Here is a 55,796-nt window from a genome sequence, read left to right on the forward strand (position 1 = left end):
CGCACCATGGTTGAGTGTGTGGCTACTGAGTACGGCGTGGCCCATCTGCATGGCCTGTCTTTAGGCGAGAGAGCCGCTGCCATGGCCGCTATTGCTCACCCTGACTTCCGGGAGGAACTATATAAGTATGCTCAGGAAAACTTCTACTGAGGCAAAAGGGGCTGGGAGCACGCTACTTAAAAAACAAGACAGCCCAAGAGCGCCTCTCAACCGTGGAAGGACAGATTACGCCAGCCTGGTTCCAGGTACAGAAGGAGCTGACCAAGTGGGAAGTAGGTCTTGGTATAACGGGCCATATGACGGTAGAACGTTCAAAGCGTGCCGACGGCTGTTTGACGGAGAGGCTTTGAATTGGCTGACAGGAGTAAAATATCTCAGGGACAGCGGGATGTCACTAGATTCGATCAAAGAATATGTGGAACTATGCCTGGAGGGAGACTCCACCATTCCGAAGCGCTGTGATATTATCAGGACCCAGCGGGAAAAAGTGCGTGCCCAGTTGGAGGAGGCCAAGAGGCGGTTGCAGTATATGGATCACAAAATAGAGTTGTACCAAACAATTATGGAGAAGGGGACTCCCGACACTATGAATCCGGGAAAATGGCCTGCACGTTCTGTGGGGTAAGGGATCCATCTTCCATTTTTAAGAAACTTGTGTTAAACTCGACACTGATATCAGACCTGTCCCGAACCGCCGACAGCGCCGTTGTCGGCGGATTTTGTTTCAGAGACCATGGACAGAGAGAGGAGGAAGCAAACTTGGCCCAGGTAAAAAACGACTTTTCTCAGGGGAGCATCCCCCGCAATATCCTGTCCCTGGCACTGCCTATGACGGCGGCTCAACTGGTGAATGTACTGTACAGCGTAGTAGACCGCATCTATCTAGGCCGCCTGCCCGGCAGCAGCCACCTGGCGCTCACCGGGCTGGGAGTTACTATCCCCATCGTGTCTATCATCATGGGGCTGGCCAATCTCTGCGGTACTGGAGGCGGTCCGCTGTGTTCCATCTATCGGGGAAAAGGAGATGAGGAAGAAGCGGAGAATGTGATGGGAAATTCCTTTACGCTTCTTCTGCTTCTTGGCGCGGCGGCTACGGCATTTTTCTTGGTGCTGAAGCGGCCCATCCTCTATCTATTTGGTGCCAGCGACGATACATTTCCCTACGCTGACGACTATATGACCATCTACCTTTGCGGCACCTTGTTTGTTATGATCGGTCTGGGAATGAATCCCTTTATCAATGCCCAGGGGTTTGGAAAGACTGGGATGTTTACCGTGGTCATCGGCGCGGTCATCAATATCGTGTTAGACCCCATCTTTATTTTCCTGATGGATATGGGGGTGAAGGGAGCGGCCCTGGCCACTGTGATCGCTCAGGGTGTATCCGCGGTATGGGTGCTCCAATTTCTGACTGGCCGCCGGTCTATTCTCAAGCTGCGCCGGCGCTGTCTTCCATTACAGGGAAAGCGGGTCAGGCGCATCATCGCTCTGGGGCTGTCCGGCTTCTGCATGAATATGACCAACAGCCTGGTCCAGGTGGTGTGCAACGCCACCCTCCAGTTCTACGGCGGCGATCTGTATGTGGGCATCATGACCATTATCAACTCGGTCCGGGAGGTCTTTTTCATGCCGGTCCACGGGCTGACCAACGGCTCCCAGCCGGTGATGGGGTACAATTACGGGGCGGGTAAGTATGGCAGAGTCCGCCAGTCCATCCGCTTTGGCTGCGGACTGACTGTGGCCTATGCCGCCGCCTTTTGGGCACTGGCCATGGCCTTCCCAGGTTTGATGATCCAGATATTTAACGATGAGCCGGAGGTAATTCAGGCCGGTATCCCCGCCCTCCGCATCTATTTTGCCCTCTTTATCCCCATGTCCCTCCAGTCTGCGGGGCAGGCCGTCTTTGTGGCACTGGGCCGCTCCAAGCAGGCTGTATTCTTCTCTCTGCTGCGTAAGGCCATCATCAATGCCCCGCTGACGGTCATCCTGCCCATCTGGATTGGGACAAACGGTGTATTTATCGCCGAGGCGGTGTCCCAGCTCGTTGGCGGTTTGGCCTGCTTTGTCACTATGTATTGCACAGTTTACCGCCCTCTAGGGCGGCTCAAGGACGACACCCCTCTGCCTGCCCGCCGCTGAGATCAGGTGGGTACCCGCCTGGGATGGAAGAAAGCGCCTGGTTGCTGAAAGAAAAGATTTGGGCGTCAGCTTATGCTGGCGCCCAAACCTGTTGGAGGATAGAAATGAAAAGAAGAAAAGATCCTTAGTCAGCCATATTGAGAACGGGGAGGACAGGTCCATGCCGCGCCGGTCACAGCCCGCTCCCCGGAGCTTTTTGGTTCCTTTCTGATACCATCATACGCGGCAGGTCTGTAAAGTTCCACCGCTGACAGGTCAAATCTGGGTAAAATATAAGAAGAAGGGAAGGCATTTTCCCACAGAGAATCCTCTCTCCCTTGCCAAATGTCCGTCTTTATGAGAAAATAAAGAAAAAGATACATCCGTTGTCAGGAGTTTTGATATGAACGAACTGTTTGAAAAATCCATCCAAACCCTAGAGCTGCCCAGGGTGCTGGAAATGCTGGCCGGTTGCGCCGTCACCGACGAGGGGCGGGAGCGAGCCCTCGCCCTGCGTCCTATGACCGATATAGAGGATGTGCGTCGGGCCCAGGAGGAGACCTCTGCCGCTGTGAAGCTGCTGATCCTCCGGGGCACCCCAGGGTTTGCCGGGATCCGTCCGGTGGCGGCCAGCCTCCAGCGGGCGGATATGGGGGGTAGCCTGAATACACGGGAGCTATTGGAGGTAGCCGCCGTCCTGCGGGCCGCCCGTACCGCCGGTGAGTATGGAGCTGGGGAGGAGAAGTCCCCCATCTCTCACCTGTTCCACGCCTTGACCCCAAACCGCTTTTTGGAGGATACTATTACCAACTCCATTGTAGGGGAGGATGAACTGGCGGACTCCGCCAGTCCGGAGCTGGCCTCCATCCGCCGGCATATGCGGGCCACGGAGTCCAAGGTCCGGGACATCCTGCAGAAGCTGATCTCCTCCAACCAGTCCAAGTACCTTCAGGAGGCCATCATCACCATACGCTCAGACCGGTATGTGGTGCCGGTGAAGTCGGAGCATAAAAACGCTATCCCAGGCCTGGTCCACGATGTGTCTTCCTCCGGGTCTACCTTTTTCATCGAGCCCATGGGGGTTGTCAAGGCCAATAATGAGCTGCGAGAGTTATTGGCCAAGGAGAAAAAAGAGATCGAGCGCATCCTGGCCGAATTATCCGCCCAGTGTGCCAACCACAAAGAAGACATCCTAGAGGACTACCAGCTGTTGGTGTGGCTGGATGCCATCTTCGCCCGGGCCAAGCTGTCTCTAAAACTGGAGTGTACTGAACCCAGGCTGTCTGACAAGTATTTGCGCCTGCGGGGAGCAAGGCACCCCCTCCTGGACCAGAAGAAGGCGGTGGCCAACGACCTGGAATTGGGGGAGCGATTCGATACCCTGGTTATCACCGGCCCAAACACCGGAGGAAAGACGGTTACCCTGAAGACCCTGGGCCTGATCACCCTGATGGCCCAGTGTGGCCTCCATATCCCGGCAAAAGATGACTCTACCGTACGGGTCGTCTCCCGTGTGCTGGCCGATATCGGGGATGAGCAGTCCATCGCCCAGTCCCTGTCCACCTTCTCCTCCCACATGGTGAATATCGTGGGCATCTTGGAGGAGGCGGATGACGAGAGCCTGATTCTCTTTGACGAGCTGGGAGCGGGGACAGACCCGGTAGAGGGAGCTGCCCTGGCCGCTGCTATCATCGAGTCCGCCAGGGGACTGGGAGCCCAGGTGGCGGCCACGACCCACTATGCCGAGCTGAAGGTATACGCCATGACCACTCCGGGGGTGGAGAATGCCTCCTGCGAATTTAATGTGGAGACCTTGGCCCCCACCTACCGCCTGGTACTGGGTATTCCCGGAAAGTCCAACGCCTTTGCCATCTCACGCCGGCTGGGCCTGCCCGAGTATATCATCGAAAAGGCAGCCGCCCGCCTGGATGCGGAAAACGTCCGTTTCGAGGATGTGCTCACCCGTCTGGACCAGCAGCGCCAGGAGATGGAGAGAGAACGGACAGAGGCCCGCCGGCTGAAGCTGGAGATGGAGCAGTCGGCCAGTAAGGCCCGGGAGTACCGGGAAAAGCTGGAGGCGGAGCGGGCCAAGGTGGTGGAGAAGGCCCAGGCCGAGGCCCGTGCCATCATTCAGGAGGCCAGGGACGCCAGCGACCTGGCCATATCAGAGCTGAAGGAGCTCCAGAAGCGGAGGGACCTGGACTGGCAGCAGGTCAATGACAGCCGGGCGGAGGCCCGCCGCCTGCTCAACGAGGCGGAGCGGGGCATTGGCGGTCCGGCCCAGGAGGTGGAGACCCCGCCGCCAACCCGTCCTGCCGTGGCTGGGGACACTGTGGAGCTGGTGTCCATGGGGACTAAGGCTACGGTCCTGTCGGTCAATAAAGACGGCTCCCTTCAGCTTCAGGCCGGCATTTTAAAGATCTCCGCGAAGCAGGACGAGGTCCGGGTAGTGGAGGGGGAGAGCCAGTCCCAGAAGGAGGCCCGGCGTATTGTCGCCCGGGCGGAGCATACCCTGCGTACCGCTGCCGTCCCCTCCCAGGTGGATTTGCGCGGTATGATGACCGACGAGGCCATCGCTGTGCTGGAGCGATTCCTGGACACCGCCATGATGGGCAAGCTGGAAACGGTGACCATTATCCATGGCAAAGGAACAGGGGCGGTGCGGAACGCGGTGCGGACCTATTGCAGGCGTAGCCGGTATGTTAAGTCCTTCCGTCCGGGCCGCTACGGCGAGGGCGAGGACGGCGTCACAGTGGTTGAGCTGAAGTAGCGGGGCACCCCTCAAAGGAAGGCTCTTCGCCCAGCGGGATGGGGTAAGAACGGGTGAGACGGACAGCGTTTTGAGTTTGTGGGGGAAGAACAGGCGAATTTTCCGCCAAGAATTTGACGGATTATCCCTCTTGGAAAAGATTTCTAGAAAATCCCGTTGGTTACAGGAATTTTTCCTGTAAGGAAAGAGTTAGATTTGTGAAAAATGTCATTGACGAGAACGGGATAAATCTGGTATGCTTAGACCATATAAAACGACCAGTGCGGAGGTACAGCCATGTATAGTCAGGAAGCAGTCGTGAACAATCAGGTCGGTCTGCACGCCAGACCCGCCACTTTCTTTATCCAGAAGGCCAATGAGTTCAAGAGCTCTATCTGGGTGGAGAAGGAGGAGCGCAAGGTCAATGCCAAGAGCCTGCTGGGCGTTTTGTCCTTGGGCATCGTCAAGGGTACTCCAATTAAACTGATCGCGGACGGGCCCGATGAGAAGGAAGCGGTCGAAGCACTCTACAAGATGATCTCCTCCGATTTTTCTGAGTAAGGCATTTCCCATGAAAAGGCACCGCTTGGCGGTGCCTTTTTTGATATTTCCCCAAAAGGAGGGAGCGCGCCATGACCTTTGAGGAACTGAAAGAAAAAGCCCATAGCCTGCCGCTGAAGCCCGGCGTGTATATCATGCAGGACGCAAAGAATACTGTCATCTATGTAGGTAAGGCGAAGGCGCTGAAAAACCGGGTGAGCCAGTACTTTGCGAATCTGGCCTCCCATACGGAAAAGACTAGGGCCATGGTATCCCAGATCGACCACTTTGACGTCATTGTGGCTGACAGCGAGTTTGAGGCCCTGGTCCTGGAGTGCTCTCTCATCAAGCGGCACCAGCCCAGGTACAATATTCTGCTGAAGGACGATAAAGGCTATCCCTATATCCGCCTGTCTAATGAGGCGTATCCCCGCTTTTCCCTGGCGGCCCGACCGGCGGAGGACGGAGCGAGGTACTTTGGGCCCTACGCCAGCCGCCACAGCACCCAAGCGATTATCGACGCCCTGCGTACCGCCCTGCGCCTGCCCTCCTGCCGGAAGAAGTTTCCCAGGGATATCGGCAAGGAGCGGCCCTGCCTCAACTTTCATATGGGCAAGTGTGACGGCTACTGCCGGGGGGATGAGCTGAAGGCCCAGCATGACCAGGCGGTGTCCCAGGCCGTGTCCCTGCTGGAGGGGCGGTTCAAGGAAGTACAGGCAGATCTGACCACAGAGATGGAGCGGGCGGCAGAAGAACTGCGCTTTGAACAGGCAGCCCAGCTGCGGGACCGACTGAGAGCCATCGAGCTGCTTGGAAAACGGCAGAAGGTAGTGGCCGGCTCCTTGGCGGATACTGATGTGGCCGGTTTTTTCCGAGGGGAGGCCAAGAGCTGTTTCGTGGTCCTCCACTACATGGAGGGGGAGCTGGCCGCCAAAGACTTTGATCTGCTGGAAACCCCGATGGAAGAGGATGAGGAGAGCGTCCTATCCTCTCTGGTCCGGGAATACTATGTGGGCCGTAACCGTCTGCCCCGGCAGATACTGCTCCCTTGTGAACTGGTGGACCAGGTACCATTGACCCGCCTGCTGTCCGAGCAGGTGGAGCGGAAAGTGGAACTTGTCACCCCCCAGCGGGGGGCCAAGATGGACCTGATCCGCTTGGCCAACCAAAATGCCCAGGAGGAGGTGGAACGGGCCACCACACGGGAGGAGCGGCAGAACAAGCTGCTGGAGGCGCTGGGGAAGATGCTGGGGCTGGAACAGCCGCCCCGGCGGATGGAGTCCTACGATATCTCCAATCAGGGAGCCAGCGACATTGTGGCCTCCATGGTGGTATATGCGGACGGCAGGCCCCTCAAGCGGGATTACAGGCGCTTCAAGCTGAAGGACATGACCGGGCCGGATGACTACGCCTCCATGGAGCAAGTGCTTACCCGGCGATTCCGCCGCTATCTAGAGGGGGATGAGAAGTTTGCCGACCGTCCCGACCTGCTGCTTATTGACGGCGGTCATGAGCATGTAAAGGTGGCCCAGCGGGTGCTGGAGTCAATGAGGCTGGAGATCCCCGCCTTCGGTATGGTAAAGGACGACCGGCACCGTACCCGTGCCCTGGTCCATCCGGATGGGCGGGAAATCGGCATCCAGTCTATCCCCGCGGTGTTCGCCCTGATCGGCCAGATCCAGGAGGAGACCCACCGTTTCGCCATCGAATACCACCGTCAGCTCCAGTCGGGGCACATGAAGACCTCAGTGCTGGATCAGATCCCCAGTGTGGGCGAGGCGCGCCGCACCCAACTCCTCAAACACTTTAAGACCATCAAAGCGATCAGAGGAGCCTCTCTGGAGCAACTCCGGGAGGTGGTGCCCAGGAACACCGCTCAAGCGGTATATTATTATTTCCATCAGGAGGAACAAGACCATGAAGATCCAGACCATTGAGAACAGGATGCCGGAGCTGATCGGCGTCCTCACCCAAGTGTGGGAGGATTCTGTCCGAGCTACCCACCACTTCCTGATGCCCGGAGACGTGGAGCGCATCAAGGAGTATGTGCCCCAGGCCATTGGCGGGATTGGGAAGCTGGCGGTGGCCTTTAACGAGCAGGACCGTCCCGTGGGCTTTCTGGGCGTGGAGGGAGAGATGATCGAGATGCTTTTCCTGGACCCCGCGGTGCGGGGCAATGGTTTGGGTCGGTCCATGATGGACTACGCCGTCAAGAATTTCGGTGCCAGCAAGGTAAACGTCAACGAGCAGAATAGGGGAGCCAAAGGATTTTATGAGCACATGGGCTTTTCCGTCTGCCGCCGGACGGACACCGACGATCAGGGGAGGCCTTATCCCATCCTGTATATGGAACTGAAAAGGGCATGACTTAGGAGGAGAAGCGCCGTGGACAGAAAAAAGCTATGGCTGGACTGGGCGGTGGAGCTCCAGAGCTTGGCGCAGGCCGGGTTGTATTATGGCAAGGACAAATTCGACCGGGAGAGGTATGCCCGTATCCGGGAGATCGCCGCGGAGATACTGGCCTTCCAAGGAGATATGCCGCTGGAAAAGGTAAAGGACCTGTTCTGTTGTGAAACTGGGTATCAGACCCCGAAGCTGGCCACCCGGGCCGCTGTTTTTCAGGGGGAGAGGATTCTCCTCGTTCAGGAGCCGAAGGGGTGGGCTCTGCCCGGAGGCTGGGTGGACATGGATATCTCCGTAGCGGAGAATACCGTGAAAGAGGTGCGGGAGGAAGCAGGACTGGAGGTGAGGGCAGACCGGCTGATTGCCCTTCTGGATGGGGAGCGGCATCACACCACGGTGTATCCCTGGAAGGTGGCCATCGCCTTTGTCCTGTGTACTCTGGTGGGCGGAGCATTTCAGGAGAATCTGGAGACGACGGCCAGCGGTTGGTTCCCTCTTGATTCCATGCCTCCGCTGGACTGGGAAAAGACGACTCGGGAACAGTTGGAGCTATGCTTCCGGGCCAGAGCGGCGGTGCACTGGCATACTCTTCTGGAGTGAGCGGGTTCTTCCTGGAAGCCTGATCGTAGAATAAATCGCTTTCCTTTTAAGAGAGGAGAGCAGGGCCGTGGAAGGAGCAAAATTTTCTCTTGCAAATCCTCTGACTTTCATGTATAATATTCCCTGCATCAGATACCAGCCGGTGTGATGGAATTGGTAGACGTAGTGGACTCAAAATCCACCGCTGGCGACAGCGTACCGGTTCGAGTCCGGTCACCGGCACCACGTCGGAGCAAGCTTTGTATCGCTTGCTCCGACTTTTTTTGCAAAAGTCAGAGCGCGCTCACGCCGCTGCTCCTCCTTTCCAAATCGAACCCGCTGCGCTGGGCTTCGATTTGGTTTTGGGTGCAAGCTTGGAAGCTGCTGGCATCTATACTGCTGTGATATTCCACGTCGGAGCAAAGTCCGCTTTGCTCCGACGTCTTTTTATGTCTGGGGCAAAAAAGACATCATCTGTCCGCTCCCTTGCTCCTCTTTTCCAAATCGGAACCGCTGCGCTGGATTACGATTTGGTATCGCAGCTTCGCTGCGCTTTTATTGCGTGCATGAAAATATGGATTTTAGTCGCTCTTTGCCTGCCCGCAATCCTTTTGCATTTTGCGGATTGCGGGCTTTTTATGTTATTTTATCTTCTTCTTGATATGAATTTTTTGAGTTCTTTTCCGCATCTCAGGACTACTTTTGGAGCGGCATTGGGAGTTTATTCCGGCGGCATCAAAACATCGACAAGCTGGCAAAGGGATTATAGACAAATAAAGGTGGAGAAACGGCGTATAAGACAGAAAAAAAGGAGGTATCGCTGGCGGCAGATCACTTTGACCGAAAATTGACGAAAAAAACCGAAATCCCGGTCACCCAAACTGCATATTTTCCCTTATTCTTATATTGAGAAATAAAAAGGAGGGGAATTGTGTGGAACGAACCAATCACCTATCAGACAACTTAAAAGCATACAAGGAGGGAATGGGAAAAAGTCTTTCAGATTTTGCCAGGGAACTCAGCATTCCAAAGTCGACAATTCAGGCGGCGATGGCCGACGGAAATACGACATTGGATACCCTGATCCGCATCGCCAATGCACTAGGAGTTTCGCTGGATGAACTGGTATTCGGAACGGTGTCTATAGAGGCGGCAGGAAAAGCGAGATGCCTTCTGCGCCAGGTCGAGTGGTATCATTTTTTGCCAGCGGACAAGCAAGAGGCTTTTCAATATCATTTTGGGGAGATACTAAAGCTGTTGTAATATGAAAAACATGATTTTTGACACATCCGCGGAGATGACTGATATTTATGACCTGTTGCTCCGCTTGGGAGTTACCGCGAACTACATAGGCTTTTTCCATACAGCCTTCGCGGTGCATCTCGCGATCCAGGAGCCGGAGCGGCTTCTGCTGGTAACCAAATGCCTATACCCTGAGGTGGCGGGGCAATACCAGACCAACTGGAGCTGCGTTGAGCGCAACATCCGGATGATAGCAGAAATTGCGTGGAACCGCGGCCGTCCATTCCTAGAAGAGCTGGCCCGCCGTCCACTGATGGACAGACCAAAAGCATCTGAATTTTTGGCGATTTTGGCTGCCTATCTTTTGCCCCGCCAGTATGGTGATACATGAAATTGGGAAAAGGAGGGGGAGGCATCCGTTTTAGCGGATGCCTCCCCCTCCTTTTTTGGCGGGTTTGTCGTCTGCCCTATGAAGGGCTGCGAAGCAGCTGCCCACGGGCGGCAGGGGTTTACATGATGTGCTCCTCGGCGCAGTTGTCCAGGACGCGGAAACCCATATCCTCTCGAGTGGCCACATGGAAGTGGGCGATGCTGGTCGGGTCGAACTTGGGACACAGACGAAGCTCCGGACTCAGACGCAGGTCCTCCACAGAATTTCTAAATTCCTGCTTTTTCACAGAGATCACCCCCGGAAACAGTATTTCCAATCCCAGCCGCCGCTATGAGCAGATGAGCGCAAAATAGCTTCCGCAACCGGCGGTTGTCAAATTGAATACAGCTTTTGGTTGCGCTGTTCACTGAAATTTGCTATGCTGAACACCGACTCAGGAACAAAACAAAAGAGGGGGACAGTATGGAATTTCAAAATCGGCTTTATGACCTGCGCAAGCGGTCAGGGCTTTCTCAGGAGGAACTAGCCAATCTGGTGGGGGTGACCCGCCAGGCGGTGCAGAAGTGGGAGGCAGGCACAAGCCGGCCTGATATGGATAACCTGACCGCCCTGGCCCGGTATTTTAACGTGACGCTGGACTGGCTCATCACTGGTCATGAGATGGAATCATGTGCCGCCGCCCAGAACGGCCCAGTGGTGGTGGAGAACCACTACCATTATAACAGCTGGCACTATGAGTATAAAAGTAAGTGTACCGTCTTTGGGCTGCCGCTGGTCCATATTAACCTGGCACAGCGGGGCTTCTGTGTCGCCAGAGGTGTTGTTGCCATCGGCAATGTTTCGGTGGGTGCGCTATCCATCGGGGTCTTTGCGCTGGGGGGAATCACAGTAGGGGCCTTTGGAATGGGGCTGTTGGCCCTGGCCGGAATGGCCCTCGGCCTGCTCGCGATGGGCGGGATCGCTCTGGGGTATGTGGCGGTAGGAGGCTGTGCCTTCGGCTATCTGGCCATTGGAGGAAGCTCTGTCGGGATATACGCCGCCGGTGGCGCGGCGATGGCCCGGGATGTGGCGGTAGGCAGTGCGGCTACCGCGGACCTTCTGGCCATAGGACAGGATGCCCGTGCGGCGATGACGATGGGGCTGTCTGACACACGGGAAGCCATTTTCCAGGCCATTGGGCAGACCGGAGCGCCCGACTGGATCAGGAGCGTTCTGATGTTTTGTATTGGCCGGTAACAGAAAACGCGGAGGACGCATAACGTCCTCCGCGTTTTGTCATTCCTCTGTTGATTCCTGCGCTGAGGGTGGGGAGGGGGGGGCGTTGCGCCGGGCCACATCTACCCGCAGCATCTGGTAGAGGGCAGCGGCCAAGGGGACAGCCAGCAGCATCCCGCCAATGCCGAGGACGCCGCCGCCAATGGTGACAGCAGCCAGCACCCAGATACCGGGCAGGCCGATGGAGGAGCCCACTACCTTAGGGTAGATTAAATTGCCTTCAAGCTGCTGCAGGATCGCGATAAAAATCAGGAAGAACAGCGATTGGAAGGGTGATACAGTAAAGATCATAAAGGCTCCCACACCGGCGCCGATGTAAGCGCCGGCCACAGGGATCAGGGCAGTAAAGCCAATGAGAGCTCCCACCATGGAGGCGTAAGGGAACCGCAACAGCATCATGCCGCCCATACACAGCAGGCCCAGGATGACGGCTTCTGTACACTGGCCCACCACGAAGCGGCGGAAACAGGAGTGGAGAGTTTCAAGAAAGTAAACCAGATGGCTGTACCAGGCCGGCTTCAGATAGGTCTTCATAACTAGGGAGATCTGGCGGCCCAGCTTCTCCTTGCCCAAGAGTAGATAGATGGAGAAAATGATGCTCACGACGGCGGTAAAGGCGGTGGAAACCGTGGCGGAAACCAGGGACAGTACCGAGCCCATGACACCACCTACTCCCTTGACCAGCCACTGAGTAATGGAGGTGATGACCTCCTTCCAGTTAATGGAGCCATCTGCCAGCGCGGTGCTGGAGATGGAGAAGAACTGGGACAGGTCCAGATTTTCACTCAGCTTCTCCAGCATAGGCACTACCTCCTGGATGAGAACCAGGGTACACTCTAACAGCTCAGGAAGAATCATGCGGATGAGGAGGAAAACGATGGCGATCAGACTGGCAAAAGCCAAAAGCAGGCAGACCGGCCGGCGGCTTTTGATGACAAAGGGACTTTTGGTATCGGGGAAGTACCAGCCCTCATACAGGCTCATGAGGATATTGACCGCATAAGCGATAACGGCGCCCAAAACCAGGGGGAAGGCGGCCCCCAGCCCCAAAAGGAGCAGGGAGGACAGGGCTCCCCAGTAGTGGATAGCCAGATAAAGGAGAAACAGGACCACACCCAGCCGGGCAGCCCCCATCCATTCCCGTTTCATTACAGACCCTCCATCATATGGATCTTCAGGTAGCCGCCCTCCACATTGGTCTCCTCGATGAACTGGGGGACGGCGGGGATCATCAGCTCCCGCTCCCCGCCCCGGATGACATAGACATTGTTGGCGGGCAAAGTAAGAATGTCCTCAACCTTGCCTAGGACTTGTCCAGACTGGGCGTCACGGGCCTCTAGCCCATAGATATCGGCCAGGAAAAAGGCTCCCTGAGGGAGATGGGCATCCTTACGGTCAATATACAAGATGGCGTTGCGCATGGCCAAGGCAGAAGGAACGTCACAGATCCCCTGAAACTTGATGATAACCATGCTTTTATGGACGCGGGCCCGCTCCACCTGGATAGGCCAATGGGACTGATCTACATAGAGGGTTTTGAACTTGCACAAAAATTCCGGAGAGTCAGCCCAGGGCTGGACCCGCACCTCTCCCATGACGCCGTGGACGTTGGTGATCTTGCCCACTTCCAAATATTGTGCCGGCATGGCATAGCCTCCGTTGCAGAAAATTTTATATCACAGGCGGCGGAAAGCCGCCAGGAAAATGGAAAGAAAACAAAAGCGCAGGAAAAGCCTGCGCCTTTGTTTTAGTCGACGATCTCTACGGAAACACGTTTTCCAGACCGTTGAGCCAGCGAGCGGACCAGGACACGGATCTCCTTGGCGATGCGGCCCTGGCGGCCAATCACCTTACCCATATCCTCGGGAGCCACCCGCAGCTCCAGGACGGTTTCGCCGTCGCCCTCGGCCTCGGTGACGGACACCTGCTCCGGGTGCTCCACCAGGTTTTGGGCGACATAGGTCAGAAGCTCTTTCATTGTGTGCAAAACCTCCAGCCTTACAGAGCACCGGCTTTTTTCAGCAGATCACGGACGGTCTCAGTGGGTTGAGCGCCGGTCTTGATCCAGGCCTGAGCGCGCTCCACATCCACATTCAGCTCGGCGGGGTTGGCGACAGGGTTGTAAATGCCGATCTCCTCGATGAAACGGCCGTCCCGAGGATAGCGGGAGTCAGCCACCACGATACGATAGAAGGGAGCCTTCTTGGCGCCCATGCGGCGCAGTCTGATCTTAACCATTTATATTCACCTCCAAATGAATTGATAGATTTATATGGAAAGCGCGCGCGGCGCTTTGCCAACCTCATCAGCGCGGAGTCCGCTCTGCTTCAGATACACTTTGGGCATCTGGCGCTCCGCTCCCTGGGGCCTATACTGGCGGCTGTCTCAGAAAGGGAATCCCCGTCCCATTCCAGGCATCATCCCGCCCTTTTTTCCCATCATCTTACGCAGGCTTCTGGGCATCTTGCCGCCGGAAAACTGCTTTGTCATGGCCTGAAGCATCTCAAACTGCTTGAGTAGTCGATTTACATCCACCACCTGAGTGCCAGATCCGGCGGCGATGCGTTTTTTTCGACTGGAATTGAGAATACTGGGATTTTCCCGCTCATAGGGGGTCATGGAAGTGATGATGGCCTCCATTCGCTGGAGAGCCTTCCCATCCAGCGCGGCCCCTTCCAAATCAGAGGCCTTGACGCCGGGAAGCATACCGGCGATATCAGACAGGGAGCCCATGCCCTTTAGCTGGACCATCTGATCATATAAGTCGGACAGGGTAAACTTGTTTTTCCGTAACTTCTCCTGAAGCTCCAGAGCCTTCTTCTGATCGAAGTTTTGCTCCGCCTTCTCAATAAGGGAGAGAACGTCGCCCATGCCGAGGATGCGGCTGGCCATCCGGTCGGGGTGAAAGACCTCGATTTGGTCCAGCTTTTCCCCCATGCCCACAAACTTGATGGGTTTTCCAGTTACTGCCCGGATGGAGAGGGCAGCGCCGCCCCGGGCGTCGCCGTCCAGCTTGGTGAGCACTACACCGTCGATATCCAAGGCGTCATCAAAGGCTTTGGCGGCGTTGACCGCATCCTGGCCGATCATGGCGTCCACTACCAACAGGATCTCAGTGGGAGAAACAGCGGCCTTGATCTTGCACAGTTCATCCATCAGTGCTTCATCCACATGGAGCCGTCCGGCAGTGTCCAGGAACACCATGTCATTGCCATGTTTGATTGCGTGCTCCACCGCGGCCTTGGCGATATGCACTGGATCTGTCTGCCCCATCTGAAAGACGGGGATGCCCAACTGCTCGCCCACTACCTCCAGCTGCTTGATGGCGGCGGGGCGGTAGATATCACAGGCGGCCAGCAGGGGCCGCTTGCCGTTCTGCCTCTTCATCAAACCGGCCAGCTTGGCGCCGTTGGTGGTCTTACCGGCGCCCTGAAGGCCAACCATCATGACCACCGTAGGGGGCTTGGAGGCGATGGTCAGCTTGGCGCTGGCCCCGCCCATCAGCTCGGTAAGCTCCTGGTTGACGATCTTAATGATCTGCTGGGCCGGGGACAGGGCCTCCAGCACGTCGGCCCCAACAGCCTTCTCCGTGACCTGGGCCACGAACTGCTTGACCACCTTATAGCTGACATCGGCCTCCAGAAGGGCCAGGCGGATCTCACGCATGGCCTCCTTCACATCGGCTTCGGACAGGCGGCCCTTGCCCCTCAGCTTTTTAAAGGCGGCGGACAGCTTTTCAGAAAGTCCTTCAAATGCCATGGATTACTCCTTTAACAGCTGGTCAGCGGTATCCCGCACCCGGAGGGCCAGCAGCTCCATGTCGGCCTGGTCCCGCTGTGCGGCCAATTCCACCAGCTGCTGGGCGTCCTGGCGGAGCTGCTCCAACTGGCTGTGCATGGTGTGGAACCGCTTGATCAGGCCGGTCTTGTCCTCCAACTCGGTGAGGATGGCCTCGGCCCGGACGATAACATCCCGGACTCCCTGGCGGGTGATGCCATAGTTCTCAGCGATCTCGCCCAGGGACAGGTCCTCGTTGTAATAGAGGTCATAAAATTCCTTCTGGCGGTCAGTGAGCACATCGCCATAAAAATCATAGAGCATGGCCATGCGATAAGCCTGACTTTTCATAGGTACTGACCTCCTCAAACAAAAAATGTAAAGGAAATTAACTTTACAAACGGAATCATACCATATTTTTCTCCTGTTGTCAAGTCAAATTCCTTGCGGGCAGAGGGCTCTGCTTTGGTATATTCACCCAGAAGGAGGGGGAAACTGAAGAAATAGCGGAGCGAAGAACCGGAAGTGGTCCGGCCGCGCGCCGCGGTGACTTACACTGACAGGAGGTACATCGCCATGTCCCATACCCCCAATGTCCCCATGGACGACGCCCATCTGACCAAATACGCCGTCAACGCCGCCCGGGAGCTGAAGCCGCGGGGGAAGGTGCCGGTCCGACGGCTGGTCCGACGGTTGAAAAGGGATCTGTCCATCCTGAACCGGATTCAGGAGGAGCTGAGTGAATGGAGCCAGGGGAAAGCGGTCCTGCCGCCCAGTGTGGAGTGGCTGCTGGACAACCACTACCTGGCGGTGCGGGAGGGGGAGGAGGCCCTTCGGGCACTGAAGAAGGCCGGTCCGCTTCGTGGGGACGGACAGGGAGGGGCCCTGCTCCAACGCTGTGTCAGGGGAGGAGTGTGGGCGGTCCCTCACCTGGAACGGGAGCGTTTGACCTGGTATTTGAAAGCCTTTCAGACTGTTCAGCCGCTGACAGAACGGGAACTATCCCTGTTGGTCCCGGTCCTGGCGATAGAATTGATCCAGGAGCTGGCCCAGGAGGCCGGACAGTTGGAGGAGCTCCGGCAGGGGCGGACTGACCCTGGACGGCTGGAGCATCTCTTTTCTGCCCTGCGTGCGCTGGAGGGGGAGAATTGGGGCCCTCTGCTGGAGGAGATCAGCCGAGTGGAAGAGATTTTGACCCAGGACCCCTCAGGCCACTATCCCCACATGGACGACGACACCAGGCGGCGCTACCGCCAGCAGGTGTGCCGCCTGGCCAAAAAATTCCGCCTGGAGGAGAGCCAGACCGCCCGTAAGGCCCTGGAACTGGCCAAACGGGGGACGGGGGCTGCCAGACATATCGGCTGGTACCTGTACCGGCAGCCTCTGGGTCGGGAGAAGCGCCTTCCCTCCGGGCTGGGCTATGGGGGGGCGGTGGTTGGGCTGTCTCTGGCTTTGGCGGCGGGCCTGTGGGTGGCCGCTGGGAGCCTGTGGCTGTCCCTGCTCCTACTGCTTCCTCTGTCCGATATCGTGAAGAACGTCCTGGACTTTGGCCTGGTTCGGATAGTGCCTCCCCGGCCCGTCCCCAGGATGGAGTTGGAGGGAGGTATCCCAAGGGAGAATCGCACCCTTTGCGTGGTCGTGTCCCTGCTCACCGGGGAGGACAGCGGCCCCAAGCTGGCCGCCCTGCTGGAGCGATACCGGCTGGCCAACCGGGACAGCGGTCCAGAGCTGCGCTTCGGCATTCTGGCCGACCTGCCTGACGGCGCTGCCCCCATGGGAGAGGAGGGAGCTGCCTGGGTGACCAGCGCCCATAGAGCTATCCAAGCTCTCAATGAGAAATACGGCGGCGGTTTCTATCTCTTTTTCCGCCGGCCGGCCTTCAGTGCCCAGGACGAGAAGTATATGGGCTGGGAGAGAAAAAGGGGGGCCCTCACCGAACTGGTCCGTCTGCTGAAAAGGAAGCCGACCGGCCTGCGGACAGAGGTGGGGGAGGAGGACTGGCTGCGTGAGGTGACATATGTCATTACACTGGACGGCGACACCAGCCTGAACGTAGGCACCGCCCGTGAGATGGTGGGGGCTATGGCCCATCCCCTGAATCAGCCGGTAGTGGACGGACAGCGGCGGGTCGTCACTTCTGGACACGCCCTCTTCCAGCCGCGAGTGGCCGTGGAACTGGAGGCGGCCAACCGGTCCTTTTTCTCCCGTGTCTATGGTGGCCTGGGGGGCGTGGACCCCTATGGCTCCACAGCCAGCGACGTGTACCACGATCTCTTTGACCAGGGCACCTATACCGGAAAGGGAATTTTCCAGGTGGAGGCCTTCTTCACCTGCCTCGATGGCCGTTTTCCGGAGAACGCCATCCTGTCCCACGACCTGCTGGAGGGCAGCTACCTCCGGGCGGGCCTGCTGGGGGAGGTGGAGCTGACCGACGGCTGCCCCTATAAAGTGTACGGCTATTTTGCCCGGCTCCACCGATGGATCCGGGGGGACTGGCAGCTGCTGCCCTGGCTGAAAAACCAGGTCCCTGATGGCCAGGGTGGGACCGAGGACAATCCGCTGTCCCTTCTGGCCCGGTGGAAAATCTTTGACAATCTTCGCCGCTCTCTGTCTCCGGTGGGCACCCTGGCAGCCCTGGTGCTTGGCATCTGCTTTTCGGGCCGGGCTTTCGCCTGGGCGGGGGGCGTGGCGGTGTTGGCCGCCGCCTCCAACCTGCTGCTCTCCGGAGCGGAGCTGGCTGCCAGGCGGCGGAACGGTAAACACCGCCGCTACCATTCCACGGTCATCGCCGGGCTGGCGGGAGTCATCCTGCAGACCGCCCTCCAGCTGGTCCTTCTGCCATATCAGGCATATACCGCCGCCACCGCCGCCGCAACGGCCCTGTGGCGGATGGGCGTCACCAAGAGGGGCCTGCTGGCCTGGGTCACTGCCGCTCAGGCGGAAAAGGGGAGAGACGGCCTATGGTTCTACGGGAAAAAATGCTGGTTTTCCGTGGTCATAGGGGGTGCCGTGCTTCTTCTGGCCCAACTGCGCATCGGACGGCTGGTGGGCCTGGTGTGGCTGATGGCTCCAGCTCTGGCCTGGGCCATCAGCAAGCCCGGCAAAAAGGGCAAGGAGCTGCCCCCCACGGACCGGAGCTTTCTCCTCCACCAGGGGGCCCTCATCTGGGGATATTTTGACGCCTTCCTCCGGCAGGAGGACCACTTTCTCCCTCCGGACAACTGGCAGGAGCAGCCCAGCCAGGGACTGGCCCGACGGACCTCCCCCACCAACATCGGAATGGCTCTGCTGTCTGTTATGGCGGCGGCGGACCTGAAGCTGATCCCGCGGGAGCGGGGGATCGACCTCATTTCCCACATTCTGGATACGATAGAGGAGCTTGAGAAGTGGCGGGGACATCTGTACAACTGGTACGACACCGCCTCCCTCCGGCCCCTCCAGCCCCGGTATGTGTCCACAGTGGACAGCGGCAATCTCCGGGGCTGCCTCATCGCTTTGCGGGAGGGGCTGTACCAGTGGGGGGAGGATGTACTGGCCCGCCGGGCGGAGCGCCTGTCCGACGCTATGGACTGCGCTCCCCTCTATGACCGGGAGAGGAGGCTGTTCTCCATTGGATACGAGGCGGAGCGGGACCGGTTGACGCCGGGGTGGTATGACCTGATGGCCAGCGAGGCCCGTCAGACCAGCTTCATCTCCGTAGCCCGTGGAGAGGTCTCGCCCCGGCACTGGCGAAGGCTGGGCAGGATGATGCTGGGGGACAACGATTACAGCGGTATGGCCTCCTGGACGGGGACCATGTTCGAATACTTCATGCCCAACCTGCTGCTGCCCTGCGAGCCAAATTCCTTTATGTACGAATCCCTGTCCTTCTGCGTCTATGCCCAGAAGCGGCGGGGGAACAAGACCCATACTCCCTGGGGCATCTCGGAATCCGCCTTCTACGCCTTTGACCCCGGCATGAATTACCAGTACAAGGCCCACGGGGTCCAGGCCCTAGGGCTGAAGCGGGGGCTGGACTCCGAGCTGGTAGTCTCACCCTACTCCTCCTTCCTGGCCCTCCTGCTGGCTCCCCGAAGCGCCCTGCGCAACCTGCGGAGACTCCGGGATATGGGACTGGAGGGGCCCTATGGTCTATATGAGGCGGTGGACTATACCCCTGCCCGGATGACGGAGGGACAGGACCATGAGGTGGTCCGTTCCTATATGTCTCACCACTTGGGGATGAGCCTGATTGCCATTGACAACGCCCTCAACGACAATGTGATGCAGCGGCGGTTTATGAAGGACTGCGACATGGCCGCCTATCGGGAGCTGCTCCAGGAGCGGGTCCCTGTGGGGGCGCCTATCATGCGCCAGACGGAGCGGGACATCCCGGAAAAACTCAGGCCCGTCCAGGGCCCCGCTTTGGTGCGGGCAGGGCGGGAGTTTGGGCGTCTGGCGCCGGAGTGCCATCTGGTGTCTAATGGTAGCTGGTCGGTCCTGGCCTGTGACAACGGCCTTACCGCCTCCCGGATGGGGGACTGCCAGATCACCCTGGCCAAGCTCGGACAATACTATGCCCCGGCCGGAATATCCTTATTTTTCCAGGGGAGAGAGGGGATCTTCGGCCTGACCCCGGCCCCTCTGTACCAGAAGGGAGAATATAGCTGGGAGTTTCACAGCGCCGGAGCCGCCTGGACTTTTACCTGGGAAGGATTGGCCACCCGGACCACCCTGGCCGTCCCCCGGCGAGAAAACGGGGAGCTGCGTAGAGTAGAGCTATCCTGGACCGGGGAGGGGCGGCTGGAGGGCGAGCTGCTCGCCTATCTGGAGCCGGTACTGTGCCCACTGGCCGATTTTCAATCCCACCCCGCCTTCTCCCGCCTGTTTCTGGAGGGAGAGCTGGATGACCACGGCGTTCTCTTTCAGCGCCGTCCCAGGGGGGAGGAAAAGAGCCTGTCCCTGGCTGTCCTCTGGGAGGGGGAGGGGATCACAGCCTGTCTGGACCGGGCCTCTGCCCTTGGCAGGGGGGGGCTCAGGGCTCTGGGTGGCCGGAGGGCCGGTCCCCTGGAGCGGGGGGTGGGCACAGATCCCTGCCTGATGGTCCGCTTCCCGGTATTACTGGAGCCAGGGGAGCGGGCGGTGTTCGCCCTGGCACTGGGAGCTGGAGATACCCCGGCTGCGGCCTCCACGGGAGCAAGGAACATCCTGAGAGGACAGGCGGGGGAGGCAGCCTCTCTGGCTCCTTTGGCGAGAAAGCTATCCCTGACAGAGCGGCAGGGGATAGAGGCGTTCCAACTGCTGTCCCGGCTGTCCGCGGCAGAGGAGCCGGGGGAACGGCCGCCAAAGAGCGCCCTGTGGCCCTATGGAATCTCGGGGGACTTGCCCTTGGCGGTGGGTCCAGTGACCGAGGGGGAGGGGCGAGAACAGGCTGTCCTCTGGTGCCGGTGGCACCAGCTCCTGACCCGTTCTGGATATCCCTTTGACCTGGTCCTGCTGGTGGAAGAGGGGGGCGACTATCGCCGCCCCCTGCGTACTGCTCTAACCGAGGAACTGAAGACGCTGGGGGCCGAATCGGCTCTGGGGGCGAAGGGGGGAATCCACCTGGCGGACAGCGGAGCGGCCCCTGCCGCTCTGGCTTGGGCCAGGGTGATCCTCCCTATGGGACCGGGAGAGCAGAGAGAGGAAAAACTCTCCCCCGCCACCCCGGTCCGCCTCTCCCTGGCCCAGCCGGAATGGAGGGCGGGGGAGGAGGAGACCGTCCTCATCCGGACAGGGAAGGCGCTCCCTCCAGTGGGCTGGAGCCAGGTGTTATGTAATTCTCAATTCGGATGGCTCACCGATGAGACAGGAAACGGGCTGCTCTGGACAGGGGGAAATTCCAGGGAAGGAAAACTGACTCCATGGAGCAATGACCCTCTGGCAATCGGTGGACCGGAAAAAATTATGGTAAGCTTAGAGGAGAAGGAGTGGTCTGTCTTTGCTGATGGCGACGGCTGTCCCTGTACGGTCACCTACGGACCGGGCTTTGCACGGTGGGAAAAGCAGATGGGGACAGGACGGCTGGTAACAGAGGCGTTTGTACCTCTCATCGGGACAAAGCGGATCCTGACCTTCACCCTGGCAGGAACAAGCGGGACACTCTCCTACCGCATGGGAGAGGGGGAGCCCATGGCCCGCCCTCTTGCCCAGGGACTGCCTTTGACTCTGGTCACAGAGCCGGGACACAGAGGGCTGGAATCCCGGTTTTCCACTAAGCGGTATTTGGATTTGAGGGGCGAGACCCTGACATGGTGGAGGGAGCGGGTGTCCTCCCTTACCTTGTCCACCCCGGACCGGGCGCTGGACCACTACCTCAACGGCTGGTGCCTGTACCAGGTGACTGCCTGCCGACTGATGGCGCGGACCTCCCAGTACCAGAACGGCGGCGCCTTCGGCTTCCGGGACCAGCTTCAGGATGTGGCTGCGCTCCTGTATACCTGGCCTCAGCGCGCCAGAGAACAGCTGCTGTTGGCCGCCTCCCGTCAGTTTGAGGAGGGGGATGTCCAGCACTGGTGGCACCCGCCGGCAGGGGCCGGTGTACGGACCCGCATCTCGGACGACTTGCTGTGGCTGCCCTGGGTGCTGTGCCGCTACTGCTCTGTCACCGGGGATTGGGAGGTACTGAAGGAGCAGGTCCCCTATCTGACATCCAGGCCCCTGGAGCCCAAAGAGATGGAGCGGTATGAGATCCCTCAAGTCAGCTCCAAGACAGATACCCTTTACCACCACGCCCTATCTGCTATCCAGTGCGTCCTGGACCGGGGAACCGGGTCCCATGGACTGGCACGGATGGGCGGCGGGGATTGGAACGACGGCATGAACCGGGTTGGGGCCGCCGGAAGGGGTGAGTCGGTGTGGCTTACCTGGTTCCTGACTATGGTGCTTCAGGATTTTGCCCCCCTCTGCCAGCGAAGCGGGGAGGAGGAGCTGGCCCAGGAGCTGCTGGCCCAGGGAGAGAAGTACCTGGCGGCGGCCCAGGCGGCCTGGGACGGGAACTGGTACCGCCGGGGCTACTATGACGATGGGACTCCCCTGGGCAGCCGGGAGAGCGATCAGTGTCAGATCGACTCCATCGCCCAGTCCTTCTCCGTACTGCCCCAGAGAGCGGACCGGGAGAGGGCGGACCGGGCGGTGTCCGCCGCGCTGACCCGGCTCTTTGACCGGGAGCGACAGGTGGTCCGTCTCTTTGATCCTCCTTTCGACGGAAAAGGACGAAAGGACCCCGGCTATATCAAAGGCTACCCGGCCGGTGTGCGGGAAAATGGCGGGCAGTATACCCACGGCGCGGTCTGGCTGGCCATGGCCTGCTTCCGTCTGGGAAGGGCAGGGGAAGGCTGGGAGGTGCTGCGGGCGCTGCTGCCTGCCTGCCACGCGACGGAGGGATACCGGGCGGAGCCCTATGTTTTGGCTGCCGACGTATCCTACGCGACCGGCCGAGAAGGACAGGGAGGCTGGAGCTGGTATACCGGGGCGGCGGGCTGGTACTGGCAGGTGGCGGTCCAGGAGCTGCTTGGACTAAAGGTCAAGGAGGGACGTCTGCGGGTACAGCCCAGACTGCCATCCGACTGGCCGGGCTATCAGGCGGAGTGGCGGCTGGAGCGTGGTACGCTGCTGATCCGGGTTGAGCGGGGAGAGGCTGATGCGGCCCTGCTGGACGGACAGCCTGTGGACGAGGTGGCGCTGAAGGAACTGGAGGGAGAGCATCACCTGAGGGTGGTCATCCCCTGAGCTTGGAACAGCGGTTCCAGGGCGGGGCCCTCTGGAGGGAGCGTGGGAAAAACAGGCTCGATTAGCCATGGAGAGAGCTCCGAACCTGTTCACAGCTCTTTACTTTCCCTGCCAAATCGTGGTATGATATCCAAGCTGAGAAAAAAGGGTTCGTCCCTTTTTACTATCCGGAGAAAGGAACTGTTTTATGTCTGAAACGACTCGCCGGGAGCTCTTTCCCGGTGTGTGGCTGCGTACGGTCCACACCGACAAATTCAAAAGCTCCTATCTTTCTATCACTCTGCTGGCTCCCCTGGACCGGGACACGGCGGCGGCTAACGCCCTGATTCCCTATGTCCTCCGCCGTGGCACGGCCGCCCACCCGGACATGGAGACCCTGTCCGCGGCTCTGGACGAGCTGTACGGAGGCGCCATTGAGCCGCTGGTCCGCAAAAAAGGAGAGACCCAGTGTGTGGGCTTTGTGGCCAGCTTTCTGGACGACGCCTACGCCCTGGAGGGAGAAAAGATTTTGGAGTCTGCAGCCGCCCTTCTGGGGGAGATGCTGCTCTCTCCCTACACCCAGGACGGCTGCTTCTGCTCCGAGTATACGGACCAGGAGAAGAACAACCTGACCGACCGGATCCGGAGCCAGATCAATGACAAGCGGACCTATGCCACTTACCGCCTTACTCAGCTTATGTGCGGAGAGGAGGCCTTTGGGGTGGACAAGCTGGGGGATGAGGAGAGCGTAGCGGCCATCACCCCTGACTCCCTTTGGCGGCGCTATCAGGAGCTGCTGAAGGGGGCGGCCATTGAGGTCTACTACTGCGGCTCCGCCCAGCCCGAGCGGGCGGAGGGGGCCCTGCGTACCGCTCTGGCTGCCCTTCCGATAAGCGGAGAGCGCCTGGACCCGGATTGCGAGGTACGCGTCACGGCCGGACCCCAGCCCCAGGTGGTGGAGGAGGCCATGGACGTAAGCCAGGGCAAGCTGGCCCTGGGCTTCCGCACCGGAGGCGTTACCTGCTGGGAGGAGGACTACCCCGCCCTGACCATGTTCAATGCCATCTTTGGCGGGACTACTCTGTCCAAGCTCTTTATGAACGTCCGGGAGAAGCTGTCCCTGTGCTATTACGCCAGCTCTATGCTGGAGAAGATGAAGGGGCTGGTCCTGGTGTCCTCTGGTATCGAGTTTGACAAATACCAGACGGCCAAGGACGAGATCCTGTCCCAACTGGAGGCCATCCGCCGGGGCGAGATTGAGGACTGGGAGCTGGAGGGAGCCAGGCGCACCCTGATCGGCGGCCACTTGGCCACGTTGGACGACCAGGGCCGGCAGGAGGAGTTCTGGCTGGGCCAGGCCGCCGCCGGCCTGGATACCACCATCCCGGAGCTGACCGCCCAGTTTGAGGAGGTCACACGGGAGCAGGTGTCTGCCGTGGCCCGGAAGCTGGAGCTGGACACTGTATATTTCCTGAAGGGCAAGGAGGGTTGAGCCATGGAAAAGCTGGAATTTTCCCGGGTAGGGGAGCGGATGTACCACGAAAAGCTGGCCAACGGACTCAATGTGTTCGTATTCCCAAAGCCGGAATTTCAGAAGGGGTATGCCTTCTTTGCCACCAACTACGGCGGCATGGACATGAAATTCTGTCTGGACGGCCAGTGGCATCAGAGCCCGGCCGGTGTGGCCCACTTCCTTGAGCATAAGATGTTCGATACCAAGGAGGGCAACGCCCTCCAGGACCTGGCGGCCAACGGGGCCTCCCCCAACGCCTTTACCAGCTCTGCCATCACGGGCTACTACTTCGAGTCCACGGAGAAATTTGAGGAGAACCTGCGCATCCTCCTCTCCTTTGTTTCTGTCCCCTGGTTTACTCAGGAGAGCGTAGACAAGGAACAAGGTATCATCGGCCAGGAGATCGGCATGATCGAGGACGACCCGGACTGGAAGGTCTTTATGAACCTGATGGCCGCCCTGTACCAGCATCACCCCATCCGGGTGAGCGTGGCGGGCAGTGTGGAGTCCATCTCCCACATCACCGCCGACACCCTGTACGCCTGCCACAAGGCCTTCTACGATCCGGCCAACATGGTGCTGTGCGTGGCGGGCCCTGTGGAGGCGGAGCATATCTGCCAGGTGGCCCGGGAGATCCTGCCCAGGCAGGCGGGCTCAATCGCCGCCAAGGACTATGGGGAGAAGGAGGCCGACCGTGTGGCCAAGTCCCTGGTGGAGGAGCGGATGGAGGTGTCCACCCCCATCTTCCAGCTGGGCTACAAGGGCGACGCCCCCCAGAGGGGCGAGAGTGGTCTGCGTCAGGAGCTGGTGGCCGAGCTGGCCCTGGAGGGCCTATTGGGCAACTCCACTCCGCTGTATTCCAAGCTGTACCGGGAGGGGCTCATCAATCAGAATTTCTCCTACGGGTATGAGTCTTATCCTGGCTGTTCCTTCCTGTGCGCCGGGGGGGAGTCCAAGGACCCGGAGGCGGTCCGAATGGCGGTGGCTGAGGAGGCCGGTCGCATCGGCCGGGAGGGCATTGACGGCAAGCTTTGGGAGCGGTTGAAGAAGGGCGTCTACGGCAACAAGGTCCGGGGCCTCAATTCCTTCGAAAACCTGTGTGTGGGTCAGGCTCGATCCTTCTTCGCCGGGGTGAACTTCCTCCAATTTGCGGACTTGTTCAGCTCCATCACCAAGGAGGAGGCGGAGGACCTGATCGGCCGCTGGGTCACGGAGGAGCGCGCGGCCCTGTCTGTGGTCCGTCCCAGAGAGGGGGGGCAGGCTTGATTAATACGGTGACCTTTCCAGGTCTGGGACTGGAATTTACCCTGAACAGAGTGGCGCTTACGGTACTGGGCCGGCCGATCTACTGGTACGGCATCATCATTGTGTCCGGCCTGATCCTGGCAGTCATCCTGTGCTCCCGGTGGGGAAAGCGATTCGGGATCAACGAGGACCAGATCCTGGATATGATGATCTTCGCTGTCCCGGCTGCCCTGGTAGCCATTCGGGCCTACTATGTGATATTCAACCTGAGTATCTTCCAAAATGCGGACGGCTCTCTGAACTGGGGAAAGATACTCAATTATGGCGATGGCGGGCTGGCCATCTATGGGGCCATCATTTCCTCGGTTATCGTACTGCTAATCTTCTGCCATGTGCGGAAGATCAGCTTCCTGGCCTTTGCCGATTTGGGGGTGCACGGCTTGTTTATCGGCCAGCTGGTAGGCCGCTGGGGCAACTTCATGAACGTGGAGGCATTTGGCGGCGTCACCACCCTGCCCTGGCGGATGTGCGGTCCATCCATTGCCGAGGATATGCTGCGGTGGGGCTATGTGGACCAGGCCGGCTACGAGGCCATCCTCAGCGGAACGCTGGGGGTACATCCTACCTTTTTTTATGAATCTGCCTGGAACTTTGTGGGGCTGATTTTGGTCTATCTGGTAGGCAGAAAGCGGAAGTTCGACGGACAGTGCTTCCTGTTCTATGTGTTCTGGTACGGGCTTGGCCGGGCCTGGATCGAGGGCCTGCGTACCGACAGCCTCTATTTCTTCGGCCTGGAGCTGTTTGGGGTGCCGATCCGTACCTCCCAGGCGCTGGCGGCTATCTCGGCTGTGGTGGCGGGAGCGGTCCTGCTGTTCCTGCTGCTGAAAAGGGGCCACAGCCCGGAAAAGCTGTATGTAAACCGTCTGGCGGCTCAACGGGTGGCCGGAGCAGCGGAACAGGAATGTCAGGGCCCAGACACCACCGAAGATGGAGACGAGGACAGCGAAGATACCACCCAGAAAGAGAAAAATGAGGAAGGCAGAGGAGAGGATTAACCGATGGCAGCGATCGTAATGGACGGAAAGGCTCTGGCCGCCAAGGTAAAGGAGCGGGTCCGCCGTCAGGTGGAACAGCTTGACATAAAGCCTGGGCTGGCTGTGGTGTTGGTTGGGGACGACCCCGCCTCCCGGGTCTATGTGAACGGAAAGAAAAAAGACTGCGGAGAGTGCGGAATTTACAGTGAGGAGTACGCCCTGCCGGGGGAGACCACCCAGAAAGAGCTGTTGGAGCTGGTGGCCGCCCTGAATGACAGAGAGGATATTGACGGGATACTGGTGCAGCTGCCTCTGCCCAGCCACCTGAATGAGAAGGAGGTGCTGCTGGCTGTCCGGCCGGATAAGGACGTGGACTGCTTCCACCCCTTCAATGTGGGACAGATGATGATCGGGGAGGAGGGCTTCAAGCCCTGCACCCCAGCTGGTGTTATGGAACTTCTGCAGGAGTATGGGATCGACCCGGCAGGGAAGCACTGTGTCATTGTGGGCCGGTCCAATATCGTAGGGAAGCCCCAGGCCATGCTGATGGTCCAAAAGAATGCCACTGTCACCATCTGTCACACCCGGACCAGGAATCTAAAAGAGATGTGCCTCCAGGCAGATATTTTGGTAGCTGCCGCCGGACGGGTCGGCCTGATTTCCGCGGATATGGTGAAGGAGGGGGCCGTTGTCATCGACGTGGCCATGAACCGCAATGAACAGGGGAAGCTGTGCGGCGATGTGGACTATGGCTCAATAGTTGACAAGGCGTCTTACATTACACCTGTTCCGGGCGGGGTAGGCCCGATGACCAGGGCTATGCTGATGGAAAATACCCTGTATGCGGCCAGACAGCATGGAAAATAAATAGATAGGTCAATCAATATAGTAAAGAGAGGATTGGGCGCAAATCTATACAAATTTGCGCCCAATCCTTTCGCCTGATTTCTTCTGTTGAGCTTCTCTGAATGATAAAGCGGGTGTTTCAGGCATTTCTCACTGCGTCAAGGGATTGAAGAAGACATATCTTTTGGTGCCAACAGAATGACCATTTGAAAAAGGAATAGTCAGCTAGAGGCTAAGACAGTCTTGCATTTTTGCCTTAAAACAAATATAATAAAACATACTTCCTGGTGCTTTTGGGGAGCCCGTGGGCGTAGGACATACTTATGAGCATCCATGAAAGAAAATTGGGAACAAATACACAAGATAGCAGATCATCGATGAGATTTTTAATGCGCGGTGAGAACCGGAATTTCGCTTCATACGGCAGTTGGATTGGATGAAATATCCGATTCGATTGGCGATTCATTGAGCAACTAAAAAGAAACATGGAAACAACACTGACAGGAGAAAGAAGGAGTAACTATGACAGCCCAGGAAAAAAAGCAGTTAGAGATGATGGCCTGTAAAGTGCGCATGGGCGTGATTGAGGGGACACACAGCGCGAAGGCGGGTCACCCCGGCGGCAGCTTGTCCGCCGCGGACCTGTTCACATTTCTCTATTTTAAAGAGTTGAGGGTAGACCCAAATAGGCCAGGCTGGGAGGATCGGGACCGATTTGTGCTCTCAAAAGGACATACGGCGCCGGGGCTGTACGCGGCTTTGGCGAACAGAGGCTTTTTCCCAGTGGAGGATCTTTTGACGCTCCGGCACATTGGCAGCTATCTTCAAGGCCATCCAAATATGAATGAAACTCCAGGTGTAGATATGTCTACTGGCTCTCTGGGGCAGGGAATATCCGCAGCTGCGGGGATGGCTCTGGCAGCGAAATATCAGGGCAAGAGCTGCCGGGTATACGCTCTGCTGGGCGACGGCGAGATCCAAGAAGGGGAAGTCTGGGAGGCTATGATGTTCGCTCATCACTATAAGCTGGACAACCTCTGTGTCATTATCGATAACAACGGATTGCAGATTGACGGAAATGTCGCGGATGTGATGAACCCCTATCCGATTGTTGATAAACTGCGCGCCTTTGGCATAGAGACCATGGAAATAGATGGACACGACTTTGAGCAGATTGAAGCGGCTTTTTATATGGCCAGAGTGACCAAAGGCAGACCTTTTGCCATTGTGATGAAAACGGTCAAAGGGAAAGGTGTCAGTTATATGGAGAATCAGGTCGGCTGGCACGGAAAAGCCCCGAATGATGAGGAATATGAGATTGCCATGAGGGAATTGTCAGCCCATCTGGCAGAAGTGGAGGCGATGTAAAATGGCGGATATCAAAAAAATCGCGACCCGCGACAGTTATGGACGTGCTTTGAAAGAATTAGCTGCTCAACATAAGGACCTGATTGTGTTTGACGCCGATTTGGCAGGGGCGACCAAAACAAATGTCTTTCAAAAAGAATATCCTGACCGTCATTTCGATTGTGGGATCGCGGAGGGAAATATGATGGCGGCCGCGGCAGGGGCTGCGGCTATGGGACTGGTGCCCTTTGCCTCCACCTTTGCCATGTTCGCCGCTGGAAGGGCTTTTGAGCAGATCCGGAACTCAATCGGCTATCCCCATTTAAATGTGAAGATCGGCGCTACCCACGGGGGAATTTCGGTAGGAGAGGACGGGGCGTCACATCAGTGCTGTGAGGATTTCGCGCTGATGCGCTCCATCCCAGGAATGGTTGTCCTCTGCCCTTCTGACGATGTGGAGGCAAGGGCCGCTGTTAAGGCTGCTTATGAGCATCAAGGGCCGGTTTACCTGCGTTTTGGCAGACTGGCTGTGCCTGTATTCCATGATGAGGATACGTTTACATTCCAGATTGGCAAGGGCGAGATGATTCAGGACGGAACTGATGTAGCGATCCTCTCGACCGGTTTGATGGTCAATGAAGCGGCTGAGGCGGGAAGAATCTTGAAAGAATCAGGGATCAGTGCCCGTGTGATCAATCTCTGCACTATCAAACCACTGGATGAAGAAATCGTCCTGGCCGCAGCCAGGGACTGCGGCAAAATAATCACCTGTGAAGAACACAGTGTGATTGGCGGATTGGGTGAGGCCGTATGCGCGCTGCTCAGTGAAAAGCATCCTACTCCAGTAAAGCGCATAGGTGTAAATGACGAATTTGGACACTCTGGCCCCGCCGCTGCTCTGCTGAAGGAGGCTGGCCTGTCCGCGGAGCATATTGTCGAGGTGGCGAAGGAATTTTGTAACTGACGCACGGCTGTCCGTGCGGCGAAAGAAGTATTTAGAATCTTTACAAAGAACTTTATACGAAAAATACCTCTGTCCAGATTTCAGTATGGGACAGAGGTATTTTTGTTAGAGAACTTCTTTTCCTTTACACTGCTATGGGACTATGCCGGAAAGGAAGCATCCTGATACCCTCACTGTTTCATAGAAAAAGGAGAGAGAATTTTTTTCAGCATCAGTCCTAGGATGCTGATTCGTCAAAGAAGAAAAAAATATCTTCCACGGTAGTATCAAATACCTTGGCGATGTCCATGGCCAACTTTAGGGAGGGGTTATACCTGCCGTTTTCCAGATTGCCTATGGTCTCCCGGCGTACCCCCACCTTCCGGGCCAGATCTTCCTGACTAAGTCTGTCACGGGCCCGCAATTCCCGGATGCGTGTTTTCAGGCTCATTCCAATCCTCCCGCCTCTCTCCACTCCAACCAGCTGTGGTACAGACAGAAGAAGATGACACCGGCGGCCCAACTGATCCCGAGGGCCTGGGGCATGGGATTTGCCTGGGGAGCCAGGAAATGGAATAGAAACAGGCAGGGCCAGATCAGCGCGAACTGAAGCAGGAAGGCGCCAGTGGCCGCTTTACGGACAGAGAGTAAGAACAACTCGTCAGGGTTGACCCACAGGTATCGAAGAAAAACCAAAAAACCGAGAAAACAGAGATAGTCGCGCTCTCCGGTGGGGAAATAGAGCAGGCTGGCTAGCGCGGGAAGGGCGGCCAATGAGAGATAGTTGAATGGATGTTTCATATACTCCTCCTGTACATCAGTGATGTATTGTTATGTGATATATTTTTATCATATGTGCGAAATATATCATATAAAAATAAAAATGTCAAGGAGAAAAATTCAGTTTCCCACTGGTATGCAGCTTGAGAGTCCCTAGGATGAGAGAGGAAAATATTTTACTGGTCATATCCCAGGGCCTGTCCTCATAGGATAAGGCAAAGGTCGGTGGAAAAGAATGGAACAAATGATACGAGAACAGGCATATCGGCAGGTTGTGGGCGTTCTGCCGCCCAGGCTGCGGCAGGAGGCATTCTCCCTCCCGCTCCAAGATCAATGCCGAGCGGAGGAACTGCGGCTCCGGGTGGGACAGCCCATGTCGGCGGTATTTCCAGAGGGAGAGAGGCCGCTAGGCGGGGAACCGGTGCGAGCGGGTGAGCTGGAGCAGCTGGTGGAGATTGCCAGCAGGGCCTCGGTTCATGCCGTACTGGACCAACTCAGACGAGGATACTTGACGGTGGAAGGGGGGCATCGGATCGGCCTGTGTGGCACCGCTGTTCTGCGGGAGGGAGAAATTCACAGCTTGCGGCAGCTTTCCTCGGCGGTCATCCGTGTGGCGCGACAGGTGAGGAATGCCTCTGACCCGGTCTTGGGCAGGCTGTGCCCAGGCGGGAAGCTAGTCAGTACGCTGATTCTGGCTCCGCCGGGGGCCGGAAAGACTACGCTCCTCCGGGACTTAGTCCGCCGGGTGTCGGACGGAGATGGTTGCCAACCGCGGCGCGTATCCTTGATGGACGAGCGTGGGGAAGTGGCAGCCCTTTACAGCGGCTGTCCTCAGCTGGATGTAGGCTCCAGAACTGATGTAATGGAGGGGTGTCCAAAGGCGCGGGGGCTTATGCTTCTGATGCGGGCGATGAATCCCCAGGTGCTGGCTGTAGATGAGATTACGGCGCCAGAGGATGTTGCCGCCCTGAGAACCGCGGCTGGCTGCGGAGTTACGTTGCTGGCCACGGCCCATGGGAACAGCCGGGAAGACCTGGAGCGGCGCCCCCTGTACCGGGCGTTGATGGAAGCAGGTATCTTTCAAAAGCTGCTCCTCATCCGACGGGAGGGCGCTGGAAGGAGCTATCAAATAGAGGAGTTGGGATGAATGATAAGACTTTTAGGTGCCACCCTGCTGGCCGCCGGATGTGCTTGGATTGGGTTTCGCGCCTCCTGGGAGATGCGGGCCAGAGGAAGGGCCATGGGAGAAGTGGCGGAGGGACTGGAACTGCTGGAACGGGAGCTGGAGCTGGGGGGAGCCCCCCTGCCCCATCTGGTGGATGACCTGTCAGGCCGGACAAGGGGACAGGCCAGACTGCTTTTTCAGGATCTCCGGCAGGCGCTGGAGCATCTGGATCAGGAGGGGCTGTCCAGGTCCTGGCCCACTCTGATAGACCGCCGGAGGGAGCTGGGAGAGAGTGGGCGGGCCTGCCTCTATCCCCTGGGCGAGCTGCTTGGGCGCTATGACAGCCAGGCCCAGATACAGGGTATCTCCGCTGCCCGCCGCCATTTGGAGGAAGAACGGGAGAAGGATGCGGAAGAGAGCCGGCGGCAGGGCAGGGTGTGTCAGGCCCTTGGGCTGACGGGTGGAGCATTTTTGGTCATCCTGCTGATCTGATCTTGACACGAAAGAGGGGTTCGCATTGGACGTAGATCTAATTTTTAAGATCGCCGCGATTGGGATCGTGGTGGCGGTACTCAACCAGGTTCTGAGCCGGGCTGGCCGGGACGAACAGGCTATGATGACCACCTTAGCCGCCCTGGTGGTGGTCCTGATGATGGTGGTCCAGGAGATCGCCAGCCTGTTCGACATGGTAAAGACCCTGTTCCGCCTCTGATATGGACCTGATGGTCAAGGTGGCGGCGGGGGCCATCACGGCTGCGGTGCTGGGAGTAGTCCTGCGGAAAAACACCCCTGAGCTGGCTCTGCTGCTGGCCCTGGCGGCCGGGCTGTGGATGGTCGCCCTGGTTGCGGACGGCTTGGGGGCAGTTGTGGCCCTGATGGAGGAGCTCACCAGTCTGGCCGGCCTGTCGGAGGAGCTGCTGGAGCCAGTGGTCAAGACAGTGGCCCTGTCTATCCTGACACGTCTGACCGCGGAGGTATGCAAGTCAGCCGGTGAGGGAGGGGTGGCTGCCTTTGTGGAGACGGCTGGAACAGTCCTGGCCCTGGTGGTGGCCCTGCCGCTCGTCCGAGCGGTGGTACTGATGATGACGGAGATGCTAAAATGAAAAAGTTTTGTATCCTGCTGCTGGCCCTCCTATTGAGTGCTCCGCTTTGTTTCGCCCAGGAGGCGGAGGTGCCGGGAATGGACGAGCTGTGGGACCAGGTGGAGAGCTACGGCGTGGAGGCGGATGGGGGATTGGACCAGGGCTTGTCCAATCTTTTTTCCGACGCTCTGGACCAAATCGGCTCCTTGCTCCGGACCAGCATTGCCACAGGGCTGAAGCTGCTGGCGGTGGTCCTGCTGTGCGCCATGGCAGAGGGGGCCGCCCAGGGCAAGAGTGAGGGACTCCAGGCGGTGGAGATCGCCGGGGCGCTAGCTATCACCGCACTTACCATGACAGATATGGCAGTCATGATCGGGATGGGGCGTGACACCATCGGCCGGATGGGAACCTTTTCTGAAACCCTGCTCCCGGTGATGGCTGTACTCACCGCCGCCACCGGAGGGGTGACGGGAGGAGCAGTCAGACAGGGAGCCACAGTCCTGTTTTCCCAGCTTCTCATCACCGCCATGGACCGGCTCCTGATCCCTATGGTATATGCCTACGTGGCGGCTAGCTGTGCCCATGCGGCGGTGGGTAATCCCGGACTGAAAAAACTGGCGGGGCTGCTGAAGGGGGCCGCTTCTTTCCTGTTGACGGCCTTCCTCCTGGCCTTTGTGGGCTATCTGACCGCCAGCGGAGCTATCGCCGGAACGGTAGACGCCTCGGCGGTCAAAGCGGCCAAGCTGGCTATCTCCAGAGCTATTCCAGTGGTGGGGGGAATTCTGGCCGACGCCTCGGAAACTGTGCTGGCCGGGGCGGGTGTGCTGAAAGGGACGGTTGGGGTGGTTGGGATGTTGGTGGTGCTGGCCATCTGTCTGACTCCTTTCCTGCGGCTGGCCCTGCAATACCTGATCTATAAGGCCACGGCGGCCCTGTGCGCCACTGTGGCACAGCCCAGGCTGAGTCAGTTGATCGACGCCATCGGCGGCGCGTTCGGCCTAGTGCTGGGGATGACCGGCGCGGCGGCTCTGGTGCTGCTGGTCAGCTTGGTGTCTGCTATTATGGCGGTGATCCCATGATGGCCGGGGTCGGGAGCTGGCTGCTGTCTATCACGGGGGCCTCTGTCCTCTGCGCCCTGGCTGACGGCCTAATGCCCGCCGGACCAGTGAGGCGGGTGGGACGGCTGGTCTGCGGCCTGATGTTGCTGGCGGTCATCCTCGCCCCTCTGGCCCAACTGGATCTGGAAGGGGGGCAGCGTTGGCTGGAGGAATATCACCTGGGCCTGGAGGATAGAACACAGGAATTGGAGCGGCAGGTGGATGAGCAGATGAAAACGATCATAGAGCAGGAATATGCCGCATATATTGTGGACAAGGCGGCAGAACTTGGACTGACCTGCACCGCCCGGGTATCCTGCCGGGCAGGGGAGGAGGGGCTGTTCCTACCGGAGCGGGCGGAAGTATCCGGCTTTCTGACAGAAGGGGAGCGGGAGCGGCTGTCCCTGGTGATCCAGGAGGACCTGGGCATCCCGGAGGAGGAGCAGGCTTATGTTGAGGAGGGGGAACTGCCGTGAAGCTGGATTGGCCGAAATTGGCTCTGAGGTGGAAGGAGGCGCTGGGAAAATATAAATATGTGCTGCTGGTTATCGGGCTTGGGGTGGTGCTGATGGCCCTGCCCACGACAGGCCAGAGAGACAAAGGCCAGGAGGGGGCCCAGGCTCCTGCTGAGGGCTTTGATCTGGAGGCCTTCGAGGAGAAGATGGAGCGGGCTCTTTCCCAAGTGGAGGGGGCTGGAGAGGTCCGGGTGGTACTGACGCTGGACAGCGACGGCCGCCAGATATTGGCCCAGGACCAGGAGCGGGACCGGGAAGGGGGAGGTTCCTCTACCACAGTTACCGTGGGGCGGGGCTCCGGACAGCAGGAAGTAGTCCCTCTCCAAACACTGGCTCCGGAGTTTCGGGGGGCGCTGGTGGTCTGTCCCGGCGGGGGAGATCCCCGAATCCAGCTGAGGCTGCTGGAGGCAGTGTCCGCTTTGACGGGACTGGGCACGGACCGGATATCCATTTGTCAGGGAAATACTTAATTTATATCAGGGAGGAATCGACATGAGAACGGGTAAGAAGGGGACCGGCTGGTCCCAGCTGTGGAAGCGCAATGCGGTGGTGGCGGCCATTGCCCTATTCGTGTGCGCGGCGGTCTATTTGAACTGGAACTATGAGCAGGAGGCCCAGGCGGGCAAGACGCTGGGCCAGTCCACCATGGTAGGCGGAGAGACAGAGGATCCTCTGCTGTCCAATGGAAGCGGGACCGCCGATGTGGGCGGGACGGCCAGTGATACAGGGACAGCGTCAGCCTCCAGCGACTACTTTGCCACAGCCCGGCTCAACCGGCAGCAGGCCAGGGACAGCGCCCTGTCCCTTCTTCAGGACGCCGCCGCCCGTGAGGATGCCGATGAAACGGTAAAAGAGCAGGTCAACGAGACTATTCAGACCATGGCCGATTACACGGTGACGGAAGCTCAAATTGAAAATCTGGTGGTGGCAAAGGGCTATACAGACTGTGTAGCCTTTATTGGAGAGAACTCTCTGTCGCTGGCTGTTTCCGCGCCGGAGGGCGGATTGGTGGAGGCAGATACCGCCAAGATCGTGGACGTGGTCAACCAGGCAGCCGGTTTTACCGCCGATCAGATCAAGATTATCGAGGTGGAGTGACAAGGCGCGGGAAAGTTTTCAGACCGCAGTTGTCAAACGGAGAGAACTGTGTTACAATAAGCACGAAGTAAGGAGGACGCTTGGGGGCGTCCGGCTTCTCTGATGAAAACTGCGATCTAAGGAGCGTGGCAAACCATGAGTGAGAATAAAGAGTACGTTTCCCGCTCGGATGAGCTGGGCAATATCCATATCTCCGAGGAGGTGCTGGCTGCCATCACCGCCGCTGCCGCTCTGGATGTGGAGGGGGTCAGCGGTCTGGCCGCCAATCTGGGCAGTGATATCGCCGAGCTACTGGGCAAAAAGAACCTGGCTAAGGGCGTGCATGTCAGGATGGAGGACGATAAAGTGGAAGTGGAGCTGTCCGTCCTGATGGGCTATGGACACACCATCCCTGAGATTGGAAGGGCCATCCAGGATGGTGTCAAGAGTGCCATTGAATCGATGACCGGCTTAGAGGTTTCAGTGGTCAATGTGTCGGTGGCTGGGATCACATTCCCGCCGAAAGCTTGAATCAAACTGTGAAGCCTCTGGCAATGCCAGAGGCTTTTCCGTATTTATGGCAAACCGGGAAAAGAAGGGGCCCGTGGTAAATACCACGGGCCCCTATCATTTAAAGGTCACAGACTCCTTACTTGACCATGGATGCGACCTCGGCAGCGAAGTCATCCTCGGCCTTTTCGATACCCTCGCCAGTAGCGAAGCGGGTGAAAGCCTTGACAGTGATCTTGCCGCCCAGCTGCTTGGCAATCTCGGCTACATGCTTCTCCACAGAAATCTTGTTCTCCTTGACAAAGGCCTGCTGCAGCAGGCAGTTTTCCTCGTAGTACTTGCCCAGCTTGCCCATCACGATGCCTTCCTTCACCTTGTCGGGCTTGGCGGCCATCTTGGGATCGTTGGCCATCAGAGCCAGCTGGATCTCCTTCTCCTTGTCCAGCACCTCCTGGGAAACGTCGGACTTGTCCAGGTAAGAGGGGTTCATAGCGCAAATCTGCATGGCGATGTCCTTGCCCAACTCAGTGACCTGCTGGGGCTCGATGCCCTCAACGGCCAGATTGACCAGCACACCGACCTTTCCGCCCATGTGGATATAGGGGACGTTGACGCCTTCAGCATAGCGGACGAAGCGGCGGATTTGGATGTTCTCGCCAATGGCCAGCACCTTGTCGGCGGTGACATCGGCCACGGTACGCTCAGTGCCGGGATAGCGGCAGGCCTTCAGAGCCTCCACATCGGCGGGAGCCTCCTCGGCCACCACCACGGCCAGGGCCATAACGAAATCCTTAAAGACGTCGTTCTTGGCCACAAAGTCGGTCTGGGAGTTGACCTCGATGATGACGCCTACACCCTTTTCCGTAACAACAGCGTAGGAAACACCCTCGGCGGCCACCTTGCCGGCCTTCTTGGTCTGGGCGGCGAGGCCCTTCTCACGCAGCCACTCGATGGCCTTGTCAAAATCGCCCTCAGACTCAGTCAGGGCCTTCTTGCAGTCCATCATGCCCACGCCGGTCATCTCGCGCAGCTTCTGTACGTCCTTTGCGGAAATAGCCATAATAAATTACCTCCATTTTATCTCAAGCCGGCCCACCGGCCCGGCTGTATGTCAAAATAAGAACAGCGCCCGCCCGCGCGGGCGGGCGCTGTGTGATGCGAATGGAATGTGTTTGCTTACTCAGCAGCGGTGGCCTCGGCCTCAGCGGCGGGAGCCTGGTCCTGGCCCTGCTTGCCCTCCTGGATGGCGTTGGCCATGACAGAGGAGATCAGCTTGATGGCGCGGATCGCGTCGTCATTGCCGGGGATGACATAGTCAATCTCGTCGGGGTCGCAGTTTGTGTCCACGATGGCGACGATGGGGATGTTCAGCTTGCGGGCCTCGTTGATGGCGTTGCGCTCCTTGCGGGGATCGACCACGAAGAGGGCGCCGGGCAGCTTCTTCATTTCGGTGACGCCGCCCAGGTACTTCTCCAGCTTGGCAATCTCGCCCAGGTGCTTCATAACTTCCTTCTTGGGCAGCATATCGAAGGTGCCGTCCTCCTGCATCTTCTTCAGCTGGTTCAGACGCTCCACGCGGCCGCGCATAGTCTTAAAATTGGTCAGCATACCGCCCAGCCAGCGGGCGTTTACCCAATACATGCCCACACGGCCGGCCTCTTCCTTGATGGCCTCCTGGGCTTGCTTCTTGGTGCCCACGAACAGCAGAGTCTCACCCTTTTCGCCCAGAGAACGGACGAAATTGTAGGCCTCCTCCAGCTTCTTCACAGTCTTCTGCAGGTCGATGATATAGATACCGTTGCGCTCGGTATAGATGTAGGTGGCCATCTTGGGATTCCACCGGCGGGTCTGGTGGCCGAAGTGAACGCCGGCCTCCAGCAGCTGCTTCATAGATACGACTGCCATAGTTTGTTTCCTCCTGTTTTTCAGTTCAATTCTTCTGGGGGCATCATATCCTCCGCCAACCCAACTTCTGGCTGGGCACCGGGCGAAAGATCCGCACTCCCACGCATAATGCCTTGGTAGTATACCATGGTTTTCATGGTTATGCAACAAAAAAATGAAAAAATCTGTAAAAATCAGATTATTCTTCGATTTCTGCTCCGCACGGGTGGGTAGGGGCCGCCTCGTGGGTCCGATCTGTCGTCACATAGGACCAGAACCGCCAGCCGCCAGAGAGGTGGGAGCACTGGAAACCGCGCTGGCCAAGCATACGGCAGGCCAAGTAGCTGCGCAGTCCGCTGTAACAGTTGACGTATACGGGTTTAGAGGGATCCAATTCTCCCATCCGATCCCGCAGCTCATCTACGGGAATGTTGACAGCGTCCGGACGGATGAGGCCCTGGACGGCCACTTCTTGGGGAGTGCGCACATCCAGCAGAGTGACAGAGCCATCCTTTGGAATGGACTCCACGTCCGACCAGTGGAATTGGGAAATGGCTCCATTCCGGAGGTTCTCAATGACATATCCAGCCATATTGACCGGATCTTTGGCGGAGGAATAGGGCGGGGCATAGGCGAGATCGAGCTCAGTTAGCTCGGCGGCGGTCATCCTGGCCCGGATGGCGGTGGCTAGCACATCGATCCTCTTATCCACACCGCCGAAGCCTACGATTTGGGCCCCCAGGACCCGACCGCTGGATGGGTCAAACAGGGTTTTGATGGTCATGTTTTCAGCGCCGGGGTAATAGGTAGCGTGGGAGGCGGAGTAGGTGACCGTCTTATCATAGGGGATGCCAGCGGCCTGGGCGGCCTTTTCGTTCAGACCGGTGGAGGCGGCCGTCATGTGGAACAGCTTGATGATAGAGGAGCCCTGTGCCCCGGCATAGCGGCTCTCCCGGCCACAGATGTGGTCGGCGGCGATGCGGCCCTGCCTGTTGGCCGGACCGGCCAGGGCAATCAGGGCCTTGCTGCCGGATACAAAGTGAGTCAGTTCCACAGCGTCACCTACGGCATAGATATCTGGGTCAGAGGTGACCATGTGCTCATTGACCACGATGGCGCCCTTGGCTCCAAGGGTCAGACCAGCCTCTCGTGCCAGGTCGGATTCTGGAGTGACACCGATGGCCAGCAGCACCAGGTCAGAGGGGATAGGGGCGCTGTCCTTTACTAGGGTGTAGAACTGCCCATCCATCTCCTGGAAACCCTGCACTCCGGCGTTCAGCCTCAGGTCCAGCCCCTGACCGCGGAGGTAGGAGTGGACCTCCTGGGCCATGTCCCAGTCAAGAGGTGGCAGAACCTGGCCGCTTCGCTGGAGTAGAGTAGTGGCAACCCCAGCGTGGAGTAGATTCTCAGCCCCCTCTAGCCCGATGAAACCACCCCCGACCACCACAGCGGAACGGGGACGGTGCGACTCGATGTAAGACCGGATGCGCAGGGTGTCCTCCACTGTGCGCAGAGTGAATACTCGGCAGTCGTCTACGCCCGGCAGATCGGGCTTGACCGCCCGCGCGCCGGGAGAGAGGATAAGCTTGTCATAGCCTTCCACATATTGTGTGCCGCTGGCCAAATCCAGGACTGTGATGGTATGGCTCTCCTGGTGGATGGCCAGAGCCTGGTGGCCCACCCGTACATCGATGTTGAACCGGGCGCGAAAGCTCTCCGGCGTTTGAAGGGTAAGGGCGTCCTGGGCTCGGATGACCCCTCCTACATAATAAGGAAGGCCACAGTTGGCATAGGATACATAGCCTGTGCGCTCCAGGATCACGATTTCCGCGGTCTCGTCCAGCCTGCGGAGCCGGGCGGCGGCGGTGGCCCCGCCGGCCACACCGCCGATGATTACAACTTTCATAATAAAACTCCTCTCTTATTCCAAGGGGCCGCGGTAACCCGCAAGCCCGCCGAGATTAGATGCCTGGCAGCCCATGGCCCGGAGCGTGGAGCAGGCCTGGGCGCTTCTGGCCCCACTGTGGCAGTAGACAAAGACAGGCCGGCCTTTTGGAAGGGGGACGGCCCCTAACTGGTCTAAGGGCAGATTAATGGCCCCAGGCAGATGGCCGGAACGAAACTCCTCCGGAGTGCGGACGTCCACCAGAAGGGGGTCAGACAACTGGTCTAACTGGGTCAGTTGTTTGGCAAGCCGCCTGCCCGGCAGAAAAAAATCAAAGGGTCCCATGGAAACGCCTCCCTAGAACTTATTGAATATAATTTATCCCGGTGTGGGAAAAAATTCTGTGACAAGGTCACCGTATGGACAAAAATCACTGAAAAACAGGAGAAAGGGAAGAAAATCTTTCCCCTTCCGCATAGACTAAAGGGAGAGGGGGCATCGCAAGTGGAGCAGAGAATGGAAATGGTCGGCGGTGGGACGCTGCTCCTTCGTCAGGAGGGGCCTAGAGTACGGCTGGAGGCGGAGCGCCCATCTGATGGAAGGGGACTATATAAGGTATGGCTCCACGGCGACCGGGGTGGAAAGCTGCTGCTGGGAACCCTGGTTCCTGAGGGAGACCGCCTGCGATTGAGCCGTACCTTGAGCGTTGGAGAACTGGAGCGGGCAGGCTGTTGGCCCGACTTCCGGGTCGAAGCGCCGCTGGCCTTTACCTTTTCTGAGGAGAGGGGAGGGCGGTGGTACTGTGAACAGCATCCGGACCGGCTGGTGTCCGACCCGGTGCTCCGAGGGCAGCTTCGCTCCCCTATGCCATGCCGAAGGGGGCGGGAAGGATTCTGGCTGGCCGCGCCCTTCCGTACAAATGCGCCGGTGCCGATGAACGCCCTGTTTTGTCTGGCCCGCCTGGAGCGGCTGGAGGGCGGGCCTCACCTGGTCTGGGAATTTGATGGGGAGGGAAGACCAAAGAGGCCGCATAATCGGGAATGAACAGGGCAGACTAACTTCCAGTACGGGGATCTCCCCAAGAAAAAGGAGGAACATCTATGCCCAATCTGACCACAAAAGAGCTGGCGGGCCTGTCCGACCAGCTGGACTTCGAGCGGGTGCTGTACAGCAAGTACCAGACCGCCGTCCAGGAAACAACCGACCAGGAGCTGAAGACCTGCTTCCAGAACCTGGCTGGCCAGCACCAGCAGAATTACACCTGCCTGCTGAAGTATCTGCACTAAGGAGGACGAGAGTATGAACGACCAGGAACGCATTACAGATTTTCTGAATAGTGAGAAGAAAATGTCCCTGAACTACGGTATTTTTGCCTCTGAGTGCGTGAGCGTCCCCTTGCGGGATGAGTTCCTCAAGCTGATTAACCAGAGCCACCAGACCCAGACCCAGCTGTTCACCACAGCCCAGAGCAAGGGCTGGTACAGCCCCGAACAGGCGCCCCAGGATAAGATTAGCCAAGCTTACACCAAGTATTCAAACCAACAGCCCACCGTATAAGGAAGCGGAGGGAGGGACTAAGCACAGTCCCTCCCTCTTGCAGATTGACCAGAAAAATCCTGCAAAAAAGGATTGACAAACGGGCTGTCTAGGTTTACAATAATATCACCAGCGGAGGATGCTGCCGCGGGGAGAGCCTGTTGGTTCTGGCAAAAACGAAGAAATTGGATTTTATTTTGGTACGGTATAAAGTCAATTCTATACGTTAGCCATCCCGCGGAAACGGCCGAAGCTTTGGAAATATTCAAAGTTGGCTGTCAGTCTGCGGGCATTTTCATGCTGGCGGCGATACGAATGAGAGAGGAGGCGTGCGGAATGAATCAGCGAAATCATTATGTAACTCAGGGCGGCTCCTATAGCTGCAAGCGATGGCGACATTCTGTGCGCGGATATTGGACCTGACAGTCCGTGCATCCACAACATATTGGAATGTTGGCTCCATCGTTTGCGGCGCAGGCGGTGGTATTTTTATACCTAATTTTAGAAACAAGGAAGGAGGTGTCCGCATGACGATGCCTAAGCGTGAAGTGAACAATATCTGGTCCCGTGTCCGTGCCGACGTGGACGTGGATGACTTAATCTTTGAGTATGACAGATATCACTCCTATGAGGATGGTGATTCGTGCAGTGATCGGTGACCGGGGAGTGCATCCCCATGCCGCGGGGAACAAGCGGCAGAAGGCCGCAGCAGGTTTGAAAAGACCATGCTGCGGCTTTTTCTGCTCTTTGTTAAAAAGTAAGAGGAAGCGATACATCTGGAAAGAGCGCCCCCGGATAGAGGGAGAGGGAGTGAAAAACGCAGAATAATTCTTGATTGAGGTCTTGCTTTATGGGAAAAATTATACTAAAATAGCGGTAAGCGTTTTTTAGATGGCGGCTGAAATTGTGCCGCGCGATGATTTTTTGATTTTGTACCGCGCAAAAAAAGCAATACGGAGGTCGATCAACATGAGAAAAGTAAATATTACGGAGACCGTACTGCGTGACGCCAACCAGTCCCTGATCGCCACTCGGCTGCCTTACAGCAAGTTCGAGCCCATCCTGGAGACTATGGACAAGGCTGGCTTCTACTCCGCTGAGGTCTGGGGCGGCGCTACCTTTGACGTCTGCCTGCGCTACCTGCAGGAGGACCCCTGGGAGCGGCTGCGTAAGATCCGTGCCAAGATGCCCAACACCAAGCTGCAGATGCTGCTGCGTGGTCAGAATATCCTGGGCTATAAGCATTACCCGGACGACGTAGTTCGTAAGTTTGTGGAGTACTCAGTCAAAAACGGTATCGACATCATCCGTATTTTCGACGCCCTGAACGACGTGCGTAATCTGGAGGTCGCCATCGACGAGGCCGTCAAGCAGGGGGCCCATGCCTCCGGTACCATCTCTTACACCACCAGCCCGGTCCACACCCAGGACACTTTTGTGGGCATGGTGAAGGATCTGAAGAATATGGGTGCTTCCTCCATCTGTATCAAGGATATGTCCGGTATTATGGGACCCCAGGAGGCTTATAATCTGGTGTCTGCCATCAAGGACGCCGAACCGGATATGCCTGTTGTCATCCATACCCACTGTACCACCGGCTTGGCCTTCATGACCTATATGAAGTGTGTTGAGGCGGGCGCCGATGTGTTGGACTGCGCAATCTCCCCCATGTCCGGCGGTACCTCCCAGCCTGCTACCGAGACCATGGCCTATGCTCTGCGGGAAATGGGCTTCCAGGTGGATCTGGACGACAAGGTGCTGATCAAGATGGCTGACTTTTTCAAAAATGTCCGGGCTGACTTCCTGAAGGACGGCACTCTGGACCCCATCTCGATGGCTACCGATACCCAGTGTCTGAACTATCAGATCCCCGGCGGTATGCTGTCTAACCTCATCTCTCAGCTGAAGATGATGAACGCCATTGACAAGCTGGACGAGGCTTTGGCCGAGACGCCCAAGGTCCGTAAGGATCTGGGTTATCCTCCTCTGGTTACCCCTACCAGCCAGATGGTGGGTTCTCAGGCTGTGCAGAACGTTCTGGCCGGCGAGCGCTATAAGGTGGTAGGCAAGGAGATCAAGGCATATTGCCGCGGTGAGTACGGTCGTACACCCGCCCCCATTGATCCAGAGATCCAGAAGAAGATCCTGGGCGATACCCCGTTGGTGGAAGGGCGCTATGCTGACACCCTGGAGCCCGTCTTTGAGAAGACCAAGGCGGAGCTGGGCGCCACCGCCAAGAGCGATGAGGATGTGTTGTCCTACATCGCCTTCCCTCAGGTGGCCATGGCCTTCTTCAAGGACCGGGAGGCTGGCTTCCCCAAGAAGGAGGAGCCCAAGAAGGCGGCCGCTCCCGTTGCCGCCAAGGCCCCCGAACTGCCCCCCCTGCCTGCCTGGCAGGGTCATGTGTACTACACCGGCGTGTCCGCTCCCGCGGGCCATGGCTATACTGCCCGCCCCATCGAGCCCTTCGCTGCTTCCTATCAGCCCCCCCACCTGGTAATGGGCGCTCAGGGCGGCGACTGCACCGGAACCTTTACCATCACCATCGACGGCAAGCCCTTCCAGGTGGCCGTTGAGCGAGCTGACGGGGCTGCTCCCGCCGCGCCTGTGGCGGCTGCCCCTGTGATTGCTGCTCCCGCGGCCGCCCCTGTGGCTGCTCCTGCCGCCGCTCCCGCTCCCGCCCCAGCGCCTGCTCCCGCTGCGGCTCCTGCCGCCGCCGTGGCCGCCGGTGAGACGGCAGTCAAGAGCCCCATGCCTGGCAACATTTTTAAGGTGGAGTGCTCTGTGGGCCAGTCCGTGAAGGCAGGCGATGTCCTGGTGGTTCTGGAGGCCATGAAGATGGAAATTGAGGTTTCCGCACCTGCGGATGGCACGGTCAAGGCTGTTTCTGCTGCGGTAGGAACCGCCGTCAATACGGATGACCTGCTGGTCGTCCTTGGCTGACCGGTTAAAAGAATAGGAACTGGGTGAGAAGCAAGGCTTCTCACCCAGTTTTTGCTTGCTGGCAGTTAACGGATTTCTGGCTTGAAAAAGGCGCTGTTTTCGTGGTAAAATAAGAAAAGCTGTATGGACATTTTGTCCTGCGGACAGGCAAGGAGGCACAGAAATGAAAGGTATCGTTCTAGCGGCGGGGAAGGGGACCCGCCTTTATCCCATGACTAAGCCGGTGTGCAAGCCCCTGCTGCCGGTCTATGACAAGCCTCTGATCTATTATCCAATCGCCATTTTGATGCAGGCAGGCATCTCTGACATTTTGGTTATTGTGCCTCCCGGAGAGATTGAGACCTTTGAGGCCCTGCTGGGAGATGGCAGTCAGTATGGAACCCGTATCTCCTTTGCGGAACAGCCGGTGGCCCGGGGTATCGCCGACGCGCTGCTGATTGGCCAGAGTTTTGTGGGGAACGACCGCGTCTGCCTAGTGCTGGGGGACAACATCTTCTATGCCCCCACATTGGCGGCCACTTTGAAGCGGGCGGCTGCCAACGACCGGGGTGCCACTGTCTTCGGCTATTGGGTAGAAGATCCCCGCCCGTTTGGTGTAGTGGAGTTTGACAAGGACGGCAGGGCGATTTCCATTGAGGAAAAACCTCGCTATCCTAAGAGCAACTACATTGTACCGGGGCTCTATTTCTACGACCACCAGGTTATGGAGATCGCTCGCCACCTGAAGCCGTCCGCTAGGGGAGAGTTGGAGATTACCGATGTGAATCTGGAATATCTCCACCGGGGGGAACTTCAGGTCATCCCTTTGGAAAAGAACTTTACCTGGCTGGACGCCGGTACCGCCGACAGCCTTTTGGAGGCGGGACAGACCATCCGCAATATCCAGGATACCACTGGGCGCTATGTAGGCTGTCTGGAGGAACTGGGCCTTTACGAGGGCTGGATCACAGAGGAGCAGGTCCATACTATTGGCAGCGAGCTCTCCATGACTCTGTATGGGAAATATTTACAGTGCCTGTAAGGAAAAAGCGGACTGTTTTTGGGGAGGATAGAGGATATCATGAAGGTAAAAGGCGCGTATTTCAGCCCGTCCGGAGGGACCCGGCGGGCTGTGGAGCTGATTTGCGGCCTGTTTGGCCCCGCAGAGCTGCTGGACCTGGGCGGCCGGGAACGGAGCGCCGCCCACTATGGACCGGACGAGCTGCTGGTGCTCGGCCTGCCGGTGTATGCCGGGCAGATGCCTGCTATCCCCGGACTGCTGGATGGACTTAGGGGAGAAAACACTCCCTGTGTCATAGTAGCCGCCTACGGGAACCGACACTATGACGATACGCTGGCCCAGATGAAGCGGCGGATGGGGGCACAGGGGTTCCGATGTGTAGGCGGGGCGGCTGTCGTCACGCCCCACATCTTTGCCCCTACCCTTGGAGCGGGCCGGCCTGATGAAGAAGATATGGCTGTTTTGACGGAGTTTGCCAGGGGAGTTAGGGAGAAGCTGGATCAACTGAGCTGGGCAGAGGCTGACGTTCCAGGAGATCCAGAGCCCGTACCCAGGCCCGCCGTTCCAGTGAAGAAGGACCGGGATTGGGATATCTGTCTGGGCTGCGGTTTTTGCGCCCAGGTCTGCCCAACAGGGGCCATGGACCAGCAGACACTGCTATGGGATATGTCCAAATGTATCAGTTGTATGGCCTGCGCGGCCCGGTGTCCCGTGGGGGCGCTTGGGTATAACAGTTCGGCCCTGGCCAGCCGACTGACGGAGAAATTTTCTCAGCGGCGTCCGGTGGAGATATTTCTGGATGGGGAGGGCTGAGAGCCGATGAAGCATATCCTCATGCTGGCCACCGGCGGCACCATCGCGTCCAAGGAGAGCGGGCGGGGGTTGAGTCCTGCCATTACCTCAGAGGAGATATTGAGCTATGTCCCCAGTCTGGGCAGCCTGTGCCGGGTGGAGGCTGTCCAACTCATGAACCTGGACAGCACGAATGTTGGTCCTGCCCATTGGCTGGAGATGGCCGGCGCCATCCGGGAGCGATACGACCGGTATGACGGTTTTGTGATCACACATGGCACCGATACCATGGCCTACACTGCCGCCGCGCTATCCTATCTGATCCAGGCTTCCCCCAAGCCTATCGTTATCACAGGCTCCCAAAAATCCATTTGTCTGCACGACACTGATGCCCGGATGAACCTGTATAACAGCTTCCTCTATGCGGCGGATGATGATTCCCACGATGTCAGTCTGGTCTTTGATGGAAAAGTCATCCTAGGCACTCGGGCCCGGAAGGAGCGGACCAAGAGCTATAACGCCTTTTCCAGCGTGGATTATCCGGAGATTGGCGTTATCCGAGATGGCAAGCTGATCCGCTACCTGGCGCCAAAACAGTATATGGATGGGGCGAAGCCCACCTTCTATGACAAGCTGGAGGAGCGGGTATTGCTGCTTACCTTGATTCCCGGCATGGGAGCGGAGGGGCTGCGGCGGCTGAGGGACAGCTACCAGGCGGTCATCCTCCAGTCCTTTGGGGTGGGCGGACTGCCGGGCGGGGAGAGCGGCCCACTGGCCCAGGCTATTGGAGAGTGGCTCGACGCTGGGAGGACCATCGTGATGATGACCCAGGTGCCCTATGAGGGCAGCGATATGGCGGTCTATCAGGTGGGCCAGCAGGTCAAGGAGAAGTTCCAACTGCTGGAGGCATATAACATGACGTTAGAGGGGGCCACCGCCAAGCTTATGTGGGTGCTGGGCCAAACGCAGAGTCCGGAGGGGGTCAGAGCCCTGTTTTATCGGCCGGTGTGCCATGACCTGATTTGTTAAATAAATATCAAATTTTGACGGAAATCTTGCGCATTTTTCGTTAAAAATTGCAAAAAATGTGATTATTCGACAAGAAAATAGCAAGATATGAGAATCCAAAAATCAGCTAGATATGGCAAAATATCTGTATCAGTTGGAGGTGCCGGCTTGGGCTTTTTCCGCCGTTTCTCGACTTTGGTGCTGATCCTGCTGCTCATCCTTCCGCTGGCGCCGGTCCAGGCGGGGGCGGAGGATGCGTCCCAGGTCAATACTACCACAGTTCTGTTTACCCACGATCTCCACTCCCATTTTCTGCCCCAGGCGGATGGAACGGGAGGGGAATCGGGGGGCTATGCCCGGCTGAAGACTGCCCTGGACCGGGAGCGGGAGAACTATCCTAATGCTCTGGTACTGGACGGAGGGGATTTCTCCATCGGGTCCCTGATCCAGACGATGTACACCACTCAGGGAGCGGAATTACGGACCATGGGTGCCCTGGGTTATGATGCCGCTACCGCCGGCAACCACGAGTTTGACCACGAGGGGACGGGCTTTGCTCAGATGCTTAACGCGGTGGTCCTCAGTGGGGGACCCTCGCCGGCGCTGCTCATGTCAAATTACAAGCCGTCTCCTGAAAATCCGGATCAGCTCAATATCCAGCGCGCCATGGCGGCATACGGAGTTCAGGATTATATGCTGCTGGAGCGGGGTGGCGTGACCTATGGCATTTTCGGATTGATGGGAGAAAATTCCGCCGCATGTGCCCCCGCCTCTGGCTTTGTTCTGGGCGATGTGGAGGAAAATGCCCGGCGGTGCGTGGATGCCCTGAAGAGCCAGGGGGCGGAGTTCATTATTTGCCTGTCCCACAGTGGGACCAACGAAAAAAAGAAGCTGTCTGAGGATGAGCGGCTGGCCGAAGAGGTGGAGGGTATTGACCTTATCATCTCTGGCCATACCCATACCACTTTGAAAGAGCCGCTGGTGGTTGGGGACACCTATATCGTATCCTCCGGTCCTTATTGTGAGAATTTGGGCTCCATCACTCTGAATTGGTCAGCGGAAGGAAAGGAGCTGGCCGATTACCGGCTGATCCCCATCGACGAGACGATGCCAGAGGACGGGGAGATATCGGCTCTAGTGGAGGAGTGGAAGGGGCTGGTGGAGGGCGGCTATCTGTCCCGGTATGGTTTGTCTTATGACCAGGTGCTTACCACTCTAGACTTTGACCTCACGGCCCCAGAGCCCGGCATACAAACTGGAAACGCCTTAGGTGAGTTGGTAGCGGATTCCTTCCTGTGGGCGGTGGAGAATTTAGAGGCCGACGTACCGGATGGGCCTGTAGTGACTGTTACGGCCGACGGGGTCCTCCGTGCCCCACTGTACGCCGGAGAGGTCACCACCTCTATGGCTTTTGATGTGCTGTCCATGGGCGTGGGAGCGGACGGGACCTCAGGTTATCCCCTGGTGTCCTGTTATCTTACCGGGAAAGAGCTGAAAGCGGTCGCGGAGGTGGACGCTTCCGTCACCCCCATCATGCCGGTTGCCCAGCTCTATATGGCTGGAATGGAATATTCCTTCAACACCCACCGGATGTTCTTCAACCGGGTGACTGAGGCGCGCATATACCAGGATAAAAGCCGGACTGAGAAAGCACCGGTCCTGGGAGGCGGGACTTCGGCGGAAGACATGGGCTTCTCCGTGACACGGCAGGAGCGTGAATACACAGAGATAGACGACGACCAACTCTACCGGGTAGTCACCGGGATGTACTCGGCCCAGATGCTGGGTACCATCCAGGAACGATCTTTTGGGTTGCTATCGATTGAGCCCAAGGACGAGAACGGCCAGCCTGTCACCGACTTCACCCAGCGTATCATTTACGACCAGTATGGGAATGAGGTAAAGGAGTGGTACGCTCTGGCGGCCTATCTACAGTCCTTCGCAGAGGATGGATTGCCTGAACGCTATTCAGGCCCGGATGGGCGGAAGGATGTCAGCCAAAGCTGGAATCCGGTCGAGCTGCTGAAACGTCCTAACTGGATCACACTGGTGGCGCTGCTGGTGCTGATCCTGGTCGCTGCCCTGGTGGTCGTTTTGGTCCGCTGGGCAGCGCGGCGCCAGAGAAACCGACGCTATGGTGGGCGTGGGCACCGTTGGAGAAGAATGATGTGATCCCCGCGGCAGGGGCCGCGTAAAATAAGGAGTTTGGGCGCCGGGGGGATCCCGGTAAACAATTCAACAAGGAGGATCCGCAGTGAAGAAGTATGAGATCGCAAAGAAAAAGACGCTGACACCAGAGATCGGCCAGATCTCGGTGTACGCGCCGCTGGTAGCCGCAAAAGCAAAGGCTGGTCAGTTCATTATCCTGCGCGTGGATGAGGAGGGGGAGCGTATTCCTCTGACCATCTCCAGTGCGGTGGATGGGCTCATCACCGTCATTTACCAGAAGATCGGCGGCACGACTTTGGCTTTGGACGAGCTGAACGAGGGCGACTGCCTCCACGACTTTGTGGGCCCTCTGGGACAGCCTACTGAGGTAGAGGACCTGGGCCGTGTAGCCGTTCTGGGCGGCGGACTGGGCTGTGCCATCGCACTGCCTGTGGCCCGAGCGCTCCATGAGGCCGGGAACCAGGTGGACCTGATCGGCGGCTTTAAGACTAAGGATATCGTCATTCTAGAGGAGGAGATGAGCCAGGCCTGTACTGACCTGCACATCTGCACCGACGACGGCACCTACGGCTACCACGGTTTCGTCACCGGAAAGCTGGAGGAGCTCATCAACAGCGGGGTCAAATTTGACCATGTATTCGCCATTGGCCCCCTGATGATGATGAAATTTGCCTGCAAGCTGACAGAAAAGTACGGCATCCCTACTACCGTCAGCATGAACCCCATCATGATCGATGGTACCGGGATGTGCGGCGGCTGCCGGCTCACTGTGGGCGGCGAAGTGAAATTCGCCTGTGTGGATGGCCCCGACTTTGATGGCCATAAGGTTGATTTTGATGAAGTTATCGCCCGCAACGCCACTTATAAGGAACATGAGGCCAAGGCGAAGGAGAAGCATCTCTGCCGCCTGGGAGGAGGTGCCATGAATGGCTAATATGCAGATGAACAAGACTCCGATGCCGGAGCAGGAACCCAATGTCCGCAACGCCAATTTCCAGGAGGTGGCTCTGGGCTACACCATGGAGCAGGCTCAGAACGAGGCACAGCGGTGCCTGAACTGTAAGAATAAGCCCTGTGTCAGTGGCTGCCCGGTGGGCATTCCCATTCCTGACTTTATCGCTAAGGTGGCCGAGGGAGACCTGGCAGCCGCCTATCAGCTTCTGTCCGACGCCAATGCCCTGCCTGCCATCTCCGGCCGGGTGTGCCCCCAGGAGACCCAGTGCGAAGGCAAGTGTATCCGTGGCATCAAGGGTGAGCCCGTGTCTATCGGCCGCATCGAGCGGTTTGTGGCCGACTGGGCTGCCGCCAATGGCATCGCCAATGTGGCCACCGCACCCAAGAATGGACACAAGGTGGCGGTCATTGGTTCCGGCCCTGCCGGCCTGACCTGTGCTGGTGAGCTGGCCCGCATGGGCTATGACGTGTCCGTGTTCGAGGCCTTCCACACCCCTGGAGGTGTTCTCAGCTACGGCATCCCCGAGTTCCGTCTGCCCAAGGCCATCGTGAAGCGTGAGGTGGAGAACCTCCAGAAGATGGGGGTAGACATCGAGCTAAATATGGTGATCGGCAAGGTATTGACCATTACGGAACTGTTCGACATGGGCTATGAGGCTGTTTTTATCGGCTCCGGCGCCGGATTGCCTATGTTTATGAAGATCCCTGGAGAGTCCCTGGTGGGTGTGTACTCCGCCAATGAGTACCTGACCCGTATCAACCTGATGAAGGCATATAAGCCCGATGCCGAGACACCCATCCTTCACAGCAAGAAGGTGGCTGTGGTGGGCGGCGGCAACGTGGCCATGGACGCCGCCCGGTGCGCCAAGCGCCTGGGAGCCGATGTCCATATCGTATACCGTCGCTCTGAGGCGGAGCTCCCAGCCCGTGCCGAAGAGGTCCACCACGCTAAGGAGGAGGGCATCGTATTTGACCTGCTCACCAACCCTGTGTCCATTGAGGGAGATGAGAAGGGCCATGTCCAGTCCATCACCTGTGTCAAGATGGAGCTGGGCGAGCCTGATGCCTCCGGCCGCCGCCGCCCTGTGGTCATCGAGGGCAGCGAGTTTAAGATGGAAGTGGACGCGGTCATTATGGCCCTGGGCACCCAGGCCAACCAGATGAGCTATGGGGATACTCCCGGTCTGGAAAAAACCAGAAAGGGCTGTGTGGCGGCGGACGAGAACGGCTGTACCTCCTGCACCGGCATCTTTGCCGGCGGTGACGCCGCTACTGGTGCCGCAACGGTCATCCTTGCGATGGGGGCGGGCAAGAGTGCCGCCAAGTCCATCGACCAGTACATCAAGAGCAAGGGCTGATCGGGCCCAGCAGACAGAAAAAAGGACCCGGCGCTGTCATTCGACAGCGCCGGGTCCTTTTCTTGTTTGGAACAGACGGGAGAGAAAGGGCGCTTACAACTTAAAATCCTCATCCGTGAGTACCGAGGTGGCCAGTTTGGTGGGGCGGGGAGGAACCCGACGAAGGGGGTCATACTGAAATGAACGGCAGTGTGAGCTGGGGGACATAATTCCCCGCTTGGGACAGGCCACCTGGTCCTCGTTCAGCGTGCGGCCGTGGGCGCAGTAGGCGCATCTGGGCTCGATTTTCTTTTGAAACAAATTCATGGCGGGCCGCTCCTTTTTTCATCTTGCCCATATTATAATACAGATTTTCCCCTTTTTCCACTGCTTTTTTTTAGCACATACAGAGCCAGGGCAAAAAAGACCAGCCACATCCCCCAGGCCCAGGCGGCCGAAATGGTGAGAGCACGGTGGAAGTCCAGGGTAGCAATGGCCTCGGTCTGTTCCACCAGGTAGGAGGCGACGGATATTTCCTGGGGAAAGAACCAGAGCAGCCCGCCTATGAGGGCGGCGGACAGAGCGCCGTGGAGCAGCTTCCCGGCCACATAGGTGCGCAGGGACAGGCCGCTGTCCCCCAGAAAGGCCATGACCTGGCAGTGGACAGACACTCCTGCCCAGCCCAGCATGAAGGCGGCCATGGATAGCCGGCCGGTCAGGGCCCCATCCGTGAGGGAGGACACACCGGAGGACATCTCCAGCAGTCCAGTGAGCAGCTTCTGGGCCCACTGTTGGGACAGGCCAAAGGGGGAGAGAAGGGTGGACAAAAGAGCGGATGAGGTAGACATAAGACCGGAAAAGGTGAAGATACGAATGGCAACCGTAAAGAAAAGGATGAAAGCGCAGATGTTGAGGGTGGACTGAAGTGCCCCGGTGACAGAACGGGTAAAGGCGGCGGGAAAACTGGTGGCCTGAAATTGTGGCCCAGCCTGCCTCCAACGGCGGGGACCTTCCTCCGACCGGTAGAATCGGAAGAGTAACCCAATGAGAAGGGAGGCGGCCAGATGCGCGAAATAGAGCATGAGTCCCGCTCGGCCGCTGCCAAAGATTCCAGTGCCCACCACTCCCAGAATAAAGGCCGGACCGCAGTTGTTGCAGAAGGCCAGCATTCGTTCCGCCTCCGTTTTGGAGCACTGGCCATTCTCATACAGGCTGATGGCTGTTCTGGCCCCCACAGGGTAGCCGCCCACAAACCCCAGGGCTAGGGCGGTAGCGCAACTGCCATTGACCCGAAACAGAGGGGCCATGACTGGCTCCAGAAGCCTGCCAAGATAGCGGGACATTCCAAGTTCTACTACTAAGGAGGACAAAACGAAGAATGGAAACAAGGAGGGGACGATGACATTGGCGCACAGCTTCAGTCCATCCTTCATGGCCCCCATGGACTGCTGTGGCCATACCACAAGGGCGGCGGCGGAAAGGAGCAGCCCCAGACCGAGCAGAATGTCCCTGTACCTTTGCTTGCCCAAAATCCGACCCAAAACTATCACCTCCCGGAACAAAGCATATGGCTGAAAGGGGAGAAGGATGCCTGTCCTGAAAAAAATGTTTCAAATCGAGGGGTGGAGATGAAACCAAACCAGACCCTGCGGTGTTATGATAGTTGAAGCGCGTTTCAACAGAAAGGAGGGGGGAAATATTCTGGAGGAAGAGATCGTGCTCAGACTGAACCGGGGAGACCCAGCCGCGCTGGAGGCCCTGATAGACTGCTATGCTCCCTATGTCTGTGGGGTGGCGGCCCGTATTCTACCCGGCCGCCCAGAGGAATGGGAGGAACTGGCGGGCGACGTGTTTCTGGCCGCCTGGGACAACCGGAAAAAGCTCCGGCCAGGGCAGGTGAAGGGGTGGCTGTCCACAGTAGCACGAAACCGGGCGTTCAACCGCCGGCGAGGTCATCGAGAGGACCTGCCCCTAGAGGAGGATATCCTACTACTGCAGTCGGACCTCCCCCAGAGTGAAGCGGAGTACAGGGAGCTGCGGTCAACACTATCCCTGGCTCTTGGCAGCTTGGACCAGCAGGACCGGGAACTATTTGTGCGTCACTACTACTATGGCCAGACGGTGGCAAGAGCGGCGGAAGAGATGGAACTCAACTTGTCTACCGCCAAGACGAGGCTGCGTCGGGGCAGAGAGAGGTTGAAGAGATTTTTACAGGAGGTTGGTTATGAACCAATGGAAAATTGAGATTTCTGAGCTTATGGAGCAATACACGGATACGGAGTTTATACCGGAGGAGGAACATGAAGTGGATGTGGATCTGATTAAGAAAAGAGTGATAACTGCTGTACAGGGAAAACGCCATACAGCGCGGCGGACCGGGTTGGTTGCCGCGGCACTTGCGGCCTGTTTGGCGCTGGTGGGCTGGGCCTACGGAGAGCAGATCTATACCCTGATGTCCGGCGGCCAGTTAAGTATTGGAGAAAACTATGCGAGTATCTCGCTATCCACAGGGTATGACGAGGCGGGTACCCCTCTTGTGGTGTCTTGGGAGGCTGGCAGGCTGTGGTTTGTAGCTGATGGCCAGCATATAGACATTACAGACCGGATCAACGAGAGCACTCCATATATTTATAGCTCAGAGGACGACGAGGGAAACCGTACTGTCGTCGTAGTGGGAGGTGAGCCTGAGCGTTGCGGCTGGATGGAACGGTGGGAGGCCGCCGATGGCATGAGTGCTGCTGAGGTGTATGACAGCATGACTGGCAGTGGTGAGAAAGAACCGGCTTGGCTGGTCAACGCCAGAGCTCAACTGGGTATTACCGAGTAAAGAAACGGGCAGAACAGCGTATGAGCTGGCCGCCTTGCTTTTTCTTCCAGGCCCTGATAGAATAAAAATAGGCCCTTCACCACAGGTGCTGGGCCTATTCTGATTCTATGCCAGTGCAAGTGAAAAGGGAGGGAACTCAATGGAGCGATACCGGGTGGTGGACACGCCTTTGGGTCCAATTACATACCTTCTGGTGAAGAAGCGGGTAAAAAACTTGAATCTTCACATTCGGCGAGATGGCACGGTAGTTTTATCCATCCCCACACACTGTCCTCTGGAGCAGGCTGACCACCTGATTGCTCAAAAGGGCGGCTGGATTATGGATGTGCGAGCTCGTATGGCGGATCGAACTGTTCCTTTGCTCCCTGGCCCTGATAGAGAAGAGTGCCTCCGTTTGCTGGAAGATGCTGTTGGCCGGGTTTATCCTCTGGTAGAGGGACTTGGAGTGGCACGCCCTCTGTTGAAGCTGCGGAAGATGAGAAGCCAGTGGGGCAACTGCCACTGGAGCCAGGGGTATATCACCCTGAATGTGGCTCTGGCCCGGTGCCCAGAAGGGCTGAGGGACTATGTGGCGCTTCATGAGCTGGTCCACTTTCTTCACCACGATCACGGGCCCGGCTTTTATGCCCGGATGGATACACTCATGCCGGACTGGCGACGGCGGCGGCAGGAACTGAAAAAATACAGCGGTGCACTTGAAACCGCGGGATGAGGGTCCGGCACGGTACTGTGCCGGACATTTAAACTTTAAAATTTATCGAAAAACAATAAAAATATATTGACAATCGGTTTTTGCCGTGCTAGGCTAGGGTAGCAAAGGGGGAATCTTCCATGGAAAAGACAGGGGTACAGAAGCTGGCAGGCGTTCTGAAAATGCTGGTCGTTGGTATGATGGTGCTGAATGTAATTGCGCTGTTGTTCGTCCCTTGGCTGGTGACTTCAGCGGACGAGCTACATCTGTTTCTGGAAGAGCGGGTGCTCCATCTGCTTCGGATTCAGCCGTATGGCGAGGACGACATAGTGATTCCCATAATTTTTGTGGCTCTGGCCGGCTGGGGAGAGGTCTGGCAGGATACGGTCTGCGCCCTGTACACCCTTTTTTTGCTGATTTGCGGTGTGTGCTGCTTTGTGATTCTCAAGCAAGCCAAAGGGATACTCAATACCGTTCTGGAGGGAATGCCGTTCCAGATGGCCAACGCCCGCAGTATGAGGCGGGCGGCGGTCTGCTGCTGGATTATCACCGGGATGGCGGCGGTGCGGCTGATCGGGGAGCTGATATGGTTGAAAAACACGGCTCCTATTTATACCTATAACACCCTGTTCATCCCCATCTTCCTGATGGGCGGGCTGCTGTTCCTGGTTATGTCCGCCCTGTTTCGCCAGGCGGCGGAGCTGAAGGAGGACCAGGACCTGACAATTTGAGGGGGCGGGTCTGTGAAGATTGTAGTCAATTTAGATGTGATGATGGCCAGAAGAAAGATGTCCCTGGGGGAGTTGGCCCAGCG

60 protein-coding genes and 1 tRNA gene (1 of these 61 running past the window's edge) are annotated in these 55,796 nt (G+C 58.1%); 46 read left to right on the forward strand and 15 right to left on the reverse strand.

Going from position 1 to position 55,796, the window contains the following annotated elements; genetic code table 11:
- The first annotated feature begins 6 nt into the window (after nucleotides 1-6).
- The 13 genes from H8S11_RS11505 to H8S11_RS11560 all read left to right on the forward strand — a co-directional run bounded on the left by H8S11_RS11505 (nucleotide 7) and on the right by H8S11_RS11560 (nucleotide 10,022).
- Nucleotides 7-150, forward strand: coding sequence for an acetyl-CoA hydrolase/transferase C-terminal domain-containing protein (locus H8S11_RS11505; protein ID WP_243201044.1), 144 nt, complete (start codon nucleotides 7-9; stop codon nucleotides 148-150).
- Between the two features lie 62 nt (nucleotides 151-212).
- Nucleotides 213-350: a hypothetical protein gene (locus H8S11_RS13990; protein ID WP_243201040.1), complete on the forward strand. Its 138-nt coding sequence runs from the start codon at nucleotides 213-215 to the stop codon at nucleotides 348-350.
- The gene (locus H8S11_RS14305; RefSeq protein WP_366461177.1) at nucleotides 347-625 is read left to right on the forward strand and encodes a MerR family DNA-binding protein; all 279 of its coding nucleotides are present in this window, start codon (nucleotides 347-349) and stop codon (nucleotides 623-625) included. Before H8S11_RS13990 ends, H8S11_RS14305 begins: the two co-directional genes overlap by 4 nt.
- A 134-nt stretch (nucleotides 626-759) precedes the next feature.
- On the forward strand, nucleotides 760-2,139 hold the full coding sequence (locus H8S11_RS11515) for an MATE family efflux transporter (protein ID WP_147572009.1): 1,380 nt from the start codon (nucleotides 760-762) through the stop codon (nucleotides 2,137-2,139).
- A 382-nt stretch (nucleotides 2,140-2,521) separates the two neighbouring features.
- Entirely contained in the window at nucleotides 2,522-4,888 is a 2,367-nt protein-coding gene (locus H8S11_RS11520) for an endonuclease MutS2 (RefSeq protein ID WP_186853232.1), read from the forward strand.
- A gap of 276 nt (nucleotides 4,889-5,164) precedes the next feature.
- The gene (locus H8S11_RS11525; protein WP_023347782.1) at nucleotides 5,165-5,428 is read left to right on the forward strand and encodes an HPr family phosphocarrier protein; all 264 of its coding nucleotides are present in this window, start codon (nucleotides 5,165-5,167) and stop codon (nucleotides 5,426-5,428) included.
- Between the two features lie 71 nt (nucleotides 5,429-5,499).
- On the forward strand, nucleotides 5,500-7,344 hold the full coding sequence (gene uvrC / locus H8S11_RS11530; protein WP_147572007.1) for an excinuclease ABC subunit UvrC: 1,845 nt from the start codon (nucleotides 5,500-5,502) through the stop codon (nucleotides 7,342-7,344).
- Nucleotides 7,325-7,774 carry a GNAT family N-acetyltransferase gene (locus H8S11_RS11535; protein ID WP_186853233.1) on the forward strand — a complete coding sequence of 150 codons (450 nt, stop codon included), beginning with the start codon at nucleotides 7,325-7,327 and terminating at the stop codon, nucleotides 7,772-7,774. Before uvrC ends, H8S11_RS11535 begins: the two co-directional genes overlap by 20 nt.
- Before the next feature lie 18 nt (nucleotides 7,775-7,792).
- On the forward strand, nucleotides 7,793-8,410 hold the full coding sequence (locus H8S11_RS11540) for an NUDIX hydrolase (RefSeq protein ID WP_147572005.1): 618 nt from the start codon (nucleotides 7,793-7,795) through the stop codon (nucleotides 8,408-8,410).
- Nucleotides 8,411-8,548: 138 nt separating this feature from the next.
- Nucleotides 8,549-8,635, forward strand: a tRNA-Leu gene (locus H8S11_RS11545).
- Between the two features lie 14 nt (nucleotides 8,636-8,649).
- A complete protein-coding gene (locus H8S11_RS11550; protein ID WP_186853234.1) occupies nucleotides 8,650-9,240 on the forward strand; it encodes a hypothetical protein in 591 nt (196 codons plus the stop codon).
- An 82-nt stretch (nucleotides 9,241-9,322) separates the two neighbouring features.
- Entirely contained in the window at nucleotides 9,323-9,652 is a 330-nt protein-coding gene (locus H8S11_RS11555; RefSeq protein WP_147572003.1) for a helix-turn-helix domain-containing protein, read from the forward strand.
- A 1-nt stretch (nucleotide 9,653) separates the two neighbouring features.
- Nucleotides 9,654-10,022: a sporulation initiation factor Spo0A C-terminal domain-containing protein gene (locus H8S11_RS11560; protein ID WP_243201041.1), complete on the forward strand. Its 369-nt coding sequence runs from the start codon at nucleotides 9,654-9,656 to the stop codon at nucleotides 10,020-10,022.
- A gap of 118 nt (nucleotides 10,023-10,140) precedes the next feature.
- Here the strand turns inward: H8S11_RS11560 and H8S11_RS11565 are convergent, their stop codons facing one another.
- On the reverse strand, nucleotides 10,141-10,308 hold the full coding sequence (locus H8S11_RS11565; RefSeq protein WP_186853235.1) for a hypothetical protein: 168 nt from the start codon (nucleotides 10,306-10,308) through the stop codon (nucleotides 10,141-10,143).
- 176 nt (nucleotides 10,309-10,484) lie between these two features.
- Here H8S11_RS11565 and H8S11_RS11570 point away from each other — a divergent pair, with 176 nt between their 5' ends.
- Nucleotides 10,485-11,258: a helix-turn-helix domain-containing protein gene (locus tag H8S11_RS11570; protein WP_147572002.1), complete on the forward strand. Its 774-nt coding sequence runs from the start codon at nucleotides 10,485-10,487 to the stop codon at nucleotides 11,256-11,258.
- Between the two features lie 39 nt (nucleotides 11,259-11,297).
- Here the strand turns inward: H8S11_RS11570 and H8S11_RS11575 are convergent, their stop codons facing one another.
- The 6 genes from H8S11_RS11575 to ylxM all read right to left on the reverse strand — a co-directional run bounded on the left by H8S11_RS11575 (nucleotide 11,298) and on the right by ylxM (nucleotide 15,425).
- Complete coding sequence (locus H8S11_RS11575) at nucleotides 11,298-12,446, reverse strand: AI-2E family transporter (RefSeq protein WP_186853236.1); 1,149 nt, start codon at nucleotides 12,444-12,446, stop codon at nucleotides 11,298-11,300.
- Nucleotides 12,446-12,943: a ribosome maturation factor RimM gene (gene rimM / locus H8S11_RS11580; protein ID WP_186853237.1), complete on the reverse strand. Its 498-nt coding sequence runs from the start codon at nucleotides 12,941-12,943 to the stop codon at nucleotides 12,446-12,448. The genes H8S11_RS11575 and rimM overlap by 1 nt, the downstream gene beginning before the upstream one ends.
- A 101-nt stretch (nucleotides 12,944-13,044) precedes the next feature.
- Entirely contained in the window at nucleotides 13,045-13,275 is a 231-nt protein-coding gene (locus H8S11_RS11585) for a KH domain-containing protein (RefSeq protein WP_186853238.1), read from the reverse strand.
- A gap of 20 nt (nucleotides 13,276-13,295) precedes the next feature.
- A complete protein-coding gene (rpsP, locus tag H8S11_RS11590; protein ID WP_147571998.1) occupies nucleotides 13,296-13,535 on the reverse strand; it encodes a 30S ribosomal protein S16 in 240 nt (79 codons plus the stop codon).
- A 147-nt stretch (nucleotides 13,536-13,682) separates the two neighbouring features.
- Nucleotides 13,683-15,056, reverse strand: a complete 1,374-nt coding sequence (gene ffh / locus H8S11_RS11595; protein ID WP_186853239.1) for a signal recognition particle protein — start codon at nucleotides 15,054-15,056, stop codon at nucleotides 13,683-13,685.
- A gap of 3 nt (nucleotides 15,057-15,059) precedes the next feature.
- Nucleotides 15,060-15,425, reverse strand: a complete 366-nt coding sequence (ylxM, locus tag H8S11_RS11600) for a YlxM family DNA-binding protein (protein WP_147571996.1) — start codon at nucleotides 15,423-15,425, stop codon at nucleotides 15,060-15,062.
- Nucleotides 15,426-15,650: 225 nt separating this feature from the next.
- Between ylxM and H8S11_RS11605 the strand changes: the two genes are divergently transcribed.
- The 7 genes from H8S11_RS11605 to H8S11_RS11635 all read left to right on the forward strand — a co-directional run bounded on the left by H8S11_RS11605 (nucleotide 15,651) and on the right by H8S11_RS11635 (nucleotide 29,751).
- Nucleotides 15,651-22,823 carry a GH36-type glycosyl hydrolase domain-containing protein gene (locus tag H8S11_RS11605; RefSeq protein WP_186853240.1) on the forward strand — a complete coding sequence of 2,391 codons (7,173 nt, stop codon included), beginning with the start codon at nucleotides 15,651-15,653 and terminating at the stop codon, nucleotides 22,821-22,823.
- A 187-nt stretch (nucleotides 22,824-23,010) separates the two neighbouring features.
- Nucleotides 23,011-24,294 carry an EF-P 5-aminopentanol modification-associated protein YfmF gene (gene yfmF, locus H8S11_RS11610; RefSeq protein WP_186853241.1) on the forward strand — a complete coding sequence of 428 codons (1,284 nt, stop codon included), beginning with the start codon at nucleotides 23,011-23,013 and terminating at the stop codon, nucleotides 24,292-24,294.
- Between the two features lie 3 nt (nucleotides 24,295-24,297).
- The gene (gene yfmH, locus H8S11_RS11615; protein WP_186853242.1) at nucleotides 24,298-25,581 is read left to right on the forward strand and encodes an EF-P 5-aminopentanol modification-associated protein YfmH; all 1,284 of its coding nucleotides are present in this window, start codon (nucleotides 24,298-24,300) and stop codon (nucleotides 25,579-25,581) included.
- Nucleotides 25,578-26,615 (forward strand): prolipoprotein diacylglyceryl transferase, encoded by a 1,038-nt coding sequence (gene lgt / locus H8S11_RS11620; RefSeq protein WP_186853243.1) that lies wholly within the window; start codon nucleotides 25,578-25,580, stop codon nucleotides 26,613-26,615. The genes yfmH and lgt overlap by 4 nt, the downstream gene beginning before the upstream one ends.
- Before the next feature lie 3 nt (nucleotides 26,616-26,618).
- A complete protein-coding gene (gene folD, locus H8S11_RS11625) occupies nucleotides 26,619-27,461 on the forward strand; it encodes a bifunctional methylenetetrahydrofolate dehydrogenase/methenyltetrahydrofolate cyclohydrolase FolD (RefSeq protein WP_186853244.1) in 843 nt (280 codons plus the stop codon).
- Between the two features lie 501 nt (nucleotides 27,462-27,962).
- Complete coding sequence (locus H8S11_RS11630; RefSeq protein ID WP_147571990.1) at nucleotides 27,963-28,808, forward strand: transketolase; 846 nt, start codon at nucleotides 27,963-27,965, stop codon at nucleotides 28,806-28,808.
- 1 nt (nucleotide 28,809) lies between these two features.
- Nucleotides 28,810-29,751, forward strand: coding sequence for a transketolase family protein (locus H8S11_RS11635; RefSeq protein ID WP_147571989.1), 942 nt, complete (start codon nucleotides 28,810-28,812; stop codon nucleotides 29,749-29,751).
- Between the two features lie 217 nt (nucleotides 29,752-29,968).
- On the opposite strand, the gene H8S11_RS11640 is transcribed toward H8S11_RS11635, so the two are convergent.
- Both H8S11_RS11640 and H8S11_RS11645 read right to left on the reverse strand, forming a co-directional pair.
- A complete protein-coding gene (locus H8S11_RS11640) occupies nucleotides 29,969-30,181 on the reverse strand; it encodes a helix-turn-helix transcriptional regulator (protein ID WP_147571988.1) in 213 nt (70 codons plus the stop codon).
- Nucleotides 30,178-30,531, reverse strand: a complete 354-nt coding sequence (locus tag H8S11_RS11645; RefSeq protein ID WP_147571987.1) for a DUF3796 domain-containing protein — start codon at nucleotides 30,529-30,531, stop codon at nucleotides 30,178-30,180. The genes H8S11_RS11640 and H8S11_RS11645 overlap by 4 nt, the downstream gene beginning before the upstream one ends.
- Nucleotides 30,532-30,754: 223 nt before the next feature.
- On the opposite strand from H8S11_RS11645, the gene H8S11_RS11650 reads away from it, so the two are divergent.
- From H8S11_RS11650 to H8S11_RS11690, 9 genes are all read left to right on the forward strand, one after another.
- The gene (locus H8S11_RS11650) at nucleotides 30,755-31,657 is read left to right on the forward strand and encodes a stage III sporulation protein AB (protein ID WP_243201042.1); all 903 of its coding nucleotides are present in this window, start codon (nucleotides 30,755-30,757) and stop codon (nucleotides 31,655-31,657) included.
- Nucleotides 31,658-32,167: a stage III sporulation protein AB gene (locus H8S11_RS11655; RefSeq protein WP_147571985.1), complete on the forward strand. Its 510-nt coding sequence runs from the start codon at nucleotides 31,658-31,660 to the stop codon at nucleotides 32,165-32,167. It begins immediately after the preceding gene.
- A 25-nt stretch (nucleotides 32,168-32,192) separates the two neighbouring features.
- On the forward strand, nucleotides 32,193-32,387 hold the full coding sequence (gene spoIIIAC / locus H8S11_RS11660; RefSeq protein WP_147571984.1) for a stage III sporulation protein AC: 195 nt from the start codon (nucleotides 32,193-32,195) through the stop codon (nucleotides 32,385-32,387).
- 1 nt (nucleotide 32,388) lies between these two features.
- Nucleotides 32,389-32,778, forward strand: coding sequence for a SpoIIIAC/SpoIIIAD family protein (locus H8S11_RS11665; RefSeq protein WP_147571983.1), 390 nt, complete (start codon nucleotides 32,389-32,391; stop codon nucleotides 32,776-32,778).
- Nucleotides 32,775-33,836 carry a stage III sporulation protein AE gene (locus H8S11_RS11670; protein WP_186853246.1) on the forward strand — a complete coding sequence of 354 codons (1,062 nt, stop codon included), beginning with the start codon at nucleotides 32,775-32,777 and terminating at the stop codon, nucleotides 33,834-33,836. Before H8S11_RS11665 ends, H8S11_RS11670 begins: the two co-directional genes overlap by 4 nt.
- Nucleotides 33,833-34,330 carry a stage III sporulation protein AF gene (locus H8S11_RS11675; protein WP_186853247.1) on the forward strand — a complete coding sequence of 166 codons (498 nt, stop codon included), beginning with the start codon at nucleotides 33,833-33,835 and terminating at the stop codon, nucleotides 34,328-34,330. The genes H8S11_RS11670 and H8S11_RS11675 overlap by 4 nt, the downstream gene beginning before the upstream one ends.
- Nucleotides 34,327-34,839: a SpoIIIAG-related protein gene (locus tag H8S11_RS11680; protein WP_147571980.1), complete on the forward strand. Its 513-nt coding sequence runs from the start codon at nucleotides 34,327-34,329 to the stop codon at nucleotides 34,837-34,839. The genes H8S11_RS11675 and H8S11_RS11680 overlap by 4 nt, the downstream gene beginning before the upstream one ends.
- A gap of 22 nt (nucleotides 34,840-34,861) precedes the next feature.
- Nucleotides 34,862-35,467, forward strand: a complete 606-nt coding sequence (locus tag H8S11_RS11685) for a SpoIIIAH-like family protein (RefSeq protein WP_147571979.1) — start codon at nucleotides 34,862-34,864, stop codon at nucleotides 35,465-35,467.
- Between the two features lie 135 nt (nucleotides 35,468-35,602).
- A complete protein-coding gene (locus H8S11_RS11690) occupies nucleotides 35,603-35,977 on the forward strand; it encodes an Asp23/Gls24 family envelope stress response protein (RefSeq protein WP_147571978.1) in 375 nt (124 codons plus the stop codon).
- Nucleotides 35,978-36,095: 118 nt separating this feature from the next.
- Here the strand turns inward: H8S11_RS11690 and tsf are convergent, their stop codons facing one another.
- The 4 genes from tsf to H8S11_RS11710 all read right to left on the reverse strand — a co-directional run bounded on the left by tsf (nucleotide 36,096) and on the right by H8S11_RS11710 (nucleotide 40,070).
- The gene (gene tsf, locus H8S11_RS11695; protein ID WP_147571977.1) at nucleotides 36,096-37,016 is read right to left on the reverse strand and encodes a translation elongation factor Ts; all 921 of its coding nucleotides are present in this window, start codon (nucleotides 37,014-37,016) and stop codon (nucleotides 36,096-36,098) included.
- Between the two features lie 116 nt (nucleotides 37,017-37,132).
- Nucleotides 37,133-37,861 carry a 30S ribosomal protein S2 gene (gene rpsB, locus H8S11_RS11700; RefSeq protein ID WP_186853248.1) on the reverse strand — a complete coding sequence of 243 codons (729 nt, stop codon included), beginning with the start codon at nucleotides 37,859-37,861 and terminating at the stop codon, nucleotides 37,133-37,135.
- A gap of 178 nt (nucleotides 37,862-38,039) precedes the next feature.
- On the reverse strand, nucleotides 38,040-39,746 hold the full coding sequence (locus H8S11_RS11705) for an FAD-dependent oxidoreductase (RefSeq protein WP_186853249.1): 1,707 nt from the start codon (nucleotides 39,744-39,746) through the stop codon (nucleotides 38,040-38,042).
- Nucleotides 39,747-39,761: 15 nt separating this feature from the next.
- Nucleotides 39,762-40,070 carry a rhodanese-like domain-containing protein gene (locus H8S11_RS11710; protein WP_186853250.1) on the reverse strand — a complete coding sequence of 103 codons (309 nt, stop codon included), beginning with the start codon at nucleotides 40,068-40,070 and terminating at the stop codon, nucleotides 39,762-39,764.
- Nucleotides 40,071-40,229: 159 nt separating this feature from the next.
- Here H8S11_RS11710 and H8S11_RS11715 point away from each other — a divergent pair, with 159 nt between their 5' ends.
- The 11 genes from H8S11_RS11715 (at nucleotide 40,230) to gltA (ending at nucleotide 51,485) form a co-directional block, all read left to right on the forward strand.
- Nucleotides 40,230-40,769 carry a hypothetical protein gene (locus tag H8S11_RS11715; protein ID WP_147571973.1) on the forward strand — a complete coding sequence of 180 codons (540 nt, stop codon included), beginning with the start codon at nucleotides 40,230-40,232 and terminating at the stop codon, nucleotides 40,767-40,769.
- 56 nt (nucleotides 40,770-40,825) lie between these two features.
- Entirely contained in the window at nucleotides 40,826-41,011 is a 186-nt protein-coding gene (locus H8S11_RS11720) for a spore coat protein (protein ID WP_147571972.1), read from the forward strand.
- Between the two features lie 13 nt (nucleotides 41,012-41,024).
- Nucleotides 41,025-41,282: a spore coat protein gene (locus H8S11_RS11725; protein ID WP_147571971.1), complete on the forward strand. Its 258-nt coding sequence runs from the start codon at nucleotides 41,025-41,027 to the stop codon at nucleotides 41,280-41,282.
- 506 nt (nucleotides 41,283-41,788) lie between these two features.
- Nucleotides 41,789-41,920, forward strand: a complete 132-nt coding sequence (locus tag H8S11_RS14105; protein WP_262670409.1) for a hypothetical protein — start codon at nucleotides 41,789-41,791, stop codon at nucleotides 41,918-41,920.
- Between the two features lie 310 nt (nucleotides 41,921-42,230).
- Nucleotides 42,231-44,204 (forward strand): pyruvate carboxylase subunit B, encoded by a 1,974-nt coding sequence (locus H8S11_RS11730; RefSeq protein WP_186853251.1) that lies wholly within the window; start codon nucleotides 42,231-42,233, stop codon nucleotides 44,202-44,204.
- Nucleotides 44,205-44,367: 163 nt separating this feature from the next.
- Entirely contained in the window at nucleotides 44,368-45,225 is an 858-nt protein-coding gene (rfbA, locus tag H8S11_RS11735) for a glucose-1-phosphate thymidylyltransferase RfbA (RefSeq protein ID WP_147571969.1), read from the forward strand.
- Nucleotides 45,226-45,264: 39 nt separating this feature from the next.
- Nucleotides 45,265-46,017, forward strand: a complete 753-nt coding sequence (locus H8S11_RS11740) for a 4Fe-4S binding protein (RefSeq protein ID WP_186853252.1) — start codon at nucleotides 45,265-45,267, stop codon at nucleotides 46,015-46,017.
- 6 nt (nucleotides 46,018-46,023) lie between these two features.
- Entirely contained in the window at nucleotides 46,024-47,025 is a 1,002-nt protein-coding gene (locus H8S11_RS11745; RefSeq protein WP_186853253.1) for an asparaginase, read from the forward strand.
- Nucleotides 47,026-47,172: 147 nt separating this feature from the next.
- Entirely contained in the window at nucleotides 47,173-49,176 is a 2,004-nt protein-coding gene (locus H8S11_RS11750; protein ID WP_243201043.1) for a bifunctional metallophosphatase/5'-nucleotidase, read from the forward strand.
- 82 nt (nucleotides 49,177-49,258) lie between these two features.
- Entirely contained in the window at nucleotides 49,259-50,107 is an 849-nt protein-coding gene (locus H8S11_RS11755; protein WP_147571965.1) for a sulfide/dihydroorotate dehydrogenase-like FAD/NAD-binding protein, read from the forward strand.
- The gene (gene gltA, locus H8S11_RS11760) at nucleotides 50,100-51,485 is read left to right on the forward strand and encodes an NADPH-dependent glutamate synthase (RefSeq protein WP_186853255.1); all 1,386 of its coding nucleotides are present in this window, start codon (nucleotides 50,100-50,102) and stop codon (nucleotides 51,483-51,485) included. Before H8S11_RS11755 ends, gltA begins: the two co-directional genes overlap by 8 nt.
- A 93-nt stretch (nucleotides 51,486-51,578) precedes the next feature.
- On the opposite strand, the gene H8S11_RS11765 is transcribed toward gltA, so the two are convergent.
- A complete protein-coding gene (locus H8S11_RS11765) occupies nucleotides 51,579-51,791 on the reverse strand; it encodes a hypothetical protein (RefSeq protein WP_147571964.1) in 213 nt (70 codons plus the stop codon).
- Nucleotides 51,792-51,823: 32 nt separating this feature from the next.
- Entirely contained in the window at nucleotides 51,824-53,014 is a 1,191-nt protein-coding gene (locus tag H8S11_RS11770; protein ID WP_366461178.1) for a nucleoside recognition domain-containing protein, read from the reverse strand.
- A gap of 166 nt (nucleotides 53,015-53,180) precedes the next feature.
- Between H8S11_RS11770 and H8S11_RS11775 the strand changes: the two genes are divergently transcribed.
- The 5 genes from H8S11_RS11775 to H8S11_RS11795 form a co-directional block, all read left to right on the forward strand.
- Complete coding sequence (locus H8S11_RS11775; protein ID WP_186853256.1) at nucleotides 53,181-53,708, forward strand: RNA polymerase sigma factor; 528 nt, start codon at nucleotides 53,181-53,183, stop codon at nucleotides 53,706-53,708.
- On the forward strand, nucleotides 53,689-54,291 hold the full coding sequence (locus H8S11_RS11780) for a hypothetical protein (RefSeq protein ID WP_186853257.1): 603 nt from the start codon (nucleotides 53,689-53,691) through the stop codon (nucleotides 54,289-54,291). The genes H8S11_RS11775 and H8S11_RS11780 overlap by 20 nt, the downstream gene beginning before the upstream one ends.
- 139 nt (nucleotides 54,292-54,430) lie before the next feature.
- Nucleotides 54,431-55,003, forward strand: a complete 573-nt coding sequence (locus H8S11_RS11785; RefSeq protein ID WP_186853258.1) for a M48 family metallopeptidase — start codon at nucleotides 54,431-54,433, stop codon at nucleotides 55,001-55,003.
- A gap of 119 nt (nucleotides 55,004-55,122) precedes the next feature.
- Nucleotides 55,123-55,713, forward strand: a complete 591-nt coding sequence (locus H8S11_RS11790) for a DUF2975 domain-containing protein (protein WP_147571959.1) — start codon at nucleotides 55,123-55,125, stop codon at nucleotides 55,711-55,713.
- A 12-nt stretch (nucleotides 55,714-55,725) separates the two neighbouring features.
- Nucleotides 55,726-55,796, forward strand: the beginning of a protein-coding gene (locus tag H8S11_RS11795) for a helix-turn-helix domain-containing protein (RefSeq protein ID WP_186853259.1). 151 nt of this gene lie beyond the right edge of the window; the window shows 71 of its 222 coding nt (coding positions 1-71); the start codon lies at nucleotides 55,726-55,728; the stop codon falls past the right edge of the window.

Source organism: Flintibacter hominis (genome assembly GCF_014287965.1).
GTDB classification, from domain to species: Bacteria; Bacillota; Clostridia; order Oscillospirales; family Oscillospiraceae; genus Lawsonibacter; species Lawsonibacter aceti.

Excerpts from the sequence above, each read along its gene's own strand:
- H8S11_RS11505 (WP_243201044.1), top strand. The coding sequence starts at position 7 with ATGGTTGAGTGTGTGGCTACTGAGTACGGCGTGGCCCATCTGCATGGC.
- rimM (WP_186853237.1), bottom strand. The coding sequence starts at position 12,943 with ATGCCGGCACAATATTTGGAAGTGGGCAAGATCACCAACGTCCACGGC.
- H8S11_RS11525 (WP_023347782.1), top strand. The coding sequence starts at position 5,165 with ATGTATAGTCAGGAAGCAGTCGTGAACAATCAGGTCGGTCTGCACGCC.
- H8S11_RS11690 (WP_147571978.1), top strand. The coding sequence starts at position 35,603 with ATGAGTGAGAATAAAGAGTACGTTTCCCGCTCGGATGAGCTGGGCAAT.
- rpsB (WP_186853248.1), bottom strand. The coding sequence starts at position 37,861 with ATGGCAGTCGTATCTATGAAGCAGCTGCTGGAGGCCGGCGTTCACTTC.
- yfmF (WP_186853241.1), top strand. The coding sequence starts at position 23,011 with ATGTCTGAAACGACTCGCCGGGAGCTCTTTCCCGGTGTGTGGCTGCGT.
- H8S11_RS11645 (WP_147571987.1), bottom strand. The coding sequence starts at position 30,531 with ATGAAACATCCATTCAACTATCTCTCATTGGCCGCCCTTCCCGCGCTA.
- H8S11_RS11765 (WP_147571964.1), bottom strand. The coding sequence starts at position 51,791 with ATGAATTTGTTTCAAAAGAAAATCGAGCCCAGATGCGCCTACTGCGCC.
- H8S11_RS11670 (WP_186853246.1), top strand. The coding sequence starts at position 32,775 with ATGAAAAAGTTTTGTATCCTGCTGCTGGCCCTCCTATTGAGTGCTCCG.
- H8S11_RS11785 (WP_186853258.1), top strand. The coding sequence starts at position 54,431 with ATGGAGCGATACCGGGTGGTGGACACGCCTTTGGGTCCAATTACATAC.
- folD (WP_186853244.1), top strand. The coding sequence starts at position 26,619 with ATGGCAGCGATCGTAATGGACGGAAAGGCTCTGGCCGCCAAGGTAAAG.
- H8S11_RS11790 (WP_147571959.1), top strand. The coding sequence starts at position 55,123 with ATGGAAAAGACAGGGGTACAGAAGCTGGCAGGCGTTCTGAAAATGCTG.
- H8S11_RS11560 (WP_243201041.1), top strand. The coding sequence starts at position 9,654 with ATGAAAAACATGATTTTTGACACATCCGCGGAGATGACTGATATTTAT.
- ylxM (WP_147571996.1), bottom strand. The coding sequence starts at position 15,425 with ATGAAAAGTCAGGCTTATCGCATGGCCATGCTCTATGATTTTTATGGC.
- H8S11_RS11740 (WP_186853252.1), top strand. The coding sequence starts at position 45,265 with ATGAAGGTAAAAGGCGCGTATTTCAGCCCGTCCGGAGGGACCCGGCGG.
- H8S11_RS11575 (WP_186853236.1), bottom strand. The coding sequence starts at position 12,446 with ATGAAACGGGAATGGATGGGGGCTGCCCGGCTGGGTGTGGTCCTGTTT.
- H8S11_RS11650 (WP_243201042.1), top strand. The coding sequence starts at position 30,755 with ATGATACGAGAACAGGCATATCGGCAGGTTGTGGGCGTTCTGCCGCCC.
- H8S11_RS11720 (WP_147571972.1), top strand. The coding sequence starts at position 40,826 with ATGCCCAATCTGACCACAAAAGAGCTGGCGGGCCTGTCCGACCAGCTG.
- H8S11_RS11655 (WP_147571985.1), top strand. The coding sequence starts at position 31,658 with ATGATAAGACTTTTAGGTGCCACCCTGCTGGCCGCCGGATGTGCTTGG.
- uvrC (WP_147572007.1), top strand. The coding sequence starts at position 5,500 with ATGACCTTTGAGGAACTGAAAGAAAAAGCCCATAGCCTGCCGCTGAAG.
- H8S11_RS14105 (WP_262670409.1), top strand. The coding sequence starts at position 41,789 with ATGACGATGCCTAAGCGTGAAGTGAACAATATCTGGTCCCGTGTCCGT.
- H8S11_RS11665 (WP_147571983.1), top strand. The coding sequence starts at position 32,389 with ATGGACCTGATGGTCAAGGTGGCGGCGGGGGCCATCACGGCTGCGGTG.
- H8S11_RS11605 (WP_186853240.1), top strand. The coding sequence starts at position 15,651 with ATGTCCCATACCCCCAATGTCCCCATGGACGACGCCCATCTGACCAAA.
- H8S11_RS11745 (WP_186853253.1), top strand. The coding sequence starts at position 46,024 with ATGAAGCATATCCTCATGCTGGCCACCGGCGGCACCATCGCGTCCAAG.
- gltA (WP_186853255.1), top strand. The coding sequence starts at position 50,100 with ATGGCTAATATGCAGATGAACAAGACTCCGATGCCGGAGCAGGAACCC.
- yfmH (WP_186853242.1), top strand. The coding sequence starts at position 24,298 with ATGGAAAAGCTGGAATTTTCCCGGGTAGGGGAGCGGATGTACCACGAA.
- rpsP (WP_147571998.1), bottom strand. The coding sequence starts at position 13,535 with ATGGTTAAGATCAGACTGCGCCGCATGGGCGCCAAGAAGGCTCCCTTC.
- H8S11_RS11570 (WP_147572002.1), top strand. The coding sequence starts at position 10,485 with ATGGAATTTCAAAATCGGCTTTATGACCTGCGCAAGCGGTCAGGGCTT.
- H8S11_RS11535 (WP_186853233.1), top strand. The coding sequence starts at position 7,325 with ATGAAGATCCAGACCATTGAGAACAGGATGCCGGAGCTGATCGGCGTC.
- H8S11_RS11640 (WP_147571988.1), bottom strand. The coding sequence starts at position 30,181 with ATGAGCCTGAAAACACGCATCCGGGAATTGCGGGCCCGTGACAGACTT.
- H8S11_RS11635 (WP_147571989.1), top strand. The coding sequence starts at position 28,810 with ATGGCGGATATCAAAAAAATCGCGACCCGCGACAGTTATGGACGTGCT.
- H8S11_RS11585 (WP_186853238.1), bottom strand. The coding sequence starts at position 13,275 with ATGAAAGAGCTTCTGACCTATGTCGCCCAAAACCTGGTGGAGCACCCG.
- H8S11_RS11520 (WP_186853232.1), top strand. The coding sequence starts at position 2,522 with ATGAACGAACTGTTTGAAAAATCCATCCAAACCCTAGAGCTGCCCAGG.
- ffh (WP_186853239.1), bottom strand. The coding sequence starts at position 15,056 with ATGGCATTTGAAGGACTTTCTGAAAAGCTGTCCGCCGCCTTTAAAAAG.
- tsf (WP_147571977.1), bottom strand. The coding sequence starts at position 37,016 with ATGGCTATTTCCGCAAAGGACGTACAGAAGCTGCGCGAGATGACCGGC.
- rfbA (WP_147571969.1), top strand. The coding sequence starts at position 44,368 with ATGAAAGGTATCGTTCTAGCGGCGGGGAAGGGGACCCGCCTTTATCCC.
- H8S11_RS11705 (WP_186853249.1), bottom strand. The coding sequence starts at position 39,746 with ATGAAAGTTGTAATCATCGGCGGTGTGGCCGGCGGGGCCACCGCCGCC.
- H8S11_RS11630 (WP_147571990.1), top strand. The coding sequence starts at position 27,963 with ATGACAGCCCAGGAAAAAAAGCAGTTAGAGATGATGGCCTGTAAAGTG.
- H8S11_RS11730 (WP_186853251.1), top strand. The coding sequence starts at position 42,231 with ATGAGAAAAGTAAATATTACGGAGACCGTACTGCGTGACGCCAACCAG.
- H8S11_RS11725 (WP_147571971.1), top strand. The coding sequence starts at position 41,025 with ATGAACGACCAGGAACGCATTACAGATTTTCTGAATAGTGAGAAGAAA.
- H8S11_RS11780 (WP_186853257.1), top strand. The coding sequence starts at position 53,689 with ATGAACCAATGGAAAATTGAGATTTCTGAGCTTATGGAGCAATACACG.
- H8S11_RS11675 (WP_186853247.1), top strand. The coding sequence starts at position 33,833 with ATGATGGCCGGGGTCGGGAGCTGGCTGCTGTCTATCACGGGGGCCTCT.
- H8S11_RS11710 (WP_186853250.1), bottom strand. The coding sequence starts at position 40,070 with ATGGGACCCTTTGATTTTTTTCTGCCGGGCAGGCGGCTTGCCAAACAA.
- H8S11_RS11685 (WP_147571979.1), top strand. The coding sequence starts at position 34,862 with ATGAGAACGGGTAAGAAGGGGACCGGCTGGTCCCAGCTGTGGAAGCGC.